This window comes from Serratia sp. FGI94 (genome assembly GCF_000330865.1).
In the GTDB taxonomy this organism is placed as follows: Bacteria; Pseudomonadota; Gammaproteobacteria; order Enterobacterales; family Enterobacteriaceae; genus Serratia_B; species Serratia_B rubidaea.
This window is the reverse complement of sequence record NC_020064.1, coordinates 1,609,531-1,666,039: the sequence shown is the minus strand read 5'-3', so window position 1 is coordinate 1,666,039 and position 56,509 is coordinate 1,609,531. Positions and strand designations below refer to the sequence as shown.

Here is a 56,509-nt window from a genome sequence, read left to right as displayed (position 1 = left end):
TGTCGACCAGACGCTGGCGCTGATCCTCGGCGGCATCCTGCTGCTGTTGCTGGTGCTGGTGCCACCGCTGTTTTACGCCGCCGGTAAACCGATCGGCGGCGAGCTGACCGCCCTGCGCAGCCAATACCGCACCGGGCTGACCGCCTGGCTGCAGGGCCAGGCCGAACTGGTGGTATTCGGCGCCGTTAACGATTTTCGCCGCACGCTCGATCGCACCGAACAGCGCTGGCAGCGCCGTCAGTGGCAACAGGCGTCGTTAGGCGGCATCGCGCAGGCGCTGATGATTCTGGCCGGCGGGCTGACGGTCACCCTGCTGCTATGGCTGACCGCCGCCGGCGTCGGCGGCAACGTCCAGCCGGGCGCGCTGATTGCGCTGTTCGTGTTCGCCGGGCTGGCCTCCTTTGAAGCGCTGATGCCGGTCGCCGCCGCATTTCAGCACCTCGGCCAGGTGATCGCCTCCGCCACCCGGGTCAAACAGCTGCTCGACCAGCAGCCGACCGTCGCCTTCCCCACCGCCGGTCCCGCCGCTGCCGCCGCCGCTGCCCTGCAGCTGCGCCACGTTGACTTTACTTACCCCGGACAGCCACAGCCGGTATTGCACCACATCGAGTTGAAGATCGCCGCCGGTGAGCATATCGCCCTGCTGGGGCGCACCGGCTGCGGCAAATCCACGCTGCTGCAGCTGCTGACGCGCGCCTGGGACGCCGACGGCGGCGATATTCTGCTCAACGGCGAGCCGTTAGCCCGCTACGATGAAAGTACGCTGCGCGCCATGACGACGGTGGTGAGCCAGCGGGTGCATATCTTCAGCGACACGCTGCGGGAGAACCTGCGGCTGGCGGCGCCCGATGCGGACGACGCAGCGCTGCAGCAGGCGCTGAGCCAGGTCGGGCTGGACAAGCTGTTGGAAAATGAGGGGCTGAACGCCTGGCTCGGCGAAGGCGGCCGTCAGCTGTCCGGCGGTGAACAGCGCCGGCTGGGCATCGCCCGTGCGCTGCTGCATTCGGCGCCGCTGTGGCTGCTGGATGAGCCGACCGAAGGGCTGGATGCCGAGACCGAACAGCAGATCCTGGCGCTGCTGCGCCAGCACTGTCAGGGCAAAACGCTGATTCTGGTGACCCACCGCCTGTACGGCCTGGAGCATATGGACCGTATCTGCGTAATGGACGGCGGGCAGATCGTCGAACAGGGCGACCACGCTACGCTGCTGCGCCAGCGCGGGCGCTATGCCCGCTTCCGCCAACGCATCGGCAACGCCTCGCTGTAACGCGACGCTAAGAGGTGATATGCGCATTGTGAAACTGCCGCCGCACTCCGTGGCCTTCCCTTCGCCGGAGGGCGCGTTGCGCGATCCTAACGGCCTGCTGGCCATCGGCGGCGATCTGAGCGCGCCGCGCCTGCTGGCCGCCTATCAGCGCGGGATTTTCCCCTGGTACTCGCCCGGCGAAGCGATCCTGTGGTGGTCGCCGGACCCGCGCGCGGTGCTGTACCCGGCCGAGCGCCATATCAGCCGCAGCTTCAGGCGTTTCCTGCGCGCGGCGCCGTTTCGCATTACGCTGAACCATGACTTCGCCGCGGTGATTGCCGCCTGCGCCGAGCGACCGCAGGACGGTACCTGGATCGGCCCGGAGGTGCAGCGCGCCTATCTGCATCTGCACCGCTTGGGCTACGCCCATTCGGTCGAGGTGTGGCAAGGCGATGAGCTGGTCGGCGGCATGTACGGCGTCGCTCAGGGCGCGCTGTTCTGCGGCGAATCCATGTTCAGCCGCGTCACCAACGCCTCCAAGTGTGCGCTGATGGCGTTTTGCCGTCATTTTGCCGCTTTTGGCGGGGAATTGATTGACTGTCAGGTGTTGAACGCGCACACTGCCTCGCTTGGCGCGAGGGAAATTTCCCGGCGCAGTTTTTTACAGCAGCTCAGCGAGCTTCAGCGCCGGCCGTTAGCGGCGGCGTGCTGGGCGGCGCAAGTGATACCCCCACAGCAGGTTGATCCGTCCTCACCGACAAACTAATTTGCGCAAACGGTGCATTGTTCACCGACACATCTTTACATAATGTGGGTTTTTCGGCATTATCTTGCCGGTTAAAAACTAAGGTAGTTACACCTAGAGGATTCGATGGCCAAAGAAGACAATATTGAAATGCAAGGCACCGTTCTTGATACGCTGCCGAACACCATGTTCCGCGTTGAATTGGAAAACGGGCACGTGGTTACCGCTCATATCTCCGGTAAAATGCGTAAAAACTATATCCGCATCCTGACGGGCGACAAAGTCACTGTAGAGCTGACCCCGTACGACCTGAGCAAAGGCCGCATTGTCTTCCGTAGCCGTTAATCGGCTGACCGGTCGCCAGCCAGTGGCGACGCAGAGGATGTAAATCCCGTCCTGAGCCCTTTCCGTTTACCCCCGCCGCAGCGTTCAACACTGAGTTGCAAGCGCGTAGGTAAACTGAGAGGGCTCACTCATTTCTCTGGCGCGCTGTTGCGCGCATAAAAAAAGCGATGCCGAAGCATCGCTTTTTCATTATTGCTGCATCACGCCGTTGGCGGATTAATGCACGCCCTCGTCCGCTTTGCGCTTCTGGGCGCTGAGGAAGTGGTAAGTCAGTTTCTGGGTATCCGGATCCAGTTCGACTTTCACCGAACCGCCATCCACCAGAGAACCGAACAGCAACTCATTCGCCAGCGGTTTCTTCAGGTTTTCCTGCATCACGCGCGCCATCGGCCGCGCGCCCATCGCACGGTCATAGCCTTTCACCGACAGCCAGTCACGCGCTTCGTCGCTGACCTCCAGCGATACGCCCTTGGCATCCAGCTGCGCCTGCAGTTCGACGATAAACTTGTCGACTACCTGCTGGATCACCGCCGTTGACAGATGGTTGAACCAGATAATGTTGTCCAGACGGTTGCGGAACTCCGGCGTAAACACCTTCTTGATCTCTTCCAGCGCGTCGATGCTGTTGTCCTGCTCAATCAGGCCGATGGATTTACGTTCCGTCTCGCGCACCCCAGCGTTGGTGGTCATCACCAGGATCACGTTGCGGAAGTCGGCCTTGCGGCCGTTGTTATCGGTCAGCGTCCCGTTGTCCATCACCTGCAGCAGCAGGTTGAACACGTCCGGGTGCGCCTTCTCGATCTCATCGAGCAGCACCACCGCATGCGGATGCTTGATCACCGCATCGGTCAGCAGGCCGCCCTGATCGTAGCCGACATAGCCCGGAGGCGCGCCAATCAGGCGGCTGACGGTGTGACGTTCCATATACTCGGACATATCAAAACGCAGCAGCTCGATATCCAGCGCCTTCGCCAGCTGCACCGTCACCTCGGTCTTACCGACGCCGGTCGGGCCGGCGAACAGGAAGGAACCGACGGGCTTGCGCTCGTGCCCCAGGCCGGCGCGGCTCATTTTGATCGCTTCCGTCAGCGCCTCGATAGCCGGATCCTGACCGAATACCAGCATCTTCAGGCGGTCGCCCAGGTTTTTCAGCACGTCGCGGTCGCTCGCCGAGACGGTTTTCTCCGGAATGCGCGCGATACGCGCCACCACGGATTCAATATCCGCCACGTTAACGGTTTTCTTGCGCTTGCTGACCGGCATCAGCCGGCTGCGCGCGCCGGCTTCATCAATCACGTCGATCGCCTTGTCCGGCAGGTGACGGTCGTTGATGTATTTCACCGACAGCTCCACCGCCGCACGCACCGCCTTGGCGGTATAGCGCACGTCGTGATGCGCTTCGTATTTGGTTTTCAGACCGTTGATAATCTGTACGGTCTCTTCCGGCGTCGGTTCGGTAATATCGATCTTCTGGAAACGGCGCGCCAGCGCGCGATCCTTCTCAAAGATATTGCTGAACTCCTGATAGGTGGTGGATCCGATCACCCGGATCTTGCCGCTCGACAGCAGCGGTTTGATCAGGTTGGCGGCGTCCACCTGCCCGCCGGAAGCCGCACCGGCGCCGATGATGGTATGGATCTCATCGATAAACAGGATGCTGTTCTGATCCTGCTCCAGCTGTTTAAGCAGCGCCTTGAAACGCTTCTCGAAGTCGCCGCGGTATTTGGTGCCCGCCAGCAGCGAGCCGATATCCAGCGAATACAGGGTGCAGTCCGCCATCACTTCCGGCACGTCGCCCTGCACGATACGCCACGCCAGCCCTTCGGCAATCGCCGTTTTCCCCACGCCCGACTCCCCCACCAGCAGCGGGTTGTTCTTGCGGCGACGGCACAGCACCTGAATGGCGCGCTCCAGTTCGCGGTCGCGGCCGACCAGAGGATCGATGCCGCCTACCCGGGCCAACTGATTGAGGTTGGTGGTGAAGTTTTCCATACGGTCTTCCCCTCCGGACTGCTCTTCGTTTATCGGGTTTTCCGCGTTGTTCGGCGCCTGGCCCGGTTCGTCTTTACGCGTCCCGTGCGAAATAAAGTTCACCACGTCCAGACGGCTGACGTCATGCTTACGCAGCAGATAGGCCGCCTGCGACTCCTGCTCGCTGAAAATCGCCACCAGCACGTTGGCGCCGGATACTTCGCTGCGGCCGGAGGACTGTACATGGAATACCGCACGCTGCAGCACGCGCTGGAAGCTGAGCGTCGGCTGGGTGTCGCGCTCTTCTTCGCTGGCCGGCAACGTCGGCGTGGTTTGTTCGATAAAGGCTTCCAGCTCCTGGCGCAACGCCGCCAGATCCACCGTACATGCCTCAAGCGCTTCTCGCGCGGCAGGGTTGCTCAGTAACGCCAGCAACAGGTGCTCCACGGTCATAAACTCGTGTCTGTGCTCACGCGCTCTGGCGAAAGCCATGTTGAGACTGAGTTCCAGTTCTTGATTGAGCATAAGCACCTCCCCAATAGATTGCCTTAATCAGGCTTTTTCCAGCGTACAAAGCAACGGATGCTCGTTCTCCCTCGCGTAACGGTTCACATGGACGACTTTGGTCTCCGCCACCTCGGCGGTAAACACACCGCAGATCGCCTTGCCTTGATAGTGCACCGTAAGCATCAGTTGCGTTGCGCGTTCAATATCATAAGAAAAGAACTTTTGCAGAACGTCAATCACAAATTCCATCGGAGTGTAATCGTCGTTGTTAAGTATAACTTTATACATTGACGGCGGTTTTACCGCATCGATTTGTTTTTCTTCGGCCAAGTGTTCAAAATTCAGCCAATCGTTGCTATTGCCCATCGCTGCTCATCTTCTCTTGTCTACCCCCAGATATGGGGACGCATTCAGGTTATTCAAACGGGGATATCTACTATTTTATCATCTTCGCCCTCGCTTCGCCGCAGGGAAAGCGCCGATAAAAACGGCGGCGATTGACGCCGGATGTATCGCAATAGCGTTACCTGCTTCAAACTTTGAGGAACTGCCGCCCCCTGTCAAAAGCCGATCGCTTGACGTGATGATCATATGTTCTAGAGTGTAATTTCGTGAGCTGCTGGTCTTTTAACCACTTTTTGCGCTCACCGAAAATCAGTTATTCATCTCACTTAAAATAGCGTTGCGAGGGATGTACAAACATGGAGACGGGTACTGTTAAATGGTTCAATAACGCCAAAGGTTTCGGCTTTATCTGTCCGGAAGGCGGTGGCGAGGATATTTTCGCTCATTATTCGACGATCAAAATGGATGGTTACCGGACGCTGAAAGCCGGCCAACAGGTCAGATTCGACGTGCATCAGGGCCCGAAAGGCAACCACGCCAGCCTGATTGAGCCGCTGGAAAGCGAAGCGGTGACCTGAAGGCGGCGCCATGCCGCCGCCCTACTAAAATGCCAGCCACATCCGTGACTGGCATTTTTCATCGCCGCAGGACAGGCCGACTATTCGCGCGCCAGCGCGTCAATCGGATTCAGGCGGGCGGCGTTGCGCGCCGGCAGGTAGCCGAACACCACGCCGATGGCGGTGGAACAGATAAACGCGCTGAGCAGCGCCACCGGCGGAAAGCTGATCTGCCAGCCCGGCAGCACCAGTTGCACCAGCAGGCCGATGGCCAACGACAAACCGATGCCCAGCGCGCCGCCTACCAGACACACCAGCACCGCTTCAATCAGGAACTGCTGCAGCACGTCGCCGGAGCGCGCCCCCACCGCCATGCGGATGCCGATCTCGCGCGTACGCTCGGTCACCGACACCAGCATGATATTCATCACCCCGATACCGCCGACCACCAGCGAAATCACCGCCACCAGCGTCAGGAACAGCTGCAGGGTGCGGGTGGTTTTTTCCGCGGTCTGCACCAGGCTGTCCATGTTGTAGGTGAAGAAGTCTTTCTTGCCGTGACGCAGCGTCAGCAGGCGCGTCAGCTGCTGCTCCGCTTCCTGGCTGTTATAGCCGTCGCGGATACGCACGGTAATCGAGTCAAAATAGGCGTTGCCCATCAGCCGGTTGGCCATGGTGCTGTACGGCACCCAGACGCTCAGGGTTTTGCTGCTGCCGAACATCGACTGCTTCTCCTGAGCGACGCCCACCACCGTCGCCGGCATATTACCGACCAGGATCACCTCACCGACCACCTCTTTCTGATGCGGGAACAGCCGGCGCTTGGTATTGGCGTCGATCACCACCACCTGCGCCTGCGACTGCACCTGCAGCGGATCGATACCGCTGCCCTGGCTGAAGGCCATGCCGTAGACGCGGAAAAACTGTTCGCTGACGCCGGAAACGTTAGCCGCCGCATCCACGTTGCCCATCCGCAGCCGCATGCTGCTGCTGATATTCGGCGACAGCGCGCCGACGTACGGCTGCTCGCGCAGCGCCTCGAGATCGTCATACTTCAACGACTGGCGATAGGCCGGATCGTCATCGCCGAAATCCTTGCCGGGATAGATATCGACCGTATTGGTGCCGATCGATTTGATATCCGCCAGCACCATCTGTTTGGCGGCGTCGCCGATCACCAGAATGGAAACCACCGAGGCGATGCCGATGATAATCCCCAGCATGGTCAGCATGGTGCGCATTTTATTCGCCGCCATCGCGCGCCAGGCCATCACCAGCGCTTCACGAAAACGTCCGCCCGCCTGCTGCCAGGAAGGCGCCGGCGCCGCCAGCTCCAGCGGCTTTGCCTGCGGGTTCGGCGCGCTGGCCGGCCTGGAGTCGTTGACGATCTCGCCGTCGCGGATCTCGATGATCCGCTCCGCCTGCTGCGCCACCGTCGGATCGTGCGTGACGATGATCACCGTATGCCCCTGCTCGCGCAGCTGCTTGAGGATCTGCATCACCTCTTCACCGGAGTGGCTGTCCAGCGCCCCGGTCGGCTCATCCGCCAAAATCACCTGGCCGCCGTTCATCAACGCCCGGGCGATACTGACGCGCTGCTGCTGCCCGCCGGACAGCTGGCTTGGCTGATAGGACACGCGCTCCCCCAGCCCCAGCCGCTGCAGCAGCGCCGTGGCGCGTTCACGCCGCGCCGCTTTGCCGACGCCGGCATACACCGCCGGCACCTCGACATTGTGCGCGGCGCTGAGGTGCGGCAGCAGATGGTAACGCTGGAAGATAAAGCCGAAATGTTCGCGTCGCAGGGCCGCCAGCGCGTCGCCGCTCAGCGTGGCCACATCCTGCCCCGCCACGCGGTAAGTGCCGGCGCTCGGCTTATCAAGGCAGCCGAGAATATTCATCAGCGTCGATTTGCCGGAGCCGGAAGCGCCGATAATCGCCACCATTTCGCCGGCGTCGATGCTCAGCGTCACGTTCTTCAGCACGTCGACGGTCTGTTCGCCGGATTGATAGCTGCGGCAGATCTCCGTCAGCTCAAGCAGCGCCGCCATCAGTTGGCCTCCGCGCCGCCGCGGTTAACGATCACCTCGTCGCCGACGCCAAGCCCTTTGACAATCTGCACGTCGATATTATTACGCATGCCGATGGTCACTTCGCGCTTCTCTTCCTTGCCCTGCTTCAGCAGCGACACATAGTAGCGGTTATCGGCAATCTGCTCGCCCAGCGCCGCCAGCGGGATCGCCAACGCCTGGCTGACGCCGCCCAGCTGAATATGCACCTGCGCGGTCATCTGCAGACGCAGCAGCCCCTGCGGATTCGGCACCTCAAAACGGGCATAGTAGAAAATGGCGTTGTTGACCTTCTCCGGCGTCGGCTGAATATCTTTCAGCACGCCGTCAAAGCGTTTGTTCGGATCGCCCAGCACGGTAAACCAGGCTTTTTGCCCCGGCTTCAGGTGAATAACGTCGGCTTCGGACACCTGCGCCTTCACCAGCATGGTGCTGAGATCGGCCAGCGTCAGAATGTTCGGCGCCTGCTGCGCCGCAATCACCGTCTGCCCCTGCAGGGTGGTGATCTGCACCACATCGCCGTCCATCGGCGCTTCGATGCGGGTATAGGCCAGGTTGATTTTGGCCGTATCCAGGCTGGCCTGGTTACGGGAAATTTGTGCTCGGATGCTCTCCACCTGCGCTTTTTTCACCGCCAGTTCGCTGGTGTACTTATCCAGATCCTGACGCGATACCGCCTGCACGCGCGACAGCGCGCGATTACGCTGCAGGGTGACCGCCGCCAGATGCTGTTCGGCCTGCGCCTGCTGCAGCTGCGCATGCAGTTCACGCAGCGCCGCCTCGCTTTCACGGATGCTGTTTTGCGCCTGCTGCGGATCGATCACCCCCAGCAGCTGGCCTTTTTTCACTTTATCGCCAATCTCGACCGTCAGGCTCTCCAGCTGGCCGCTGACCTGCGCGCCGACGTCAACCTTGCGCACCGCATCCAGCTGGCCGGTGGCAAGTACGTTTTGCTGCAGGTCTCGCTTGGCCACCTTCACCGTTTTATAGTCCACCGGCGCCGGCTGACGGAAATACCAGAAAGCCGCCGCGGCAATCACCACCAGCCCCACGATAACGATCGTCCTGCGTCGCAGACGTCCCATAAACTTCATAAAGCGGCCTATCCTTTTGTTTTTACCGGTAATGAGCGCGTATTGTTAACGGTCAGACGGGTAAATCCCCGCGATCCCGCGACGCGCGCCGTCGTCGATTAACGCGCACTATAACCGATCCTCTGCGATCAAATCACATATTCCCGGCGCGGAAAAACAAGACGGCCGGGATCGCTCCCGGCCGTGATTACGTGCGATAAACGTCTTATTTGCGCGTAAAGGTAAAATAGAGGGGAAAGGTATGCGGCGAATCCTGCTGCGCCTTCAGCACCAGCGGCGCATCCTTGTCGTCGCCATAGATAAGTTTTAATCTGGCGCTGTCTTTGATCGTGCTGTCAAAAATCTCCAAACCTGCCGACGACACCGCCACCTTAAAGCTTGAACAAACGCCGCTTAAATTGGTCGGTCCAAACACCTGGACTTCATAGATATCTTTTACCCCCGGCGCACTGTTGATACCGATATATTTAAAGGTACAAATGGTGCGCGCCTGACCCGGCGCAAAAGTGGCGGCAAAGTCCGTGCCATAGGCCCGATGGGTGCGCAGATATAAATTCCCGCCCGGCGCGATAAACGTCGAGGTGCAATCAAACAGATTCTTATTGAGGTAGCTATCCCGCAACGTTAACGTCGTACCAGAATGCAGCCACTGTGCGCCGTTCACTGAATTGGTCGCGACGCTGTACGAGTTCTTGTAATTAAGGGTGCAGCTATACAGCGAATGACCAACCAGACCGCCGACATAACCACAGTCAACATCGAGCCGGGCAAAAGGCGCGCCATAAAAGTCCAGGATAATATCAAAGTAGAAATTTTCTCCCTGCTGCGCGGTGCGCACTGCGGAAATAGCGCTGTGCCATGAGCCGGACGTTAATGTCTCCCCCGTAGCGAAAGAACTTTTGCCAGCGGAAACGTCATTTTTTTCAATGATAAGTACCTTATAAACGCCGGCCGTTTGCACATAAAAAGCCAGAACCTCGCCCGTCGCCGTGCCATTGCTAATCTCCGCACCGCGCGCCAGCCCGGTAAATGATCGGCTGGATAACGTCACCTCAGACAGGAAGCGTCCGTTGAAATCCGCATCGCCGGAGATCTGACTATATTGCGAACCATTACGCCACAGTGAACCGCCATAACGCATTTGCGTAATAAACCCGACAGAGAGTTTATGCCCTTCGGCAATGGGGTAATCGCCAGACGGCCCCCTGGCTAAATAAGCGCCCATATTACCTTGATACCAATAATCCCCGGTAATAAAGTTGGAGGCCGACGCATGCGTTTGCTGGCTGCAGTCATAAACAATATTACAGTTAATCGCCTTGCCGATATGAATGCGTGAGCCGCCGCATCCTTTCCCGCGGATAGAAACACCGTTAGCGCGCGTCTTGCCATTGATATAACCGATATGGATCTCAAGGCCGACCATTGAGCCGCCCTCTTTGCCAATCACAATCAGCGGCGTAGCATTTTTCCAGTCCGTATAGGTTGGGAAATTTTCATGCGCTTCCAGCGCGGCAAAACGCATTTCCAGGCCGCTAGTCCAGTTATCTATAATCAGCGGTGATTTAAACGCCAGCTGCTGGAACGACCACACTTTATTAAGATCGTTATTGATGGCATAAGCCAACGCCGCCTGCACCGCCGGCGTCCAGTCGCCCTCTGCGGTCACCAGGTGATAAAAATCCTCCACCAGCACCATATTATTCAGCTTGGCGGATGAGGCTACGCCGCTAATATCTACCCAGGCGTCGGGGGCAAATCCCCCCGTCGCTTCCGGCGTTGTTGCCGGCGCGACCACTTTCGGCAAGGCGCCCCGCCATGCCACGTATCCCCGGGTGCTTTCCAAATAGAGCACCTGATTGGCAGACTCCAGAGTAAAGCCATTTTTAAAATAGCCAACGGGAATATACCCGCCCCGACGAATTGCATCTTCATAACTGACCAATTTTTGCTTAGCCATATACGGCTCCTTTCTTACTGCGTTGAGGGAAACAGCAATGTAACCAGCAACTACGACAAGAAATACAAATCAGAAACCGACCATTAACCACACAACAACGTGATGCTCAGAGCCTTGCCAAACCAATATCGTTAAACCGCGGCTCAACGTAATGAATATTCCTAATCTTGCGTCGGGAATATTGAAGCGCCGTTTAGTGACCTCTTGATGAAATAGCGCCATTCAATACCGTCAAGGATTTCACCATGTCACAATTTAGCTATCCGCTCGTCGCCAGCCGGCCAATGAACGGCCAACGGTTAATGACCGCGCTGCTCAGCGGCAGCATGGCGCCCGCCCGCTGCTGGCGCAAAACCTCGTTTCGCCTGAAGTTCCTCAGCCGCTCGCTGCTGAACTGGCAAACCACCAGCGGGCTGATGAACACGCTGGCGGACAACCCGCTGCTGGAAAACATTCTGCACGCGCAGCCCAACCTGCCGTGCAAACTGCACCGTCCATATCTGGCGGCCAATATGAGCAAACTCGACGGTCTGTTTGCCCTGCGCGACCACTACGACCTGATCGCCCAGCGCATGCCGGGGAAAATGCTGCTCGGCCATCTGGGCGCGCAGCCGCTGGTGTTAAGCCGCGCGGAGGATAAAAACGGCGGGTCGGTAACGCTGGAGCTGGCGGCGATTGACAAGCTGAACAAGGAGGGGGAAACCACGCTGCTGCTGCGCAACGCCGCGGGCGTGATGCTGGCGGAAATCACCTTTACCCTGATGCACTTCCGGCAAAAGAGCACGCTGTTTATCGGCGGTCTGCAGGGGGCGAACGGCGACGTGCCACACAGCGTGATACAGCAGACCACCAAAGCCTGCCACGGCCTGTTCCCCAAGCGGCTGGCGCTGGAAGGAGTGTGTCATCTGGCGCGCCTGCTGGGGATCCAGCAGGTGGTGGCGGTCGGCAACGGCAGTCATATTTATCAGAACTGGCGCTATAAAAATAAAAAGCGCGACCTGCTGCACGCCGATTATGACCAGTTCTGGCTGTCAATGGCGGCCCGGCCGCTGCCCGGCGGCTACTTTCTGCTGCCGGCGCGTATCGCCCGCAAGCCGCTGGACGAGGTCGCCAGTAAAAAACGCGCGGAATACCGCCGCCGCTATCAGCTGCTGGACCAACTGGAGCAGGGGCTCGCCGCGCATTTTTCCCGTTGAGGCCGCCGCAGGCTAGTCGGCCCGGCCGCGCGCCAGCCAGATCACCCGCGAGAACATTTTTTTCAGCAGCGACGGCACCGCATCGGTACCCCACTCGCCCGCCTGCATCGCAACTTCGATCGCCAGATCCGGCTTCGAAGCGCGGTGCACCGCTTTCAGGATCACCTTGCGCATCGGCATCTGGGCGTTGATCGGCACCGCTGCCACCCGGTGATACACCGGGCTGAAGCCCTCTTTATACATAAAGTGTTCCATATCTGCCGCCGGCAGCGCGGTCAGGCGATCGCGCTCGTTATCCTCATGGTTGTCCAGCATGTTGCGCACGGTGTTGGCATACTTTCTGCCGGCCTCATCGCCATCCACCAGCGCATGCCACTCAATGCCCATCCGCCGGGCGAATTTCAGCAGGGGTTTTAAACCGCACTGGGCAAATTCAATTACCCGTACCCCTTCGGCCTCAAAATTATGGCCGCACTGCCGCGCCAGTTCGTTCAGCAGCCAGACTTCGGTCTCCCCTTCCACCAGCAGCCAGCAGCGGGCAAACAGCGAAGAAGGCCGGTTAAAACGGATATGGAAGGCAATGCGCCGGCTGTCCTCCGGCCCGAGGCCGCGCGCGCCCAGGCGATAGGTCGCCACCCGGCCGGACTCGCGCACCAGCCGGCAGACGTGCACCACCGGCACCAGCGACACCAGTTCGCTCGAGTTGGTGGTGGTGATGCGCTGCAGCGGCAGCTGATTCAGCAAGCCCCAGGCAACCGACAGCATAATCGGGTGCAGACGGGTTTCCGGATCCTCCACCAGCAGCAGCGGGCGCGCATGAGGCTCCAGCTTTACATTGCCCTTGGCCTGCAGCAGCGTCGAGAACATGCCGAGTAAAATCAAGCGCATGCTGCGACTGTTCGGCTCGGCCACCATGCGGTTGATATTATCGAGCGAACGCCAGGCCTGCTGCTCCTGCTGCCGGCGCTGCCGCCTTGGCCCGGCGGTTTGCGATCCCTGCTCGGAAAAATAGTGCTCCAGCAGCTGCTGCATCGCCGCCAGCCCCTGACGCAGTTCGCCGTTGGTCAGCTTTTGCGGGTTGCGCACCAGTTCACGCGTCAGCTGGTCCAGCTGCTGCGCCAATGCCTCGTTGTCGGCGGGCAGCCGGTCGCCGAGCGAACTGGGACGCAGACGCCGGATAAAGCGCGCATCGCGCAGCCGCAGCACCGGATGAATACGGATAATGCTGCGCACCAGCCGATCGATATGATGCAGCAGCAGCGGATTACCGTCGGCGTCCAGAAAGCTGCGCCAGGTGCATACCGTGTCGTCATCGGTCATCTCCCCTTCGCAGCGATAGTGGATCCGGCTCAGGCCGTCCTCCGCCTTGACCCACAGCGGCGATAAATGGCGATAGCGCGGCAGATGGGCATGGCCGATGTCCTTTTCGCAGAAGGTGAAAATAATCTGCAGGTAGCGCTCCTTGGCCGCTTCGTCGCCGGGCGGGAAGTGGAAATCATGCGTTTCGAAGCGATACAGCGTCTCTTCCGGCGCCAGCAGCAGCGTCAGGGCGTCCAGCAGGCTGGATTTGCCCCAGGCGTTTTCCCCGAGCAGCAGCGTGTTGTCATCCAGCGTCAGCGACAGCCGATTAATGCCACGGAAACCTACAATCTCAATGCGTTCTAAGTACATCTGTCGCCTCCCGTGCGAACCTTGGCCACTCTCTGTCGAATGACGACTCTGAGCATGGTCAACGATCCCCCCGCAGGTCAAGCAAAGGCGCGTAAATCTGCTACTTTACTCTGAAGAGGGTTTTGATTAGCCTGTTGCGGTCGCACGGCACTTGCCGCCGCGATTTAAGCAAGGAAATTATTGTCGTCATGTATTCAGGACTGTTGATCATTCTGGTGCCGCTGATTGCCGGCTACCTTATCCCGCTACGCAACCATAACTTTATCCAGAGCATCAACCGTCTGCTCAGCTGGATGGTGTACGTTATTCTGTTTTTAATGGGCATCAGCCTGGCGTTTCTGGAGAACCTCAGCAGTAACCTGCTGCTGATTTTCCAATACACCGCCGCCTTTTTCCTGTGCATTTTCCTTGCCAACGCGCTGGCGCTCTACCTGCTGGAGCGCAAACTGCCGTGGCGCAGCACGCATAAGCAGGAAAAACTGCCTTCGCGCCTGCATATGGTGCTGGAGTCACTGAAGCTGTGCGGCGTGGTGCTGATTGGCTTCCTGCTCGGCCTGACGCAGTGGCCCTGGCTGCACTACGCCACCGCCGGCAGCGAATACGCGCTGATTTTTCTGCTGTTCCTGGTGGGCATCCAGCTACGCAACAGCGGCATGACGCTGCGGCAGATTATCGTCAACCGCCGCGGCATGCTGGTCGGCGTGGCGGTGGCGATCAGCGCGCTGGCCGGCGGCGCGCTGGCGGCCTGGCTGCTGGGAATGCCGGTCAAGGCCGGGCTGGCGGTAGCTTCCGGCTTCGGTTGGTATTCGCTGTCCGCCATTTTGATCAGCGACGCCTACGGCCCGGTGCTCGGCAGCACCGCCTTCTTTAACGATCTGCTGCGCGAACTGGTGGCGATTATGCTGATCCCGACGCTGATCCGCCGCAGCCGCTCGACGGCGCTGGGCCTGTGCGGCGCCACTTCGATGGACTTCACCCTGCCGGTGCTGCAGCGCAGCGGCGGGCTGGAGATCGTGCCGCCGGCCATCGTCCACGGCTTTCTGCTGAGCCTGATGGCGCCGGTGCTGATCGCCCTGTTCTCCTAACCGTTGCCGGGGGCTTGCCCCCGGAATCGTTCTCATCCGCACGCGACTTTGCGTTAAATCAAACTTACCCCACTTTTCCGACAAAACCCTTTTTGCTGCTGCGGTTGCCGATCTATGCTCTTAAACAAGCATTTTAAATGCAACTTTAAAAAGGACGCGATTATGTTTTGTGTGCAATGTGAACAAACCATCCGAACCCCGGCCGGCAACGGCTGCTCTTATGCGCAGGGCATGTGCGGCAAAACCGCCGAAACCTCCGACCTGCAGGATCTGCTGGTCGCCGCGCTGCAGGGCCTGTCCGCCTGGGCGCTGCAGGCGCGCGCGCTGGGGATTATCGACCATCAGACCGACAGCTTCGCCCCGCGCGCCTTCTTTTCCACGCTGACCAACGTCAACTTCGACTCGGCGCGCATTATCGGCTACGCGCGGGAAACCATCGCGCTGCGCGATACGCTGGCGGCGCGCTGCCGCCTGCTGGAGCCGTCGGTCACGGTCGACCATCCGTTGGCGGCGCTGCAGCTGGCCGGCGACGATATCGACAGCCTGCAACAGCAGGCGGCGCAGTTCGCCCTCGATCGGGATAAGGCCGAGGTGGGCGACGACGTACACGGCCTGCGCATGCTGTGCCTGTACGGCCTCAAAGGCGCCGCTGCCTATATGGAGCACGCGCACGTGCTTGGCCAGTATGACGATGCCATTTACGCCCAGTATCACGGGCTGATGGCCTGGCTGGGCACCCAGCCGCACGATGTTGACACCCTGCTGAACAACGCCATGGCCATCGGCCATATGAACTTCGGCGTAATGGCGATCCTCGACCGCGGGGAAACCGAGGCGTACGGCGATCCGCAGCCGACCGCGGTCAACGTGCGGCCGCTGGCCGGCAAAGCGATTTTGATTTCCGGCCACGACCTGAAAGATTTACGTATGCTGCTGGAGCAGACCGAAGGTCAGGGAGTAAATATCTATACTCACGGCGAAATGCTGCCGGCGCACGGCTATCCGGAGCTGAAAAAATTCAAGCATCTGGTCGGCAACTACGGCAGCGGCTGGCAAAACCAGCAGGTGGAGTTCGCCAAATTCCCCGGCCCGATCGTCATGACCTCCAACTGCATTATCGACCCGAACGTCGGCCATTACGGCGACCGCATCTGGACCCGCAGCATCGTCGGCTGGCCGGGCGTCAATCACCTGGAGGGCGACGACTTCTCTGCGGTTATCCGTCAGGCGCAGGGTATGGCCGGTTTCCCCTACAGCGAAATCGAACAGCTGATCACCGTGGGCTTCGGCCGCCAGACGCTGCTTAACGCCGCCGATACGGTGATCGACCTGGTCAGCCGGAAAAAGCTGCGCCACGTATTTCTGGTCGGCGGCTGCGACGGCAGCCGCGGCGAACGCAGTTACTACACCGACTTTGCCCGCGCGGTGCCGCAGGACTGCCTGATCATGACGCTGGCGTGCGGCAAATACCGCTTCAACAAACTGGACTTCGGCACGCTGGAAGGCCTGCCGCGTCTGCTGGACGTCGGCCAGTGCAACGACGCTTATTCGGCGATTATGCTGGCGGTGAAGCTGGCGGAGAAGTTGGGCTGCGGCGTCAACGACCTGCCGCTCAGCCTGGTGCTGTCGTGGTTTGAACAAAAAGCGATCGTTATTCTGCTGACGCTGCTGGCGCTGGGGGTGCAAAACATCTTTACCGGCCCGACCGCGCCGGGCTTCCTGACCGATAACCTGCTGGCGATCCTCAACGATAAGTTCGGCATGCGTCCGATCACCCGCGTAGAGCAGGATCTGCAGGCCATTCTGGGCTGATTGTGTTGTTTTTCCGGGGCGGCGGCGTCCGCCCCTTCCGCAGTGAGGTGCCTTATGAGCCAACCCCATCCTTTGTGTCCGAACCGCATGCAGGTGCACTCCATCCGGCAGGAAACCGCCGACGTCTGGACGCTGAACCTGATCTGCCACGATTTTTATCCCTATCTGCCCGGCCAGTTCGCGCTGGTCAGCATCCGCAACAGCGAAGAGACCCTGCGCGCCTACACCCTTTCCTCCTCGCCGGGGCTCAGCCCGTTTCTCAGCATCAGCGTGCGCTGCCTGCCGGACGGCACCGGCTCGCGCTGGCTGACGCAGGAGGTGCGGCCCGGCAATACGCTGTGGCTGTCCGACGCGCAGGGCGAGTTCAGCTGCGTTTCTCACCCCGCCGAGCGCTATTTGATGCTGGCCGCCGGCTGCGGCGTCACGCCGATTATCTCGATGTGCCGCTGGCTGGCGGCGTACCGCCCGGCGTGCGATGTGCAGGTGATCTTCAGCGTCCGCCATCCGGAGGAGGTGATTTTTGCCGAACAGTGGCGGCAACTGTGCGCCGCACACCCGTCGCTGAACCTGACGCTGATGGCCGAGCATCAGGCGCCGCCCGGCTTTCTCAGCGGACGCATCAGCGACGCGGTGCTGCGGCAGTGCGTGCCGGATATCGCCGAGCGCCGGGTGATGACCTGCGGCCCTGCGCCCTATATGGCGCAGGTTGAGCAGCTGTGCCTGGCGCTGGGGGTTCCGCCCGCGCGTCTGCATAAGGAGCAGTTTCACACGCCGGCGGAAAACGCCGGGCCGTCGGACAATACGCTGGCGCTGCGCATCGGCCAGCCGCTGCGGGAGTTCCGCGTACCGGTCGGCAGCACGCTGCTGGCGGCGCTGGAATCCCATCGCCTGCCGGTGACCGCCGCCTGCCGCGCCGGCGTCTGCGGCTCCTGCAAAACCCGCATACTCGACGGCGACTATAGCGTCAGCAGCACCATGACGCTGACGCCGGCAGAGATCGCCCAGGGCTATGTGCTGGCCTGCAGCTGCCAGCTGCAGGGCGATGTCACCCTCGCCTGAACACCTCGCCCCGTTTCCGGCGGGGCACTTATTGGCGCAAACTATTCTTCATCCCGTTCTATTGTAATTCACGCAGCTTGCTAAGCTGAGAAGACCTTTTCTACCCTAAATAATTCGAGTGACAGGAAGGCGGCAAGAGCAGGGATCACGATGCGCTGGCTCAGGTCAGTGATTCGGATGACTGAACGCGGTCAACACCCCCGTCACTTGAAGTATGACGGGTATCTATCCCGCCGTTAAGCGACGGGGTTATCACATCACTGGGGGAACCATGAAGCAAACCGTAGCCACATTGATTGCCAAAACCCTGGACCAGGCGGGCGTAAAACGCATTTGGGGCGTCACCGGCGACTCGCTGAACGGCCTGAGCGACAGCCTGCACCGCATGGGGACGATTGAATGGCTGGGCACCCGCCACGAGGAAGTGGCCGCCTTCGCCGCCGGCGCGGAGGCGCAGCTGACCGGTGAACTGGCGGTGTGCGCCGGCTCCTGCGGACCGGGCAACCTGCACCTGATCAACGGCCTGTTCGACTGCCACCGCAATCACGTGCCGGTGCTGGCGATCGCCGCCCACATTCCTTCCAGCGAGATCGGCAGCGGCTACTTCCAGGAAACCCATCCGCAGGAGCTGTTCCGCGAATGCAGCCACTACTGCGAACTGGTCTCCAACCCGGAACAGCTGCCGCGCGTGCTGGAGATCGCCATGCGCAAGGCAATCCTTAACCGCGGCGTGTCGGTGGTGGTGCTGCCCGGCGATGTGGCGCTGCGCATGGCGCCGGAAGACGCCGGGGTGGTCTGGCAGACCCCGGCGCTGCCGCTGGTGCAGCCGCCGATGAGCGAGCTTAATCGGCTGGCGGAAACGCTGAACGGGGCGAAAAATATTACCCTGATGTGCGGCAGCGGCTGCGCCGGCGCCCACGATGAGGTGGTGAAGCTGGCTGAACTGCTGCAGGCACCGATCGTACATGCGCTGCGCGGCAAAGAGCATATCGAATGGGACAACCCGTACAGCGTCGGCATGACCGGCCTGATCGGCTTCTCCTCCGGCTATCACGCCATGATGAACGCCGACACGCTGGTGCTGCTCGGCACCCAGTTCCCCTACCGCGCCTTTTATCCCACCAACGCCACGATCGTCCAGGTGGATATCAACCCCGGCAGCATCGGCGCGCACTGTCCGGTCAATATGGCGCTGGTGGGCGATATCAAAACCACCCTTGCCGCCCTGCTTCCGCAGCTGGAGGCCAAGAGCGACGATAAATTCCTCAACAAGGCGCTGGAGCACTACCGCAGCGCACGCCAGGATCTCGACAGCCTGGCGACCTGCAACGATAGCCAGCCGATTCACCCGCAGTATCTGGCGCAGCAAATCAGCCGCCATGCCGACGACGACGCCATTTTCACCTGCGACGTCGGCACGCCGACCGTCTGGGCGGCCCGCTACCTGCAGATGAACGGCAAACGCCGGCTGCTCGGCTCGTTTAACCACGGCTCGATGGCCAATGCGATGCCGCAGGCCATCGGCGCACAGGCCACCGCGCCGGATAAGCAGGTGGTGGCGCTGTGCGGCGACGGCGGCTTTACCATGCTGATGGGCGACTTTTTATCGCTGGCGCAGCTGCAGCTGCCGGTTAAAGTGGTGGTGTTTAATAACAGCGTGCTGGGGTTTGTGGCGATGGAGATGAAGGCCGGCGGCTACCTGACCGACGGCACGGATCTGCATAACCCGGACTTCGCCGCCATCGCCAACGCGGCCGGCATTAAAGGCTTCCGGGTTGAAAAAGCCTCGGAGCTGAACGGCGCCCTGCAGGCGATGCTGGCGCACCCCGGCCCGGCGCTGCTCGACGTGGTGACCGCCAAACAGGAGCTGGCGATGCCGCCGCAGATCAAATTCGAACAGGCCAAAGGGTTCAGCCTGTATATGCTGCGCGCCATCATTAACGGCCGCGGCGACGAAGTGGTCGAACTGGCCAAAACCAACTGGCGGCGTTAATCCGCCCTGCCGGCGGCGCAGCCTGCTGCGTCGCCCTTAACCGTTGAAAGGATACCCATGCTGATCGATCTCCGCAGCGATACCGTTACGCAGCCCACGGCCGCCATGCGCCAGGCGATGGCCAGCGCCGAAGTGGGCGACGACGTTTACGGCGATGACCCTACGGTCAACGCGCTACAAAACGAAGCGGCGCGCCTGGCCGGCAAAGAGGCGGCGCTGTTTCTACCCAGCGGCACCCAGGCCAATCTGGTGGCGCTGCTCAGCCACTGCCAGCGCGGTGACGAATATCTCGTCGGCCAGCAGGCGCACAACTACAAATACGAAGCCGGCGGCGCGGCGGTGCTGGGCGGCATTCAGCCGCAGCCGATCGAGGCCGACGACGACGGCACGCTACCGCTGGATAAGGTCGCCGCCGCCATCAAACCCGACGATATTCACTTTGCCCGCAGCCGGCTGCTGAGCCTGGAGAACACCATCAGCGGCAAAGTGCTGCCGCTCGCCTATCTGGAACAGGCGTGGCAGTTCAGCCGCGAGCGGCGGCTGGCGCTGCATATCGACGGCGCGCGCATTTTCAACGCCGCGGTGGCGCTCAATATGCCGCTGCACAAGATCGTGCAATACTGCGACACCTTCACCATCTGCCTGTCCAAAGGGCTGGGTGCGCCGGTGGGATCGCTGCTGTGCGGCAGCGCCGAATTTATTCAGCGCGCCAACCGCTGGCGCAAAATGACCGGCGGCGGCCTGCGTCAGGCCGGCATTCTGGCGGCGGCCGGCCGCCATGCGTTAGAACACCACGTCGCCCGGCTGCAGGAGGACCACGACAACGCCCGCTGGCTGGAGCAGCAGCTGCGCGACATCGGGCTGACGATTGCCGGTGCGGGCGCCCAGACCAACATGTTGTACATCCGGCAGTCTGCCGAACAGGCGGCGCAGCTCGGCCCGTGGATGCGCGAGCGCGGCGTGCTGATCGGCAGCGGGCCGCTGACGCGCCTGGTCACCCACCTCGACGTCAGCCGACGGGATCTGCAACAGGTGGTCGAGCTGTGGCGCGAGTTCCTGCAGCGGCACGGCGGCTGACTCAGCCGGCCGCCTCCCCGATCGCCTGCACAAAGCGCCGGGTGATCTGCTGAGGACGGGTGATCGCGCCGCCGACCACCACCGCGTGCGCTCCCAGCGTCAGGCAGCGGGCGGCCATGTCAGGCGTAGCCACATTACCCTCGGCGATCACCGGCCGCTTCACCGCGGCCAGCACCTGGCGCAGAAAACGGAAATCCTCCTGCGCCAGCGTCTGCCCGCGCGTTTCGGCGGTATAGCCGTGCAGCGTGGTGCCAATGCAGTCAAACCCCAGCTCATCGGCGGATACCGCCTCCGCCAGCGTGGCGATATCCGCCATCAGCAACAGCTGCGGGTATTTGGCGCGGATGGCCGCCACCAGCTCCGCCAGCGCAACGCCGCCCGGGCGCGAATAGGCGGTGGCGTCCAGCGCAATCATCTGCGGCCCCACGCTCATCAGCTCATCGACTTCCGCCAGGGTTGGCGTGATATAGACCGCGCTGTCGGCATAATCGCGCTTGATAATGCCGATCACCGGCAGCGTCACCGCGCGCATAATCGCCTTCACGTCCTCTGCGCTATTGGCGCGGATCCCCGCCGCCCCGCCGACCTCCGCCGCTACCGCCATACGCGCCATAATATAATCACTGTGCAGAGGCTCTCCCTCCAGCGCCTGGCACGAGACCACCAGCCGGCCCTTAATCTGCTGCAACATGGAAACCGTCATACGTCCAATAACTCCTCTACGTCGTTTTTAATGATGGTGACGTGCGGGCCGTAAATCACCTGCACGCCTTTACCGCGTACGATCACCGCCCGCGCGCCGCTGGCTTTCAACGCCGCCTCATCAACCTGCCGGCTGTCCTGCAGCGTGACGCGCAGCCGCGTGGCACAGCAATCAAGCTGGACAACGTTGTCCTTGCCGCCCAGCGCGGCCAGAATTTGCTGCGCGCGCGCCGACGCCGGCTGTGCGGTTTCGACCACCTCATCATCGCCGCGGCCCGGCGTTTTGAAATTGAAACGGACGATCAGAAAACGGAAGGTGACGTAATACAGCAGGAACCACGGAATACCGACCAGCGGCACCCGTAGCCAGTGGGTTTTGGCATCGCCCTGTAACACGCCGAACAGCATAAAGTCGATAAACCCGCCGGAGAACGTCTGCCCGATGGTGATGTGCAGCATATGCGCCGCCATAAAGGCCAGGCCGTCGAACACCGCATGCACCACATACAGCGCCGGCGCAATAAACAGGAAAGAGAATTCAATCGGCTCGGTGATGCCGGTCAGGAACGAGGTCAGCGCCGCCGACAGCAGCAGCCCACCCACCCGCCGGCGGTGCTGCGGTTTGGCGGTGTGGTACAGCGCCAGACAGGCGCCGAGCAGGCCGAACATCATGGTAATAAAGCGGCCGGACATAAAGCGCGCGGTTCCCAAATAAAACTGCTGGGTGGACGGGTCAGCCAACTGGGCGAAGAAAATGCGCTGGGTGCCTTCCACCAGTTGCCCCTGCACCATCTCGCTGCCGCCGAGCGCCGTGGTCCAGAACGGCAGGTAGAAGATATGGTGCAGCCCAAAGGGGCCGAGCATGCGCAGCACAAATCCGTAGATAAAAGTGCCCAGATAGCCCGTAGCGTCCACCAGCGCGCCCAGCGCCGCGATCGCCTGCTGAACGTGCGGCCACACCACCGTCATCAACGCGCCTACCCCCATCGCCGCCAGCGAACTGATAATCGGAATAAAACGGGAACCGCCGAAGAACCCCAGAAACTGCGGCAGCGCGATCTTGTGGTAACGCCCGTGCAAGTAACCGGTCACCAGGCCGATCACCACGCCGCCAAACACGCCGGTTTCCAGCGTCTGAATCCCCAGAATCACGCCCTGCCCGACGGCGCCGGGACTCTCCGCCGCCAGCGCGCCGTCGATCTTGAGCAGTGCGTTGATGGTGGCGTTCATCACCAGATAGGCGATCAGCGCCGCCAGCCCGGCGGTGCCCTTATCCGTACGGGCAATGCCCACCGCTACGCCGACGGCGAACAGCAGCGCCAGGTTGGCAAAAACGATCGCGCCGGCGCTGCTCATTACGGTGAACACCCCCTGCAGCCAGCCAACGTTAAGAAACGGATAGGCCGCCACGCTGTTCGGGTTCGACAGCGCGCCGCCGATGCCCAGCAGCAGCCCGGCCGCGGGCAGCACGGCGATCGGCAGCATAAATGATTTACCAAACAGCTGGGCCTTCTCAAACCAGCCGCTGGACGATGACTCCCCGGTACCTGACATAAATTTTCCTCAATTATCGTTTTTATTGATGAAAATTTTTACCACAACAAAACACAAAGATTGAAAATTTTATTCATAAAGCCGATCGGTTTCACAATCTGCGGATTTCACTGGCAGGAAGCGCGCGCTTTCCGTCACAATAGCGGCAGGGACAATCAGAAAGGTAACGTGATGAATAGCGGAAATTTGTTGTTGCGGCTGCGGCAGGAATTGGCAGGTTACAGCCCGACGCTGCAAAAACTCGGCACTTATGTCATCGAACACCCCGGCCAGGTGCTCTACTTCACGATTACCGAACTGGCGCGTGAAAGCGGCGCCAGCGAAGCCAGCATTACGCGGCTGTGCCGCCACGTCGGCTGCAAGGGCTATACCGAGTTTAAAATGGCCTTGGCGCTGTGCGTGCAGCAGGGAGCGGCGGCGGCCGACCCGGTGCGCAGCGGCAGTGAAACACTGGTGGAAGAGAGCGTCCAGGCGCTACGTGATACCGGCGCACTGCTCGACCGGCAGGCGCTGCAGCAGGCGGCGCAGGCGCTGCATCAGGCCCGCACGCTGCAGATTTACGGCGTGGCGGCCAGTGCCATCATCGGCGATTTTCTGCAGTATAAGCTGCTGCGCGCCGGTAAGCCGGCGCAGCTGTTCAGCGATATGCACCGCGCGGCCATGAACGCCGCCTCATTAACGGCCGGCGACGTGGCGATCGCCATCTCCAGTTCCGGCTCGACCAAGGATGTGCTGCATGCGGTCAGCCAGGCCCGGCAGCATCACGCGCAGGTGATTGTCATCAGCAACACCCAGCGCAGCCCGCTGGCCAAATTAGCGGACGTGCTGCTGGTGGCGGCCAGGCCCGAAGGGCCGCTGAACGCCGGCGCGCTGCCGGCCAAGGTCGGCGCGATGCTGCTGGTGGAACTGCTGGTGGCGGAAATGACGCAGCTTGACCCGGCTTATGGGCGGTCGGTTCAGGACACCGCCAGCGCCACCCTGCCGCTGCTGCTATAGAAAGCGGCCATAGACGACGTACCACGCCGCGCCGCACGCCGCCACATTGAGCAAGATGCTGACGATAAACCAGGTTTTAAACGGCTGTTTCTGCGTCTTGTGCCGGAACAGCCGCTGAGCGCACAGCGCCCCCGGCCAGCCGCCGATCGCCCCGAAGGTCAGCAGCGTGATTTCCGGCACCCGCTGCCAGGCCTTAATCGCCGCCAGCTTATCGGCGCCATACAGCACCAGCGTCAGCAGATTCAGCAGTAACAGCCCCGTCCACCCCGGATGCGGGAAAAATGCGCTCACCGCCAGGGTTAGCGCCAACACACCGTAACACACCACATTCAGCCGCATGATTCACTCCCGCCAAAGCAACGGCGCGTAGTGTGACGCCTGCGCCAGGGCGTTGCAAGTTGCCACTTGTCCACACAAAAAGTGTTTTTATAGCCCGATTTTGGCATGCTATAACCAACGGTATTCAGGATACCGTTCCCTACTTTTCACTGCATAAGGTCGTGCTGATGAGCCACCAACGCATTCTGGTCCTTGGCGCCAGCGGTTATATCGGACAAAACCTGATCCCCCACCTGACGGCGCAGGGGCATGAGGTTATCGCCGCCGCCCGCCGTCTCGAATGGCTGCAGGCGCAAAACTGGCCGCAGGTGCACTGCCAATATGTCGACGTCTACCAACCGGAAACGCTGCCGCCGGCGCTGTGGCGGATCGATACGCTGTATTATCTGATCCACGGCATGGCCGACGGCCGCGACTTTATTGAAAAAGAGCGCCAGGCGGCGCAGAACCTGCGCGACGCCCTGCGCCAGTCCGCGGTCAAGCAGGTAATCTTCCTGGGCGCGCTGCAGCCGCAGCATGACAGTTCGCCGCACCTGACCGCCCGCCGGCTTACCGGGGAAATTCTGCGTCAGAGCGGCGTGCCGGTCACCGAACTGCGCGCCGGCATTATCGTCGGGCCGGGTTCGGCGGCGTTCGAAGTGATGCGCGACATGGTCTACAACCTGCCGCTGCTGACGCCGCCGCGCTGGGTGCGTTCAAAATCCTCCCCGATCGCCCTGCCGAATCTGCTGACCTACCTGAGCGAACTGCTGCGGTACCCGGCCGACGATCATCGTATTTTTGACGCGGCGGGGCCGGAATACATCAGCTATCAGACCATGCTCACGCGCTTTATCGCCATCAGCGGCTACCGACGCTGGCTGATCCCCATTCCACTGCCGACACGCCTGATCTCGGTGTGGTTTATCAGCCTGATCACCTCGGTACCCACCCCGGTCGCCCGCGCGCTGATTCAGGGGCTAAAACACGATCTGCCCGCCGACGGCCGGCCGCTGCAGGCGCTGATCCCACAGCAGCTGCAATCCTTTGACGACGCGGTGACGGAGACCCTGCAGCGTGAAGCGGAGGTGACCGACAGTGCCGACTGGGGTTACGACCCGGCCGCGCGGGCGCGCTGGCGTCCCGGCTACGGCTTCTACCCGAAACAGGCCGGCCATACGCTGGAGACGCAGGCCTCGGCCGCCGCTCTGTGGCAGGTGGTGCAGCAGCTGGGCGGCAAAGAGGGGTACTTCTACGCCAACGCGCTCTGGCAGATCCGCGCGCACATGGACGACCTGCTCGGCAACGGCGTGGTGTATGGCCGCCCGCCGCGCCGCACGCTGCAGCTCGGCGATATGATTGACGGCTGGAAGGTGATCGCGCTGCGGCCCGAACGCCAGCTCTCACTGCTGTTCGGCATGAAGGCGCCCGGCCTCGGCCGGCTGACATTCACCATCCGCGATTACGGCAACCGCCGCACCCTCGACGTGCGCGCCTGGTGGCACCCGGCCGGTTTTAGCGGTTTGCTTTACTGGTTCGCCATGATGCCGGCCCACCTGTTTATTTTCCGCGGAATGGCCGCACGCATTGTCCGGTTGGCTGAGCAGGAAGACCACAATTTGCCGTAACGTTGTTCATTTGTCGATCGACCGCACAGTTTGCCGTGGTTGATCGTCCCTTTCCGATTGCATAGCGCCCCAAATCACGAAAGAATGGCATCTTATTTGCTGGGAAACGGCAATACGCCGCCAGCGCTTTGTTTTTTGGTGAGAAAGAGTCTGTTATGAAGGTATTGGTCACCGGTGCAAGCAGTGGATTAGGCCGTAACGCCGTTGAATATCTGCGTCGCCAGGGCATACAAGTATGCGCCACCGGCCACAACCGGGCCATGGGCCGCCTGTTGGAGAAAATGGGCGCCGAATTCATTCAGGCCGACCTCACCAACCTGGTTTCCTCGCAGGCGAAAGCGATGCTGGCGGACGTGGACGTGCTGTGGCACTGCTCCAGCTTCACCTCCCCTTGGGGCACCGAAGAGGCCTTTGAGCTGGCCAACGTGCGCGCCACCCGCCGCCTGGGCGAATGGGCGGCGGCCTACGGCGTCTCGCAGTTTATCCATATCTCTTCGCCGGCGATCTACTTCGACTACCACCACCACCGCAACGTGCCGGAAGACTTCCGCCCGGCGCGCTACGCCAATGAGTTCGCCCGCAGCAAGGCGGCCGGCGAGCAGGTTATCCAGCACCTCGCGCTGGCCAACCCGCAGACCCACTTCACCATCTTACGCCCTCAGGGGCTGTTCGGGCCGCACGACAACGTGATGCTGCCGCGCCTGCTGCATATGATCAAACACTACGGCAACCTGCTGCTGCCGCGCGGCGGCGCGGCGATGGTGGATATGACCTATCTGGAAAACGCGGTGCACGCCATGTGGCTGGCGACGATGAAGCAGGATACGCCGTCCGGCCGCGCCTATAACATCACCAACCAGCAGCCGCAGCCGCTGCGCAACGTGGTGCAGCTGCTGATTGATGAGCTGGGCATGAAGTGCCGCATCCGTTCCGTCCCCTACGCCATGCTCGACATGATGGCGCGCGGCATGGAAAAGCTAGGCAGCAAAAGTGAAAAAGAGCCGGTGCTCACCCACTACGGCGTGGCCAAACTCAACTTCGACCTGACGCTGGACATCAGCCGCGCCCAGCAGGAGCTGGACTACCGACCGGTGGTGTCGCTGGAAGAAGGCGTGATGCGCACCGCGCGCTGGCTGAAGGAACACGGCAAGCTGCACGGCTTATAAGCCGTAATATTTATGCAGCAGCGCATCGATAATCGCCTCGCTTTCGGCATCCGGTTCACCGCGGTAATCGGCGGGCCGGAAATGCATCTGAAATGCCGCCAGTACCCTTGTCTGTTGACGCTCGTCCCACTGCGGATCGATAGCGTAGCCATAGCGCGCCAGCTTCTCGAGCAGCGGCGCTAGCGCCACCGGCGCGTGGGGATCGCGCCCCGCCAGATAGCGCCGTACATCCTCCTTATCCGGCCAGGCGCCTATGCCGGCCTCCGCCAGCGTTTGCCAGGGAAATAGCGGGCCAGGGTCCTGCTTGCGCTGCGGCGCAATATCGCTGTGGCCGACAACGTCCACCGGCTGAATGCCGTAGCGGCGGATAATATCGCGGCTCAGGGGGATCAGCAGCGCAATCTGCTCGGCGCTGTATGGCTGCCAACGGGTGAACAGCATGCTGCGGCTAAAGCCGCGGTTGACGATCTCAATGCCGATCGAGGTGTCATTCAGCTGGCTGCGGCCGCGCCAGCTGCTGGCCCCGGCATGCCAGGCGCGCATCGCCTCCGGCACCAGCTGGTACGCCGTCGGCCTGGCGTGCGCACGCCGCGGCTGCGCCGGCAGCAGATAGTGGGCGCTGACGTGCTCGTCGGTCAGCGTCTTGAGCGACGTCTGAAAATCTTCCGCCGTATAGTGCATCACCAGAAAACGAATGCGCTGGTCGGCGCCCTGCGCCTGATGCAGCGTTTCCAGCTGATAGTCGCCGCGGTCGACGGTGGTGCCCGGCCCCGAAGCCTGGCAGCCCGCCAACAGCAGCGCGACGATCCCTGGCCATTTAGTCATGCTTCACTCCTTGTGGCACGCAAAACCCGGCGCGCATGCGCCGGGCCGGGCAAGCTTAACGGCTGATTTTTACCGCCGTGCCGCTGACGCTGACCATCAGCATGCTGCTGTCCTTGCCTACCGTTTCATAGTCGATATCCACGCCGACGATCGCATTGGCGCCCAGCTCGTGCGCCTGCTCCTCCAGCTCCTGAAACGCTATCTGGCGCGCCTTGCGCAGCTCTTTTTCATAGGCGCCGGAACGGCCGCCGACGATATCACGCACCCCGGCGAAAAAGTCACGGAAAATGTTGGCGCCTAAAATCGCCTCGCCGGTGACGACGCCGCAGTATTCGGTAATGGTGAACCCTTCCAGGGTCGGGGTAGTAGAAATTTGCATCAAAGACTCCTTGCTTGATTCATGGCCGTGCTCGCCAGGATAATAGGCGCTGTCTGCCGTTGCCGGGAAAAACCGGGATCGCCAGTGTAACCCACGCGGATACGGCTTCAAGCCTGCAAAAATATGACCGCTGATTTTACAGTATATTCTGAATGCGGATGGCACAGAGTACGAATGCAAGGCTGAAAAACGCATTTATACTGTAAGCTATCGTCTTCATGGTAGAGACTTTCACATAAGGTAGTGAGATGAAAACAAAAACGATTGCGGCTGTTTTACCTTTAGCGGCGCTGGCGCTGAGCGCCTGTACCACCGTTGAACCGGCCTACAAGGATATCGGCGCGCGCAGCGGCGCATGCATTGAAGGCGGCCCGGACAGCGTGGCGCAAAAATTTTACGACCTGCGTCTGGAGCAAGGCAGCACCACGCTGCCGGACAGCAACCGTCTGGCGCAGCTGCAGCCTTACCTGAGCCAGCCGCTGTATCAGGAACTGCTGAGCGCTAATCAGAAACCGCAGGCAAACGCGGCCGCGCTGTTTACCGGCAACGCCGAAGGCGCCACCAGCGCCAGCGTAGCCAGCGCCTCTTCCATCCCGAATACCGACGCCAAGAATATCCCGCTGCGCGTCCAACTGAGCGATAAAAAAGACGACAGCAGCGCCAAAGAGTGGCAAAACGAGGTGCTGATGGTGCGTGAAGGCACCTGCTGGGTGGTGGATGACATCCGCTACCTCAACGTGCCGCCGCACGCCGCCAGCGGCACGCTGCGTCAGGTGTTGGAAAACGACTGATCGTATCCCTGGCCGGCGCTGCACGGCGCCGGTCGTTTCCTTCCCGCCAACCTGCCTATTTCTTGAGCAAAAACATCAAATTCGCTAGCCACTTCACACACTGCGCGACAAACCTCCCCTTCGCGCCTGCACTGCGGTATGTTGTGCTATTCTTTTACTATCCTGCCGTACATTAATAAATTTTAACTCACAATGATTGCATAAGTATTCTGCGGAAGTTAACATTTGCGGCATCAATGTCTATTCAATTCCAGCGCATGAGTATTCAACTAAAAAATATAAATTGCTTCTATGGCGCACACCAGGCGCTGTTCGACATCACGCTGGATTGTCCAGCCGGGGAAACCTTAGTGCTGCTTGGCCCAAGCGGCGCGGGGAAAAGTTCATTGCTGCGGGTGTTGAACCTGTTGGAAATGCCGCGATCCGGCCAGTTGCAGATCGCCGGCAACCAGTTTGACTTTAAGCAAGGACCGGGTGAAAAAGCCATCCGCGAACTGCGCCAAAACGTCGGCATGGTATTCCAGCAGTACAACCTGTGGCCTCACCTGACCGTGGTGCAAAACCTGATTGAAGCGCCGTGCCGCGTGCTGGGCCTGAGCAAGACCCAGGCGATGGCGCGCGCCGACAAGCTGCTCCAGCGTCTACGCCTGACCGACTTTGCCGACCGTTTTCCGCTGCACCTGTCCGGCGGCCAACAACAGCGCGTCGCCATTGCACGCGCGCTGATGATGGAGCCGCAGGTGCTACTGTTCGATGAGCCGACCGCCGCGCTGGACCCGGAAATCACCGCGCAGATCGTCAGTATCATCCGCGAACTGGCCGGTACCGGCATTACGCAGGTGATCGTCACCCACGAGGTGGAAGTGGCGCGCAAGACCGCCAGCCGCGTGGTGTATATGGAAAACGGCCGCATTGTGGAACAGGGCGACGCCAGCCGCTTCGCGCAGCCGCAGACCGCCGAATTCGCCAGTTATTTATCACACTGATTTTTTTTCTACACCAGACCAGTTTTAGGGGAGTTTGCGATGAAAAAACTAATAATCGCCGCCGTATTGGCCGGCATCAGCGTTTCCGCCTCTGCCGCCGACAAGATTCGTTTCGCGACCGAAGCCTCCTACCCGCCGTTTGAGTTTATCGGCGCGGACAACAAGATTCAGGGCTTCGACGTCGATCTGGCCAACGCGCTGTGCAAAGAGATGCAGGCGGAATGCAGCTTCAGCAACCAGTCGTTCGACAGCCTGATCCCGGGCCTGAAGTTCAAACGCTTTGACGCGGTGATGGCCGGCATGGACATCACGCCGGAGCGTGAAAAACAGGTGCTGTTCAGCAAGCCTTACTACGACAACTCCGCCCTGTTTATCGCGCAGAAAGGCAAAGTAGCCGATATCGCGGCGCTGAAAGGCAAACGCGTCGGCGTGCAGAACGGCACCACGCACCAGAAGTACCTGACGGATCAGCACGCTGAAATCACCACCGTGCCGTACGACAGCTACCAGAATGCGGTGCTCGATCTGAAAAACGGCCGTATCGACGCCGTCTTCGGCGATACCGCGGTGGTTAACGAATGGCTGAAGCAAAACGCTCAGCTGGCCGCGGTGGGCGACAAGGTGACCGACAAGAACTATTTCGGCACCGGTCTGGGCATTGCCGTACGCCAGAAGAACAGCGATCTGCAGGGCAAGTTCAACGCCGCCTTGGACAAGATCAAACAGGATGGGACCTATGCAACCATCTACAAAAAATGGTTCCAGCAGTAATCTATCCCGATGAATGAAATTCAACCTTTAGCAACCGCCGCCGGGATGACCGTCGGCCTTGCCGTTTGCGCGCTGGCGCTCGGGCTGATCCTGGCGATGCTGTTCGCCGGCTGGGAGTCCGCGCGCTGGAAGCCGGTCAGCTGGCTCGGCACCGCCTGGGTCACGCTGCTGCGCGGCCTGCCGGAAATTCTGGTGGTGCTGTTTATCTACTTCGGCTCGTCACAGCTGCTGCTGACGCTGTCGGACGGCTTTGAGCTGAACTTCGGCCTGTTTACCGTGCCGGTGCAGGTCGACATTGAAAGCTTCGAAGTCAGCCCGTTCCTCTGCGGGGTCATCGCGCTGGCGCTGCTGTATTCGGCCTATGCGTCGCAGACGCTGCGCGGCGCGCTGAAAGCGGTGCCGCAGGGGCAGTGGGAATCCGGCCAGGCGCTCGGCCTCGGCAAGGCGGCCATCTTCTTCCGGCTGATTATGCCGCAGATGTGGCGCCATGCCCTGCCCGGCCTCGGCAACCAGTGGTTGGTGCTGCTGAAGGATACTGCGCTGGTATCCTTAATCAGCGTGAACGATCTGATGCTGCAGACCAAGAGCATCGCCACCCGCACGCAGGAGCCGTTCACCTGGTACGTGATCGCCGCCGCCATCTATCTGGTGGTGACCCTGCTGAGTCAGTTTATTCTTAAGCGGATCGAACTGCGCACCACACGTTTTGAGCGGGGGCCGGTCTGATGCTGGAATACTTACCGGAAATTATCAAGGGGCTGCATACCAGCCTGACGCTGACGCTGGCGGCGCTGCTGGTCGCCCTGGTGCTGTCGCTGATCCTGACGGCGATCCTGACGCTGAAAACCCCGCTGCTGTCGCCGCTGGTGAAAATCTACATTACGCTGTTCACCGGTACGCCGCTGCTGGTGCAGATCTTCCTGATCTATTACGGCCCCGGGCAGTTCCCGGCGATCCGCGACTATCCGTGGCTGTGGAACCTGCTGTCGCAGCCCTGGCTGTGCGCCATGATTGCGCTGGCGCTCAACAGCGCCGCCTACACCACGCAGCTGTTTTACGGCGCGGTGCGGGCCATTCCCGCCGGCCAGTGGCAGTCCTGCGAAGCGCTGGGCATGTCGCGTCGCCAGTCGATGCGCATTCTGCTGCCATTCGCCTTTAAGCGCGCCCTCTCCTCCTACTCCAACGAAGTGGTGCTGGTGTTTAAAAGCACCTCGCTGGCCTACACCATCACGCTGATGGAAGTCATGGGCTACAGCCAGCTGATGTACGGCCGTACCTATGACGTGATGGTGTTCGGCGCCGCCGGGCTGGTTTATCTGGTGGTCAACGGTCTGCTGACGCTGTTGATGCGCCTGGTTGAACGCCGCGCGCTGGCCTTTGAACGCCGTAACTGAGCCGCTTACCCAGCCCTGCCGCCGCGGCGGGGCTGTTTCTCCCGCCCCGCCAGAAATAATTTCTAATCATTTTTATTGCATATTAATTCACTCGGTGGCATGGTTATCGACAGCACCGTCAGCGACAACCTGCAGAATATTGTCAGCAAAATCAACCGATGGCGGCGATAACAACACGAATAGTCAGACAGGAGCTTCCGCATGAAAAAATTACTGCTCGCCGCCGCCGTGCTGGCCGGCGTGACCTTTAGCGCCCAGGCGGCCGACACCATCCGTTTCGCCTCTTCCGCCACCTATCCGCCGTTTGAATCGCTGGACGCCAATAACCAGATCGTCGGCTTTGATATCGACCTGGCGAAGGCGTTATGCAAGCAGATGCAGGCGGAATGCACCTTCACCAACCAGGCCTTCGACAGCCTGATCGCCGCGCTGAAGTTCAAAAAGTTCGATGCGGTGATTTCCGGGATGGACATCACGCCGGAGCGCAGCAAGCAGGTCAGCTTCACCCAGCCGTACTACGCCAACTCGGCGATTGTGATCGCGCAGAAAGGCAAATACGCCTCGCTGGCGGAGCTGAAGGGGAAAAAGGTCGGGATGGAAAACGGCACCACCCACCAGAAATATATGCAGGATAAACACCCGGAGATTAACACCGTCTCTTACGACAGCTACCAGAACGCCATTCTGGAGCTGAAAAACGGCCGTATTGACGGCGTCTTCGGCGATACCGCGGTAGTGAATGAGTGGCTGAAAAACAGCCCGCAGCTGGCGCCGGTCGGCGAGCATATCACCGATGCGCAATACTTCGGCACCGGCCTGGGGATTGCGGTGCGCCCGAATAACAAGGCGCTGCTGGACAAGCTGAACGCCGCGCTGACGGCCATCAAGGCCGACGGCACCTATCAGGCCATCAGCGACAAGTGGTTCCCGCAGTAAGCCATCAGCCCAGCCCGGTTCGCCGGGCTGATTACGTCTCCCGCACCAGCAGCGTCAGCACCTCATAGTGCGCGGTATGCGGGAACATATCGAACAGCTGCACCCGCTCAATCCGATACCCCGGCAGCAGCGCGATATCCTGCGCCATGCTTTGCGCATTGCAGCTGGAATAGAGCAGATAGTCCGGCGCCATCCGCTGCAGATAGTCGCACAGCGCCTGACCGATGCCGCGCCGCGGCGGGTTGACCACCACCAACTGCGGCACATCCCCTTCCGCCGTGGCGAAACGGGTGGAATCCAGCGCCTGAAACTCAACCCGCTGCAACCCCAGCGTCGTCGCCGACTGGCGCGCGCAGCGAATCGCCTCCGCGCTGATTTCAATCCCGGTCAGGCGCGTTTCCGGCCGGGCACAGTGCAGGCCAAAGCCGCCGACGCCGCAGAACAGATCCCACATGCTGTCGATATTCAGCTCACGCACCCAGTCGCGCGCCGCGGCATACAGCGCCGACGCCACCTGCGGATTGGTCTGGAAGAAGCCCTGCGGGCGGATATACAGCGGCACCTGGTTAAAGCGCTCCTCCAGCGCCTGCTGTTCGGTCAGGATAATTTCCTGCTCGCCCTCCATAATCGCCATATGCACCGGCTGAATATTCACGGAAATCACCTGCAGCTGCGGCAGCTGTTGCTGCAGCCACGGCAGCGCGGCGCGCAGCTGCGCCAGTTTGCTGTCCGAGCGCAGAACAAAACGCAGCATCACCCCGTCGTTGCTGGTGCTTTCCGTCAGCAACAGATACTTCAGCTCGCCGCGCTTGCGCGCCACGTTGTACGGCGTCAGCCCGGCGCGGGCGATAAAGGTTTTCAGTACGTTGAACATCGGCGCAAAGCTGGCGGGGTACAGCGGGCAGGCGCACAGATCGACCGGCGTGCCGTCGCGGTGCAGCATCCCCAACAGCGGGCGCTCCACGCTGCCGCTGACCACCATTTTCGCCTTGTTGCGGAATGCACTCAGCGCACCGGTCACCGGCGGCAGCCACTGCCCGACCTCACGTTCGGCCAGCAGGGCCTGCAGATGCTGCTGTTTATCAGCCAGCTGCTGCGGATAAGGCTTTTCCAGCCACTGACAGGAACGGCAACTGCCGGCCGTATACAACGCGCAATGCATAGGATAACCGTAGGGATCGACGAATAAAAAAATAAGGGCGCAGAGTTTAGCACCCTACGCCCTTATCCCCAACCTTCTTGACGCTATCGCCGCCGCCCTCAGTCGCGGGCAAAATAGCGGCGGCTGGCCGCCGGCAGAAACAGCAGGCCAAGAATCACCATATCGGGGATTTTTTCCAGAATCAGGGTATGCATAATCTGGGTGTTGGTTTCACCATCGACGGTAAACACTTTGGGAAACACGCTGCCGATGGTGGCCAACAGCAGATACCCCACCACCAGCGCCTGACAGAGCACATAGCCCCAGCGCCCGCCATTTTTACCGCGTATCACGGCAAAGCCGCAGTAGATCTGCAGGCAAAGCATGACGATGCCGGCCAGAAAGATCAGCGTCGAATCCCAGGCCTGCGCGCTGGTGCTGACAAACTCCTGCAGGCCGGACAGCCCCAACTCCCCCAACAACAGCAGGATGCTGATGCATTTAATCGCCACCATTGCCGTACCGGCGATCAATACCGCCACCGGAACATCCGTTTGCGCTCTCAGGGTTCCCTGCTTGCTTTTCAGCATCTCTGACATATCCGTATTCCGCGATGAAATATCAGTAATATTCGGTATAAGAGCCAGTTAAATCATTTGCAATGCCAATTACAAAAAATAGCAGGTTTGGCGCCGAACGGCTATGACAGGGCAGAGATAAACCGCACGACCAGGCTTGTAGCGACGGGCAGACAACGGAGAGGGGGCAACGCATCGCCGGGATGGACGATGCGTCGTTGCAAGACGGGATTAGTGCAGCATCGGCTGGCGCATGGCCGCTGCCGGATTTTCTTCTTCCTCGCCCTCGCCCATAAACAGCAGGTCGTTGGCACGCGCCTCGAGGATCACCATCGAGACCTGCTCTTCGCCCTGCTGCATAAAGTGCGCGAACTGTTCCAGCGTAATACCGACGGCAACGCTCAGCGACTGGCAGACGATCAGCTTGGGCAGATTGTCATCCTGAATATCCACAAACGCTTTGATGGTCAGCGAGCTGGCATTGATCTGGCTGAGGTCGGCAACCAGCGGGATCAGCGCGGTCGGCTTCACCTCCGCCAGGGCGGAGAACAGGATCACCCCGTCAACCAGGTCGATCTTGGCGTCGAAAATGCCGTCAAAGTTCTGCATATGCGGCAAATGCAGCGCCTGACAGGAGTCGCATTCAAAAAACGAAATGCCCAACTGGTCCAGCCAACGTCGTAATAACGCCAAATCGGGGACGATGAGTGAATCCATAGGGTACCAGCCTCACAATATTCAAAAACGCGAAAGGCGCATAGCTTACGGAATATTCATCCATGATGCCACGATCAATCAGGCTTAATTCAATAAAGGCGCGTTTCGCTATGTAAAAACGACGGGGAAATCACATTAACCCCTTATTTTTACTGGTTATTGCCGTCATTTCAGGGAAAATCCTGCACGCTGCTCCACATAGGCGATCATCATCTCGGCAATATCCAGGCCGGTAGCGGTCTCGATGCCTTCCAGCCCGGGCGAGGCGTTGACCTCCATCACCAGCGGCCCGCGCCCGGCGCGCAAAATATCAACACCGGCAATATCCAGCCCCAGCGCCGCCGTCGCCTTGATGGCCAACGTGCGCTCTTCATCGCTGATATGCGCCGCAGACGCCGTGCCGCCGCGGTGCAGGTTAGAGCGAAACTCCCCCGCCCTGGCCTGCCGCTCAATCGCCGCCACCACCTGGCCGCCAACCACCAGACAGCGAATATCGCGCCCCTGCGCCTCGCGCACGTACTCCTGCACCAGAACATGCGCCTTCAGCTCACGAAACGCATCGATCACGCTGGCCGCCGCCTGCCGCGTGTCCGCCAGCATCACGCCGATGCCCTGCCGGCCTTCCACCAGCTTCACCACCAGCGGCGCGCCGCCGACCAGCTCGATCAGCGCATCGGTATCATCCGGCGAGTGGGCAACGCCGGTTATCGGCAGAACGATGCCCTGCTGCGCCAGCAGCTGCAAGGATTGCAGTTTGTCGCGCGCCCGGAGAATCGCGGCGGCTTCATTCAGCGGATAGCTGCCAAGCAGTTCAAACTGCCGCAGCACGGCGGTGCCGTAATAGGTGATGACGGAGCCGATACGCGGGATCACCGCGTCATAGCGCGCCAACTGACGGCCGCGATAGTGAATGGCAGGCGCGGCCGGGTTGATATTTATCACGCAGGAGAGCGGATCGATCACCTCAATGCGGTGTCCGCGCCGTTCCGCCGCGGCACGCAGTCGCCGGCAGGAGTACAGCGCACCGTCATACGAAAGAATGACAATGTTCAATTTATCTCGTCACCCCGAATCGGCGCCGACGCTTAATCGCGCGGATCGCGTTTTTGTGGCTGTTGCGGCGGCTTGCGCCGATCGTTTTCCGGCGGCAGTCCGCCGCGCATCAGCGGGCTGAAGCCATGCGCCACGCGCCAGACCAGCAGGGCCGCCGCCGGCAGCATCAGCGCCACGCCGAGAAAAATCATCGCCACTGCCGCCGCCTGCGACGACAGCGCCCCCGGCAACTGAACATAGTCATGAATGCTCAGATAAGCCAGGATCAACATCACGATGCCCAGCCCTTCCAACACTAATATCGGGCGGGGCAATTCACCAAATGAACGCATGTTTTTTATCTCCAGACGTATTGCGCACAGTGTAGTGAATTCCCGCCGGCGAGGCCATCCGATAGGCGGCGTAAATCAGATTAACAGGCAAATCCTGCTTTTTTTTAGTCACGCCAACAGGCATAGTAGGCGCCATTACACCTGAGTAATGCGCTGACTGAGGTCTGTTTCTGACCGACAGGATGTCGTTGCAATAGCGGTAAATTCTTGAATAACAACGAGGAGTATCTCATGTTTGCAGTAATCTTCGGGCGTCCTGGCTGTCCTTATTGTGTCCGTGCGAAAGAGTTGGCGGAAAAACTGACTGAAGAACGTGACGATTTCAACTTCCGTTATGTTGATATCCACGCGGAAGGCATCACCAAAGCTGACCTGGAAAAAACCGTCGGCAAGCCGGTGGAAACCGTGCCGCAGATCTTCCTGGATCAACAGCACATCGGCGGCTGCACCGATTTTGAAGCCTACGCAAAAGAAAATCTGAACCTGTTCCAGTAACCGGTTCACACCCGATTAAGGCGCCTCAGGCGCCTTTTTTATTGCCGTGGGCTCGCTGCCGGGCAGACAGCATCCGGCGCAGGCTACGCAAAAAGAGAAACAGCAGCGCGCCACACAGGCACCAGAACACCGCGCTGGTGGCGTACGCCAGCTCCTGCCAGAACGACTGGGTCGACATCAGCCAGAAATGGCGCACCACCAGGCACAGCGGCAACGCGCACAGCGCGCCGAGTAACGGGCAGATAAGTCGTTTTTTGCTGGCAAGATAGCTGGCGATAAAGCCGGGAAGAGTAAACAGCAACAGGCCGGTTTCGCCATGCTGCGGATGATTCAGCGAATTATTCTGACCAAGAAAGATCAGGCAGAACAGCAGAAAACAGCTGCTGAAACCGCCCCAATACCGATAGCTTACCATTCTGCTTCTCCCAGAAATGCAACAACGGACGCCGCGTAACCACGGCGCGCACGAACCGCGTCGGCCTGAGCCGACAAATTTTCCTTGGTAAAAAGAGAGTTAAATGCAAAAGGCGGCGCTCATTTTCAGCTTAATGCTGGCTGTCCTGCGTCAGAGAGACTAGAATAATGCCGCTGGTCGAGGAAGCGATTGCGCCTTTCGCGGGTTGGCTATGGGTATCGTTTTTATCCAACTATTTATATGGCTGAATTTATCCTGTATAGCCAGCCATATCAAGCACTTACTGGTAAACAATAAGTTACATCCTGTGAACATAAACGTCGCTAGTTTGTTAAACGGCAACTACATCCTGTTGCTGTTTGTGGTACTCGCCCTGGGGCTCTGCCTCGGAAAACTTCGCCTTGGCTCCGTGCAACTCGGTAGTTCTATTGGCGTTTTAGTCGTCTCCCTGCTGCTTGGCCAGCACAACTTCGCCATTAACACCGAAGCACTCAGCCTGGGCTTTATGCTGTTTATCTTCTGCGTCGGCGTCGAAGCCGGGCCGAACTTTTTCTCGATCTTTTTCCGCGACGGTAAAAATTACCTGATGCTGGCGCTGGTGATGGTCAGTTCCGCGATGGTGATGGCCGTCGGCCTCGGCAAGCTGTTCCACTGGGACATCGGCCTGACCGCCGGCATGCTGGCCGGCTCCATGACCTCGACGCCGGTTCTGGTCGGCGCCGGCGATACGCTGCGCAATACCATTACCAACGGGCCGGCGCTGCTGTCCGCCCAGGACCACCTCAGCCTGGGCTATGCGCTGACCTACCTGATCGGTCTGGTCAGCCTGATTTTCGGCGCACGCTATCTGCCCAAGCTACAGCATCAGGATTTACCGACCTCGGCGCAGCAAATCGCCCGCGAGCGCGGCCTGGATACCGACAGCCAGCGTAAGGTCTACCTGCCGGTGATCCGCGCCTACCGCGTCGGCCCGGAGCTGGTAGCCTGGGCCGACGGCAAAAATCTGCGCGAGCTGGGCATTTACCGCCAGACCGGCTGCTATATCGAACGCATCCGCCGCAACGGCATTCTGGCCAACCCGGACGGCGACGCCGTGCTGCAGGTTGGCGACGAGATCTCGCTGGTGGGCTATCCGGACGCCCATGCGCGCCTCGACCCGAGCTTCCGCAACGGTAAGGAAGTGTTCGACCGCGACCTGCTCGATATGCGCATCGTCACCGAAGAGATCGTGGTAAAAAACAGCAACGCGGTCGGCAAGCGTTTAAGCCAGCTGAAGCTGACAGACCACGGCTGCTTCCTCAACCGGGTGATCCGCAGCCAGATTGAAATGCCGATTGATGACAGCATCGTACTGAACAAAGGCGACGTGCTGCAGGTCAGCGGCGACGCGCGCCGGGTGAAGAGCGTGGCGGAGAAGATCGGCTTTATCTCCATCCACAGCCAGGTGACCGACCTGCTGGCTTTCTGCGCCTTCTTTATCATCGGCCTGCTGATTGGCCAGATCACCATCCAGTTCAGCAACTTCTCGTTCGGCATCGGCAACGCCGCCGGGCTGCTGATGTCAGGCATTATGCTCGGCTTCCTGCGTGCCAACCACCCAACCTTCGGCTATATCCCGCAGGGGGCGCTGAATATGGTGAAAGAGTTCGGCCTGATGGTGTTTATGGCCGGCGTCGGCCTGAGCGCCGGTGCCGGCATCAGCCACAGCCTGGGCGCCGTCGGCTGGCAGATGCTGGTCGCCGGGCTGATCGTCAGCCTGGTGCCGGTAGTGATCTGCTTCCTGTTCGGCGCTTATGTGCTGCGCATGAACCGCGCCCTGTTGTTCGGCGCAATTATGGGCGCGCGTACCTGCGCCCCGGCGATGGACATCATCAGCGACACCGCCCGCAGCAACATCCCCGCCCTTGGCTACGCCGGCACCTACGCTATCGCTAACGTATTGTTAACGCTGGCAGGTTCGCTGATTGTGGTGCTGTGGCCGGGCATACTGGGCTGACGACGCGGACGCGGAGAAAATTTAGCGGCGAAATATTTTTGAAATTTTTATCATCCGGCAGAACTTTTCGATCGGGTGGTAGTCTTAATTAGTGCCACTGCTTTTCTTTGATGTCCCCATTTTGTGGAGCCCGATAATCCCGCCTTTTCAGGTTCAAGATTATCGGGTTTTTTGTTGCCTGTGAAAAATACACTTTTAATACAATGCACTAGCGACACTAACATCCCCCAGTGACGGCAGCCATTTTGCAGGTACAAAAAAACCTGCTTTCGCAGGCCTCTTGTCAGATGCGGTGTAGCAATATCAACGTTGCCCGGCAACACAATCTGCCGTTGGGTAGTCTAGAGTAATGCGCTTCCGACAGTAGCCATGACCACTTTGGTGTAGCCGGTGATAGCCTTAACCGCCCGCACATAGGCCGTTTTAATGCCGCTGACGACAGTGTCCGTTGGCCGGTGACCCCGACACCGCCCCATCTCTATCCGGAAGAGCAATATAACCATGCCTATAATACCAACGAGATACAGTAAGAAAGACTGAACATCCTGCTGAATCCCATGAGTGCCTGCTTCAAACGGGCACATTTTCTATCATCCGCGGATTTCCGGGATCAATGCCATTAAAAACTCAGTGAGGGTATCACAGCTAATAAATAAATTATCATACTGAAAGCGGTCTCTGGACTCCCACTTATTAGTACGCACGTCATAGGTGTAAATATCCAGCGACGAACCGCCAAAAATAATACAATATTGATAGTCGTCAAATGTTAATGCAGGGGAATTTTTGGCGATCTCAGTGTTTTTTCGATTGTAATCTAGAATGACTCTTCCATGTTCAAAATGACTTTTGATTCCCAATATGCAAAAACCATCAATATCAAAACCATCTAATAACTCAACAAACTCTCTATACTGCCGCCAAAATCCTTTAGGGGCCACCTGTATTTCACCTTCAAAATCATAACCATAAAGTGAAGTATCAAAATCAACACCACAAGGCAGCTCTTCCTCATACTGTGAGGCAAGGATTTTAATTTCATCAACAATATCTTTCATAATCATCATTGCAATCCTTATGGGTAGATATTACCTTTTGGCATAGGCCATAAGACTTCTTTTGTTTCACCAACACTCATATTCTTGGTGATTTTATTTTTCATGTTAGTGAAAATAAGATGTTCCGCGTCTCTATTTATTAGTACTAAATTGTTAAAGTCATTAGTGCCACTATCATCTAGAGGTAATTTATGATGCACATCCCACAGCTTATTAGGGCGCTTGCCGCTGGCTAGATTCGCCAGCTCTTCAGCATTAAAGCGTTTTTTCACCTTGGGATCGTTGATTATCGATTGTAAATATTGCGATTTTACACTACGAAACTGGCTTCGTAACGCTGAAAGTTCAGCTCTATCACGGCGGGCATAAGATATTTTGGCAACTTCAATATTGTCGAGAAGATATTTCTCACCTCTCACTTTACCCAAATATTTGTTCAGCTCTTCCAGTTCAGCCGTGGATAGACGCCCGGCGATCGATGCCCGTCCCGCCATCAGCACAGAGGAAAGAGCTACCAGCGATCCGGCGGTTTGCTCATTCAGTACTTGGCCAAAACCCTCAGCAGCTCCGCCACCTAATTTCTTGGCTGTATCCGCAAACATCTCAGGGTTCTGGTTATAAATACCTCCCGCGGCCAGCAACCGCCCAACGGCTTTACTGTTCAGCATGCTAAGCTGCTTTTTTGCTGCTTTTTTGCTGCTTGAGCGTGCTGGGGTGGTGTGTAATATTCTGCAGGCTTTGACGTTGGCAAAGGTCGCGAATGTTCCCCCCTGCGCCTTATCGCCTGCTCGTAGTAGTCAATGATGCGGTTGCTACCGTTCAACGCAAAAAAGTTAAATTCACCACTGCTCACCAAACGGCCAGCTCTATTGATATAAAAAGAAAAACGGGTGCTGCTCCACATTTCGTCATCATCAATGTAAACAACATTGCCGCATTCTATATCGCCCTTTAACTTGCGGGCGTAGCGACCAGTATCATTCACCACACGATTATCCCATCGCGAACATAGCTGTATATCATCACCGAACATATTAAACCCGAAGGAGCAGCCAGTATCTAACACATAATTTTGGCATACCTCGCGCCATGCATTATAGGGGCTGATGATCCTGTCATAGCGTTCTGGCGGTAGCTCATCATAAAACAGGTGATACAGATTACCGGGTAATTTTTTCACGGTATACGCAACTCCTTTGCGTTAAAAAACACCATTTCCGTAACATAGCTAACCCTGATAGCAGTTTCAATCCATTGCCACCAACCAAACAATGTCGATCACATATACGGTAACCTTAACGACTCTTTGAACGCATTCGGAGCGCCAGAGCGGTGAGACGCCGGGCAAGAAATACGCTGGTAGTTATCAGCGCGACAATCACCACCAACGACGGTACAAAGAAGCTCAGCGCATGCTGTGTCACAGATAATCCCGGCACAGCATGTAGAAAGGGCAGCAGGTTAAAAGCAAAAGCAATCAGGAATAGCGGAAACAACGTCGCCACCGGGAAAGCATTTTGCCTGGTAAGCTCACTGGAAGGTCGGGAAAATATCGCTCCAGTTCAGGGGGGAGCGATGCAACAGGCTGGCGTCCGCACGTGCGATGACGCTTTCGCTCTCTCGCCCAGGCAGCAGAAGATCGTAAAAGTGACGGCCGGCTAACCGGGGAAAAACGCGAACAAAAAACATAATACGGCAACCAGTATGATGATACTGAAGATCAGCCCGGCGCCGAACAATATCGCATGGAAGACAAGCGTCCCTCCGCCAAAAAACAGCGCTCCGCCAACCCCCCAGCCGTTCTCCTTGCGTATCCCTCCGATAAATGCGAGCACCAACGCAACGATCGCCAGACCAATGGTCGCGCTATTCAGTATGTTATCGACATCGATAGCACGTTTCTCTGTCACCGGCGGTTCCTGACCTTTCAGGCCGGCTAAAATGCCGTTTTTGATAGATGACACTTTCTCCGCAACGCTGACTTCCAGAGGCGGCTTGCTTGCTAACGGATAAAAGTTGAAATGAAACAGGCTGATAAGCAAGGCCAACGCACCAAGCAACATGCCATATAGGCTGATTTGATATTTATGTGTTTTGCTCATGCCACATACCATTTTTTATGTTTTATTAAGATGCGCACCAATGCGCGATCGGCCTGTACCAGATAGTTTCGACGGTACAATAGCCGCCATTCCATCGGCATAATCACTACGCCGCAGAATCATACCATAGGATGCTCCGCTCTCCATGCCGCGGGCTGACTACCAGCCCTGCCCCGCAGATGCCAATGCGTAATGTACAAACATTCCCGCTTTACCCACGGTTTACCTCAGAGCAGATATCCTTAAGAAGCCATATCTTGCATACGCAGCGTGTGGCTGAGACATAACTCAACGGAAAGGACTAGCTATGAAAATTTCTACCATGGCGGCATCGCTTGCTTTGGCCGGCTGCTGTTTCGCGGCAAACGCGGCTACCCCGAAGAATATTGCGGTGTACGCAACGGAAAAGTCGACCGGCTCAATATCCATTGGCGGCAAGGACGCCTACACCAAAACCTTTGACGTCGCACTGGCCAAATTGCCCGGAGACGATATCGATTTATCAAAACTTTGTCTGAAGGCCTACTCGCCGGATAACCAGGCCTTCAAGCTCGACACGGTCGACGAGACATTAACTAGCGGCAGCTTAAAAGAGGGCAAACTGGTGAAGGGCATCGCCGTATTTGCCGCTGACAGCGCCGCTGTCTACAGCGCCGCCCTGGTCAAAATTACCGACGATTGTAAGTAATCCGCTCAAGCAGCCTTGCCGGGCTGCTGTTTCCCCATTGTCTTACCGCGGCTTATTCAGCTCCGCCTTCGCCACCAGGAAAATAATAAGCAGATTTATTATCCCTGCGAGGGATAGCTTGACACATAAATATTACTCACCTAAAACTGTGATAAATTTTATGTCCGCAAGATAAGGGCCGCGCAATGGGCCATGCGTCTATAACTCCGTCAGGGATGCAATATGGTTGAAGATATCAGCATCCAAAAACGTCGCGGGGTGATGTTTGAACTGTGGCTGTCCTGGCGCTTTGTCAAAAACAATATCTGGGCGGGCGCCGTGGCGCCGACGCTGTTTACTCTGGCGCTCTGTGCAGCCAAAGGTCTGGCCGGTACGGAAATCGCCGCCAGCACCCTGGCATCATTTTTTTATGCCTACCTGCATCTCTACGTCTTTGATATCAACAGCCAGATATTTGGCATAGAAGAAGATAAAATCAATAAGCCGGACCGCCCGCTGGCGGCAAAAATCATTACGCTGGCGTCGGCGAAAGTCAGGGCTATCATTTTCACGCTGCTGTTTTTTGCCTACGGCATCTGCCTCGGCGTCATTGGCTGGACCCTGCTCTGGGTACTGTTCGTCCTGCTGTACAGCTATACGCCATGGAGCAATAACTGGCTGCTGAAAAATCTCTTTGTCGCACTGGGCATACTGACGCTGCTGCCGGTCGCCGCCCACAACGCCGGCGTACCACTCAGAGAGATCGCACACTGGCTGCTGTCGCTGCTGGTGATGACCAGCTATATGATCACCACGCAGGATCTCCGCGATGTTAAAGGCGATGCGCACATCGGCAGGAAGACTTTTCCCTTGGTTTACGGCATGCGTACGGCCAAGATCGCCCTGTCGCTGGCTTATCTGCTCTCTCTCGTTATCGCCCACTATACGCTGTTTACCCCAGGTGAAAACGGCAGCAGCGGCGCGCGGTTGCTCTTCGAGAGCGGCTCCGCGGTAATTTTATTATGCATCGCGGCGCGCTTGTGTAAACAAGACGCCGACTGCCACTATGACCATTTTACCTACCGCCTATGGGAATATTGGTACACGCTGGTGTGTATTTCCATATTTGCCTTTTATATCAGCCGCTAGCCGGCTATCGCACCGTTCATTGCCCTCCTTTCCGCCCACTGCGCAGGTTCCCCGGCATCATTTTCATTTCAGTTCAAATAATAAGCCGATTTATTATCTTATCCCGGGATAGCTTGACACATAAATTTTTCTAAACTAAATGTTTTGTCATCCGCATTTCCGCCATAAGAGAACCCCACTATGCATCGCACGTCTGCCGCCTTGCCAAGGATGCCGCATGATTGAAAATGTCAGCATCCAAAAACGCCGGGACGTGCTGTTTGAACTGTGGTTATCCTGGCGCTTTGTCAGAAACAACGTCTGGGTCGGCATTATCGCGCCAACGTTATTTACGCTGTCGCTCTGCCTCGCCCAAGGAATGGGAGCGCAGGCGATCATCTCCAGTATTCTGGCGACCTTTATTTATGCTTATTTTCATATCTATATCGTCGATATCAACAGCCAGATATTTGGTATTGAAGAAGATAAGATCAATAAGCCGGACCGTCCTCTGGCGGCCCAGGTCATCACGCTGAAGTCGGCCAAAATCCGCGCTGTCGTTCTCGCCCTGCTGTTTTTCGCCTATGGCCTTTACCTCGGCGTCATTGGCTGGGTGCTGTTCTGGATACTGTGCTCACTGCTATACAGCTATACGCCGTGGAGCAATAACTGGCTGCTGAAGAACGTCTTTGTTTCACTGGGCATACTGACGCAGCTGCCGGTCGCCGCCCACAACGCCGGCGTGCCGTTCAGAGAGATTGCCGACTGGCTGCTGCCGCTGATGCTGATGACCAGCTATATGATCACCACGCAGGATTTCCGCGATGTGAAAGGTGACGCGCTCATCGGCAGAAAAACCTTTCCGCTGGTGTACGGCATGCGCAAAGGAAAAATAATCATTGCCGTCGCCTATCTGCTTTCCATTGTTATTGCCCACTACACGCTGTTTATGCCCGGTGAACACAGCGGCAACGCTAGCGCCCTGTCCCTGTTTGAGATAGGATCCGCGCTTATTTTACTGTACGTCTCAGCGCGTCTTTGCAAAAGAGATGCCGACAGCCACTATGACCATTTCACCTACCGACTGTGGGAATACTGGTACACCCTGGTGTGTATTTCCATTATTGCCGTTTATATCAGCCGTTGACCGAGCACACTATGGAGAACACAATGCCTGAACATCATGAGCAGGTTATTTTGCTGGATGAGCATTTCCATCAGAGTGGGACAATGGATAAAGCCGTGGTGCACACCAGCCAGACGCCGCTGCATCTGGCCTTTTCCTGCTATGTGTTTAACCGCGAAGGGGAACTGCTGATTACCCGGCGGGCGCTCAACAAAGCCGCCTGGCCCGGCGTTTGGAGCAACTCGTTTTGCGGCCACCCGCAGCCCGGTGAAAGCCAAAGCGATGCGATCGTGCGCCGCGCCGACTTCGAACTGGGCCTGCCCATCAGCCCGCCGGAACTGGTGGTGCCCCGCTTCCAGTACTGCGTCACTGATGCCTCCGGCGTAATGGAAAACGAATTTTGCCCCATCTACGTCGCACGCAGCGACGCGCAGCCGCAACCTAATCCGCTGGAAGTGATGGAGTACGCCTGGGTCGGTATCGAACAGGTGATAGACGCCGTTAGCGCCGTTCCTCAGGTGTTTTCCCCGTGGATGGCGTTGCAGCTGCAGCAGCCGGAACTGCTGAAAAAAATCGGCGCGTTAGCCTGACGGGTCAATAAGAAGCGGAGACGGGGAACAGCCCCGCCTCACGCTGAACCGGCGCGTAAGAAAATGCGCCGGTAAGAGGGTTATTTCTTCACTGCGTTGTTAACCGCATCGTCGGCTTTCCAGACGCGATACTTCACTTCCGCGTCCTGCGGCACATAGACCACGATCGGCAGGCGGCTGTTGTAACGCTGCATGGCGGCATCGCCCAGATTCGCCGTCACAAAGGCTTCACGCTTGGTCTTGTCCGGGCAGGCCATCATGGTGCTCATCGGGCCGGAGAGTTTATCCAGCACCAGATAGTCATAGCCCCAGCCGGACAGGGTTTTGCTTTCCAGCTTGCCGCCCAGCCCGTGGTGGTTGCAGTCAACCTCCAGCGTTTTACCGATCAGCAGCTCAACTTTGTAGTTTTCTTCATGATCCTGTTTCGGCAGGTAAATCACCTGACGCGTCATGCCTTTCTCCGCCTGCGGGTAAGGGGCAATTTTTTCCAGCGGCTGCTGGCTGATGTCGCCCTTTTCAGTCGCATTGGTTGCCGCGCCGGCAGAAGCAGCCATCATCATGCCGGCTACTAACAAGGAGATCTTTTTCATGTTCTTTCCCTATGATTCATACTGAAAACCAGACATAAACTAATACACTATCCCAACACTTTCCAATAGTTTAATCTTCTTTACATTAAGAAATTGAAAGCTACAACCACTGGAACAAAAACAAATAACAGAATAAAAACAATTCACATAAGCAATGAATTGTAGCGCTAAGGTTTTCTTAAGCCGGGAGATTTACCGTTGGCAGACTGATGACTAACGGTGAGCTGACGCGTGGACCTCGAAAAACCATCCCGATCTTTATTAAATCAATCCTCAACGGCCAAACACTTTAAGAATGGCTCTATTTACTCTTTAACGCCATCCTTTTACCGTTGGCAGGTTTTTGGCTTAATTGTCAGTGGCTTGCTATTTTTATGGCTGTCGCGTGACGAACGCCTGGACTGGGCCATCAGCAATATGTGGTTCGACAGCGCCAGCGGGCACTTCCCCTGGCAGCATAACGTCTGGCTGGACGTGATTAATCACCGTTTATTGAAGATCGGCGTGATCGCGGCGTCGGTGCTGGCGCTGCTGTGGGGCATTTACCGACGCCATGCCCGGCTGATCCTGTGTATGTTGCTGATCGGCGTCGGGCCGCTGGTGGTCGGCCTGTTAAAGGCCGTCAGCGCGCACTCCTGTCCGTGGGATCTGGTGCAATATGGCGGGCAGGCGATGTCGTTCCCGCTGTTTGGCGCGTTGCCGGTTAACCCCGGCCCCGGCCGCTGCTTCCCCGGCGGGCACGCATCCAGCGGCTTTGCAGTGATGGCGCTGTTCTTTCTGTTTTATCCCCGGCGGCCAAACGTGGCTTACGCCTGCTGGGGGGCCGGCATCGCCCTGGGGCTGCTGATGGGCTTTGGTCAGGTGATGCGCGGCGCACACTTTTTTTCCCATAACCTGTGGGCAGGTTGGTGGGTTTGGTTCAGCCAATTGGCTGTTTATTGGTGGGTTAGCGGCGTTATTCGCCGCAAGACGAGGTAAATATTATGGAGCAATTGAACTATCTTCTTTTCGCCTGGATTAACGCGACCCCGGCCTCGCCCGCCTGGTCGATCGACTTCGCCACCTTTATTGCGCGCGATCTGATCGCGATTGTTCCGCTGCTGATCGTCGGCCTGTGGTTCTGGGGGCCGAAAGATGCGCTGGTTTCACAGCGTGAAGTGGTGGCCAAGACCACCATTGCGCTGGCGTTCGCCATCCTAACCTCTGCCGCTATCGGCATGCTGCTGCCGCACGAACGTCCTTTCGTCGCCGGCATCGGCTATACCTTCCTGCAGCACGCGCCGGACAGCTCCTTCCCCAGCGATCACGGCACCGCCATTTTCACCTTTGCCATGGCATTTCTGTGCTGGCACCGGCTGTGGTCCGGCATTGTGCTGATGGTTATCGCCGTCGCCATCGCCTGGTCGCGGGTTTTCCTCGGCGTACACTGGCCGCTGGATATGGTCGGCGGTTTCCTGCTCGGCATGGTCGGCTGCCTGGTAGCGCAGCTGGTGTGGAACCTGTTTGGCAGCGCGATCGCCGCCAAGCTGGAGCGCCTGTACCGCTTCCTGTTCGCCTTCCCTATCCGTAAAGGCTGGATCAAAGAGTAATCACCGCGCGGGGCTGTTCGGCCCCGCCGCCATTTCCCCCTGCGGTTACCTTCCCTTCAACACTCTTAATGTTATTTAAATAACAAAAAACCGCTAAAAACGTGGCAAAAAACCAAATATCCGCTATAATCACGGCCATTACATGTTATTATTATAACATTCATTGCTTACCATTAAGAGGATACGCCATGACCAGCGAAAACATTGATTACGCCAGCTATATCGACCATACCCTGTTGGCGATGGACGCCACCGAGCAGCAAATCAGCACGCTGTGTGAAGAAGCGCAGCAGCACAATTTCTATGCGGTATGCGTGAACTCCGGTTACGTGCCGCTGGTGGCGCAGCTGTTGCAGGACAGCACGGTAAAAGTCTGCTCGGTGATCGGCTTTCCGCTGGGCGCCGGCCTGACCGTCACCAAAGCCTTTGAAGCCAAAGCGGCGATTGCCGCCGGCGCACAGGAAATCGACATGGTCATCAACGTCGGCTGGCTGAAAAGCGGCATGCTGGACGATGTCAAAGCCGATATCGCCGCCGTGCGTGAGGTTTGCGCGGCTATCCCATTGAAGGTAATATTGGAAACCTGCCTGCTCAGCGACGCGCAAATCGTGCAAGTTTGTGAAATGTGTCGCGAACTTGACGTCGCTTTTGTCAAAACCTCAACCGGCTTCAGCACCGGCGGCGCTCGCGAAGAGCACGTTAAACTGATGCGCGCCACCGTGGGCAGCGAAATGGGCGTAAAAGCCTCCGGCGCAGTACGCGACCGCGCGACCGCGAAAACGATGATCGAAGCCGGCGCCACGCGCATCGGCACCAGCTCCGGCGTAGCCATCGTATCCGGCGAGCAGGCCGCCGCCGGCAGTTACTGATAGCAACGCCCCCGGGATACTGGTAGTGACCGGGCGCATTTGTTGACCGATGCGGGGTAATGCGTAGTACGCACTGCTCCGCATTGTTGTATCTGGCCCTGGGCCGCCACGGATATCTCTTTAATCTCTAAACCGACGGGAGCAACGAATGGAAACGCGGCGCGAAGAACGCATCAATCGCTTAGTCCAGGTATTAAAGCGTTCTGACAAAATCCACTTAAAAGAAGCCGCCGCGCTGCTGGGGGTGTCGGAAATGACCATCCGCCGCGATCTCAGCGCCGAACCTGCGGCGGTGGTATTGCTGGGCGGCTACGTGGTGACCGACCCGCGCAACAACGGCGTGACCCATTACTTTGTTTCCGACCAGAAAGCCAAACAGGTGAGCGAGAAACGGCGCATCGGCCTGCTGGCCGCACCGCTGATCGCAGAGAACGATACGGTGTTCTTTGATTGCGGCACCACCACGCCGGCGATTATCGACGCCATTGCCGACGACCTGCCCTTTACCGGCGTCAGCCACTCGCTGAACACCTTTCTGGCCCTGCAGGACAAGCCACAGTGCAAGGTTATCCTGTGCGGCGGCGAGTTCAAGCCGAACAACTATATTTTCAGCAGTATCGGCCAGCGCAACGAAATGGACAGTATCTGTCCCAACATCGCCTTTATTTCCGCCGCCGGCCTCAGCCTGCAGCAGGGCGCCAGCTGCTTTAACTTTGACGAGCTGGATATGAAACACCGGGCGCTGGCGACGGCGCAACGCAAGGTGCTGGTGGCCGACCACAGTAAATTCGGCAAGGTGAAACCGGCCTGCATCGGCCCGCTGACCCTGTTTGACCACGTCATCACCGACCAACGCCCCGACGACGAATTCAGCGATTTCTTCAGTCAGCACGCTATCACCCTGCGCTACTGAACCATTCAGGCCGCTGAGCACGCTCAGCGGTTCTCCTTGTCCCCATTATCCGCCAATTAATTACCAATAATCCTATCCGAATCCGGCAATAGGTTAATAAATTGCAACCGGTAACGGGAGTTATTATTTTTTCCAAAGGAAATAACGGTAAAATAATGAGCAGCGGCATAAGTGCTCAGCACGTTTTTAGTCCCTCTTCCTGCGCCGAGCATTGATTAAAATAACACCAAGGGCATCATTTATTAGCGCTCAAACAGCCATAAGTGCACTTTTATATGATAAATAGCTAAGCAGCGCCCGCCGTTAATAAATCATTTCGCCTGACCAGGGCCACAGAAGAAAAACACAGTAATTAAATAAAAATCAGTTAGTTAACAAAAATCCATCCGACGCTTTGATGTGATCGCCATCACCAAACCTGCATATTCATCGTTTTTAGCTAGATCCTGGCCACTGCTTAAAATATATTGCTCACCTTCTATACGCAGGCAGCGTTTTATCCGGCAAATCTGGCAAAAACCCAGATAACGCTGGTGGTAATAAAAAAACACAATAAAGCATAATGCTTCATGATAAAGAACATTTAATAAATAAAATATTAACAAACCAGTCTTTATCCGCATATATATCGCATTTGGGAGCATGATCACGGTTGTTTATGCTGTAAATCGTTATCTTTCTGCCATCAAAAACGGAAGACAAGAATCTTCTGAGCCAATACCCTATTTCCGCCCAACCTGGAGCGGCATGATTTTTAGTGTTAGTTGATCGCCACGATAATTAGCACAGTAAATAACCAGGGGGAAGTTCCTTTATCCCCGCAGGAAGCACCTGATTTAGCCGAATGCCGATCACTGATTTACGGCTTTCGGTTGTAACGTAAATTTTTGACTTTGCTTTTAAATTAACGTGTTCACTTCGGAGATATTTATGGACACTACACAGACCGGCACGATCGTCTCGGCAGCATCGGGTTCCAGCAGTACCTGGCGTAAAAGCGATACCATGTGGATGTTGGGCCTGTACGGCACCGCCATCGGCGCGGGCGTACTGTTCCTGCCCATCAACGCCGGGATCGGCGGCCTGATCCCGCTGATTATTATGGCCATCATCGCATTCCCGATGACGTTCTTCGCCCACCGCGGCCTGTGCCGCTTTGTCCTGTCCGGTAAAAATCCGGGCGAAGATATCACCGAGGTGGTGGAAGAGCACTTCGGCATCAGCGCCGGCAAACTGATTACCCTGCTCTACTTCTTTGCCATCTACCCTATCCTGCTGGTTTACAGCGTCGCCATCACCAACACCGTCGACAGTTTCATCACCCACCAGCTGGGCATGACCTCACCGCCGCGCGCCATTTTGTCGCTGATCCTGATCGTCGGCCTGATGACCATCGTGCGCTTCGGTGAGCAGGCCATCGTCAAGACCATGAGCATTCTGGTGTTCCCGTTTGTCGCCGTGCTGATGCTGCTGGCGCTGTACCTGATCCCGAACTGGAGCGGCGCTATCTTCGAAAACGTCTCCCTGTCAGGCGCCGGCACCGGTATGGGCCACGGCCTGATGATGACGCTGTGGCTGGCGATCCCGGTGATGGTGTTCTCCTTTAACCACTCGCCGATCATTTCCGCCTTCGCCGTAGCAAAACGCGAAGAGTACGGCGCGGACGCCGAGAAAAAATGCTCACGCATTCTGGCTTACGCCCACATCATGATGGTGCTGACCGTGATGTTCTTCGTGTTCAGCTGCGTACTCAGCCTGTCGCCGGCCGATCTGGCGGAAGCCAAGGCGCAGAACATCTCCATTCTGTCGTACCTGGCCAACCACTTTAACAACCCGATGATTGAGTACATCGCGCCGGTTATCGCCTTTGTCGCCATCACCAAATCGTTCCTGGGCCACTACCTCGGCGCGCGTGAAGGTTTCAACGGCATCGTCAGCAAATCGCTGAAAACCCGCGGCAAAACCATCAGCAGCGGCAAACTGAACCGCCTTACCGCCATCTTTATGCTGGTCACCACCTGGATTGTCGCGACGCTGAACCCAAGCATTCTGGGCATGATCGAAACCCTGGGCGGCCCGATTATCGCCATGCTGCTGTTCCTTATGCCGATGTACGCCATCCGTAAAGTGCCGGCGATGCGTAAATACGCCGGCCATATCAGCAACGCCTTCGTGGTGCTGATGGGTCTGATCGCCATGTCGGCCATCCTGTACTCGCTGTTTAGCTAAACGCACTCCCGCCGGCGCGCCACGCGCCGGCCTGCTCCATCCCCCTATTCTGTATTTACCGCCTGACACCTGAAGAAGGAGGCGAGACTATGGTCAGCGTTTTCGATATTTTCAAAATCGGCATCGGCCCGTCCAGTTCCCACACCGTCGGCCCGATGAAAGCCGGCAAACAGTTTATCGACGAGCTTATCGCCCATCAGCAGCTGATGGACGCCACCCGGCTGGTGGTGGATGTTTACGGTTCACTCTCCCTGACCGGGAAAGGCCACCATACCGACCTGGCGATCATTATGGGGCTGGCGGGCAATTTGCCCCATGACGTCGATATCGACGCCATCCCCGGTTTTATCCGCCAGGTGGAGCAAACCGGCCGCCTGCCACTGGCTCACGGCTGCCACGAGGTGGATTTTCCGCTGGCGAGCAGCATGAACTTCCACCGTGATAACCTGCCGCTGCATGAAAACGGCATGCGCATCCGCGCCTTCGACGGCGAACGGCTGCTGCACAGCAAAACCTATTACTCGATCGGCGGCGGTTTTATCGTTGATGAGGCGCATTTCGGCCACGCCGCCGATGCGGCACTGCCGCTGCCCTATCCGTTCCGCTCCGCGCAGGATCTGCAGCAGCACTGCAAAGACACCGGCCTGTCGCTGTCCGGTCTGGTGATGCAAAACGAGCTGGCGCTGCGCAGCAGGGAAGAGATTGAGTCGCACTTTACCGCCATCTGGCAGGTGATGCGTACCGGCATCGAACGCGGGATGAACACCGAAGGGCTGCTGCCCGGCCCGATGAAAATCCCGCGCCGCGCCGCCGCCCTGCGCCGCCTGCTGGTGACCGGCGATAAGAACAATACCGACCCGATGAACGTGGTGGACTGGCTCAATATGTTCGCCTTTGCGGTCAACGAAGAGAATGCCGCCGGCGGACGGGTGGTCACCGCCCCGACCAACGGCGCCTGCGGGATTATTCCGGCGGTGCTGGCCTATTACGACCAATTTATCCGGCCGGTTAACACCAATTCCTATAGCCGCTTCTTCCTCGCCGCCGGCGCCATCGGTGCGCTTTACAAAATGAACGCGTCGATTTCCGGCGCGGAGGTCGGCTGCCAGGGCGAGGTCGGCGTCGCCTGCTCGATGGCCGCCGCCGGGCTGGCGGAGCTGATGGGCGGCAGCCCGGCGCAGGTATGCATTGCGGCGGAGATCGCCATGGAGCACCACCTGGGGCTGACCTGCGATCCGCTGGCCGGCCAGGTGCAGGTGCCCTGCATCGAGCGCAACGCCATCTCCGCCGTCAAGGCGGTCAACGCCGCGCGGATGGCGCTGCGGCGCACCAGCGAGCCGCGGGTGTGTCTGGATAAGGTGATCGAAACCATGTACGAAACCGGCAAGGACATGAACGCCAAATACCGTGAAACCTCACAGGGTGGGCTGGCGATCAAGGTGGTGGCCTGCAATTAACGCTTGCGCGGCCTGAGGTTGATGACAAAGTTGTCTGATGACCCGAGATACCCGGGCCTAGCGTAACGAGGGGCATTATGGGACGCATCCCTGCGTCCCACCCTACGGGCCAGCCTGGCGGCTGTTCAAATTTGCTCCCGGCAAATTTGTCCGGCGGCTAATGCCGCTACGACCCCATCGCCACGCTCTCCCTAATAACAAGCTTTGTCAGTAGTCTGAAAGGGCGCATCAAGCGCCCTTTTTTACCTCGCCGGTTACGGTCAGCCGAAGATGCTGCCGAACCACTGGGTCAGTTTCATCATCACCATGTCCCAGATGCGGCTGAAGAAGTTGCCCTCCTTCACTTCCTCCATCACCACCAGCGGACGCTGGTCAACGGTTTTACCGTCCAACTGGAAATCAATGGTGCCCACCACCTGGTTCTTCGCCAGCGGCGCTTCCAGCGTAGCGGAATTCAGCTTGTAGCTGGCCTTCAGGTTTTTCATCTGCCCTTTCGGGATGGTGATCGCTGCATCTTTCGCCACGCCCAGCGGCACTTCGCTCTGCTCGCCGTACCAGACGCGCTGGGTAATAAACGGTTTGTCCGCCTTGATTGGCGTGACGGTTTCAAAGAAGCGGAAACCCCAGGTCAGCAGCTTTTCGCTTTCACTAAAGCGCACGCGGTCGCTCGGCGCGCCCAGCACCACCGAAATCAGCCGCATCGGTCCTTCCGCCGCCGAGGCCACCAGGTTATGGCCGGCGCCGCTGGTATAGCCGGTTTTGATACCGTCCACCTTCAGGTTCGAGCTCCACAGCAGGCGGTTGCGGTTTACCTGGCGGATTTTATTGAAGGTGAACTCTTTCTCTTTATGCAACGCATACTCATCCGGCACGTCGCGGATCAGCGCCTGGCTCAGCAGCGCCATATCGCGGGCGGTGCTGTACTGCCCTTCCGCATCCAGGCCGTGCACCGTCAGGAAGTGGGTATTCTTCAGCCCCAGATGTTTGACGTAGTTGTTCATCAGCCCGACAAACGCATCCTGGCTGCCGGCCACGTAGTCCGCCAGCGCAATGCTGGCGTCGTTGCCCGACTGAATCACGATGCCTTTGTTCAGCTCCATCACCGGCACCTGATCGCCCGGCTTGATAAACATCAGAGAAGAGCCGCGCAGCGTCGGGTTACCGGTCGCCCAGGCGTCTTTACCCACGGTGACCGAATCGGTCGGTTTGATCTTACCGGCTTTAATCGCCTGGCCGATAACGTAGCTGGACATGATTTTGGTCAGGCTGGCCGGATCAAGCCGGGTGTCCGGGTTGCCTTCCGCCAGAATGCTGCCGCTGTTGTAATCCATCAGAATAAACGCCTTGGCGTCCACCTGCGGAGCCGCCGGCGGCGCGGCGGCCTGCACGGCCGGCGTTGCCAATAACAGAAAACCGACGCTGAAGGTCAGCTTTTTCATGGAGGAAGCTAAATGTGTTTTCATCATGTCGTCGCCAGAGTATCCATTCAATTTATTGAAATCGCGTTACCGTTCAAACTCGTTACGTCAGCCAACCAGCGAGCAATCCCGGGGACCCGCGCCCTGCCGCGTGCCCCTTGCTACGGGTCGTATCCGGTCAGCGCTGTGTAAAGAGTTTATTAGACCCATCTTATTTTTGCAGGGATTCGCATGAAATTTCAGCATTTTTACATAACTGTACGCTTTCGCGCGTAAATTGTCGAAAATGCCGGCCTGACGCGTTTTTTTTAACCCACCGACGGCTGCACGTCCACACGCCCACACTGCTTTACGCCTGAACGGCCAAAATGGAATTAATATATTCCAAGGTGGCATATGTAGCAGTTATTTGTTCTTTTAATTAGGCAAACTCTCAGAGCTATCATCCAGATAACGGCGAATAAACCGCATTATTCTGGAGGAATGTCATGGCCATCGCACAATCGGCGCTCGCGACCATCGGCAACACGCCAATGCTGGAGCTGACCCACTTTGATACCGGCCCCTGCCGGCTGTTTATCAAACTGGAGAACCAAAACCCCGGCGGCTCCATCAAAGATCGCGTCGCGCTGTCGATGATCGAACAGGCCGAACGCGACGGAAAGCTGCAGCCCGGTGGCACCATCATTGAGGCCACTGCCGGCAATACCGGACTGGGGCTGGCGCTGGTCGCCGCGCTGAAGGGCTACCGCCTGACGCTGGTGGTGCCGGATAAAATGAGCCGCGAAAAAATCTTCCACCTGCGCGCGCTGGGGGCCAACGTAGTGCTGACCCGCTCTGACGTCGGCAAAGGGCACCCGGCCTATTATCA

Annotated in this window: 55 protein-coding genes (2 of these 55 running past the window's edge); 32 read left to right on the top strand and 23 right to left on the bottom strand. The window is 58.5% G+C overall.

Going from position 1 to position 56,509, the window contains the following annotated elements; translation table 11 throughout:
• From cydC to infA, 3 genes are all read left to right on the top strand, one after another.
• A protein-coding gene (cydC, locus tag D781_RS07675) for a cysteine/glutathione ABC transporter ATP-binding protein/permease CydC (protein WP_015671741.1) crosses the window boundary here: on the top strand, positions 1–1,267 show its 3' portion. The gene continues 470 nt to the left of window position 1, outside the view; 1,267 of the gene's 1,737 nt are visible here — the last part of the coding sequence; its start codon lies beyond the left edge, outside the window; its stop codon occupies positions 1,265–1,267.
• Between the two features lie 19 nt (positions 1,268–1,286).
• Positions 1,287–2,012, top strand: a complete 726-nt coding sequence (gene aat, locus D781_RS07670; RefSeq protein ID WP_015671740.1) for a leucyl/phenylalanyl-tRNA--protein transferase — start codon at positions 1,287–1,289, stop codon at positions 2,010–2,012.
• A gap of 105 nt (positions 2,013–2,117) precedes the next feature.
• Positions 2,118–2,336 (top strand): translation initiation factor IF-1, encoded by a 219-nt coding sequence (infA, locus tag D781_RS07665; protein WP_002211347.1) that lies wholly within the window; start codon positions 2,118–2,120, stop codon positions 2,334–2,336.
• A 216-nt stretch (positions 2,337–2,552) separates the two neighbouring features.
• Here the strand turns inward: infA and clpA are convergent, their stop codons facing one another.
• Together clpA and clpS are read right to left on the bottom strand one after the other, a co-directional pair.
• On the bottom strand, positions 2,553–4,832 hold the full coding sequence (clpA, locus tag D781_RS07660; protein ID WP_015671739.1) for an ATP-dependent Clp protease ATP-binding subunit ClpA: 2,280 nt from the start codon (positions 4,830–4,832) through the stop codon (positions 2,553–2,555).
• Positions 4,833–4,859: 27 nt separating this feature from the next.
• Positions 4,860–5,180: an ATP-dependent Clp protease adapter ClpS gene (gene clpS / locus D781_RS07655; protein WP_015671738.1), complete on the bottom strand. Its 321-nt coding sequence runs from the start codon at positions 5,178–5,180 to the stop codon at positions 4,860–4,862.
• A 335-nt stretch (positions 5,181–5,515) separates the two neighbouring features.
• On the opposite strand from clpS, the gene cspD reads away from it, so the two are divergent.
• Positions 5,516–5,737: a cold shock-like protein CspD gene (gene cspD / locus D781_RS07650; RefSeq protein ID WP_015671737.1), complete on the top strand. Its 222-nt coding sequence runs from the start codon at positions 5,516–5,518 to the stop codon at positions 5,735–5,737.
• A gap of 80 nt (positions 5,738–5,817) precedes the next feature.
• Here the strand turns inward: cspD and macB are convergent, their stop codons facing one another.
• From macB to D781_RS07635, 3 genes are all read right to left on the bottom strand, one after another.
• Entirely contained in the window at positions 5,818–7,764 is a 1,947-nt protein-coding gene (gene macB / locus D781_RS07645) for a macrolide ABC transporter ATP-binding protein/permease MacB (protein ID WP_015671736.1), read from the bottom strand.
• Positions 7,764–8,876 carry a macrolide transporter subunit MacA gene (gene macA, locus D781_RS07640; RefSeq protein WP_015671735.1) on the bottom strand — a complete coding sequence of 371 codons (1,113 nt, stop codon included), beginning with the start codon at positions 8,874–8,876 and terminating at the stop codon, positions 7,764–7,766. Before macA ends, macB begins: the two co-directional genes overlap by 1 nt.
• Positions 8,877–9,081: 205 nt before the next feature.
• Positions 9,082–10,836, bottom strand: a complete 1,755-nt coding sequence (locus tag D781_RS07635; RefSeq protein ID WP_015671734.1) for a hypothetical protein — start codon at positions 10,834–10,836, stop codon at positions 9,082–9,084.
• 245 nt (positions 10,837–11,081) lie between these two features.
• Here D781_RS07635 and D781_RS07630 point away from each other — a divergent pair, with 245 nt between their 5' ends.
• Positions 11,082–12,032 (top strand): VirK/YbjX family protein, encoded by a 951-nt coding sequence (locus tag D781_RS07630; protein ID WP_015671733.1) that lies wholly within the window; start codon positions 11,082–11,084, stop codon positions 12,030–12,032.
• Between the two features lie 12 nt (positions 12,033–12,044).
• Here the strand turns inward: D781_RS07630 and D781_RS07625 are convergent, their stop codons facing one another.
• Positions 12,045–13,703: an ATP-dependent endonuclease gene (locus tag D781_RS07625; RefSeq protein WP_015671732.1), complete on the bottom strand. Its 1,659-nt coding sequence runs from the start codon at positions 13,701–13,703 to the stop codon at positions 12,045–12,047.
• A gap of 188 nt (positions 13,704–13,891) precedes the next feature.
• On the opposite strand from D781_RS07625, the gene D781_RS07620 reads away from it, so the two are divergent.
• The 5 genes from D781_RS07620 (at position 13,892) to ltaE (ending at position 20,729) form a co-directional block, all read left to right on the top strand.
• Complete coding sequence (locus tag D781_RS07620; RefSeq protein ID WP_015671731.1) at positions 13,892–14,788, top strand: lysine exporter LysO family protein; 897 nt, start codon at positions 13,892–13,894, stop codon at positions 14,786–14,788.
• 162 nt (positions 14,789–14,950) lie between these two features.
• Positions 14,951–16,600 (top strand): hydroxylamine reductase, encoded by a 1,650-nt coding sequence (gene hcp / locus D781_RS07615; protein WP_015671730.1) that lies wholly within the window; start codon positions 14,951–14,953, stop codon positions 16,598–16,600.
• A gap of 54 nt (positions 16,601–16,654) precedes the next feature.
• Positions 16,655–17,659, top strand: a complete 1,005-nt coding sequence (gene hcr, locus D781_RS07610) for an NADH oxidoreductase (RefSeq protein WP_015671729.1) — start codon at positions 16,655–16,657, stop codon at positions 17,657–17,659.
• 271 nt (positions 17,660–17,930) lie between these two features.
• Positions 17,931–19,652, top strand: a complete 1,722-nt coding sequence (gene poxB, locus D781_RS07605; protein WP_015671728.1) for a ubiquinone-dependent pyruvate dehydrogenase — start codon at positions 17,931–17,933, stop codon at positions 19,650–19,652.
• A gap of 57 nt (positions 19,653–19,709) precedes the next feature.
• Positions 19,710–20,729: a low-specificity L-threonine aldolase gene (gene ltaE, locus D781_RS07600; RefSeq protein WP_015671727.1), complete on the top strand. Its 1,020-nt coding sequence runs from the start codon at positions 19,710–19,712 to the stop codon at positions 20,727–20,729.
• A gap of 1 nt (position 20,730) precedes the next feature.
• Here ltaE and D781_RS07595 read toward each other — a convergent pair whose 3' ends face one another.
• Positions 20,731–21,432: an N-acetylmannosamine-6-phosphate 2-epimerase gene (locus tag D781_RS07595; protein ID WP_015671726.1), complete on the bottom strand. Its 702-nt coding sequence runs from the start codon at positions 21,430–21,432 to the stop codon at positions 20,731–20,733.
• Positions 21,429–22,985, bottom strand: a complete 1,557-nt coding sequence (locus tag D781_RS07590; RefSeq protein WP_015671725.1) for a PTS transporter subunit EIIC — start codon at positions 22,983–22,985, stop codon at positions 21,429–21,431. The genes D781_RS07595 and D781_RS07590 overlap by 4 nt, the downstream gene beginning before the upstream one ends.
• A 168-nt stretch (positions 22,986–23,153) precedes the next feature.
• Here D781_RS07590 and D781_RS07585 point away from each other — a divergent pair, with 168 nt between their 5' ends.
• Positions 23,154–23,981, top strand: coding sequence for a MurR/RpiR family transcriptional regulator (locus D781_RS07585; protein ID WP_041412041.1), 828 nt, complete (start codon positions 23,154–23,156; stop codon positions 23,979–23,981).
• Here the strand turns inward: D781_RS07585 and D781_RS07580 are convergent.
• The gene (locus D781_RS07580; RefSeq protein ID WP_015671723.1) at positions 23,976–24,320 is read right to left on the bottom strand and encodes a DUF1294 domain-containing protein; all 345 of its coding nucleotides are present in this window, start codon (positions 24,318–24,320) and stop codon (positions 23,976–23,978) included. The genes D781_RS07585 and D781_RS07580 overlap by 6 nt on opposite strands.
• Positions 24,321–24,487: 167 nt before the next feature.
• On the opposite strand from D781_RS07580, the gene D781_RS07575 reads away from it, so the two are divergent.
• Together D781_RS07575 and D781_RS07570 are read left to right on the top strand one after the other, a co-directional pair.
• Positions 24,488–25,927 (top strand): DUF2867 domain-containing protein, encoded by a 1,440-nt coding sequence (locus D781_RS07575; RefSeq protein WP_015671722.1) that lies wholly within the window; start codon positions 24,488–24,490, stop codon positions 25,925–25,927.
• A gap of 155 nt (positions 25,928–26,082) precedes the next feature.
• On the top strand, positions 26,083–27,093 hold the full coding sequence (locus tag D781_RS07570) for an NAD(P)-dependent oxidoreductase (protein ID WP_015671721.1): 1,011 nt from the start codon (positions 26,083–26,085) through the stop codon (positions 27,091–27,093).
• Here the strand turns inward: D781_RS07570 and D781_RS07565 are convergent.
• On the bottom strand, positions 27,088–27,918 hold the full coding sequence (locus tag D781_RS07565; protein ID WP_015671720.1) for an N-acetylmuramoyl-L-alanine amidase: 831 nt from the start codon (positions 27,916–27,918) through the stop codon (positions 27,088–27,090). The two genes, D781_RS07570 and D781_RS07565, sit on opposite strands and share 6 nt — an antisense overlap.
• 55 nt (positions 27,919–27,973) lie before the next feature.
• On the bottom strand, positions 27,974–28,297 hold the full coding sequence (locus tag D781_RS07560) for a heavy metal-binding domain-containing protein (protein WP_015671719.1): 324 nt from the start codon (positions 28,295–28,297) through the stop codon (positions 27,974–27,976).
• Between the two features lie 248 nt (positions 28,298–28,545).
• On the opposite strand from D781_RS07560, the gene D781_RS07555 reads away from it, so the two are divergent.
• The 6 genes from D781_RS07555 to D781_RS07530 all read left to right on the top strand — a co-directional run bounded on the left by D781_RS07555 (position 28,546) and on the right by D781_RS07530 (position 33,175).
• Positions 28,546–29,088 carry a lipoprotein gene (locus D781_RS07555; RefSeq protein WP_015671718.1) on the top strand — a complete coding sequence of 181 codons (543 nt, stop codon included), beginning with the start codon at positions 28,546–28,548 and terminating at the stop codon, positions 29,086–29,088.
• A 257-nt stretch (positions 29,089–29,345) separates the two neighbouring features.
• Complete coding sequence (gene artP, locus D781_RS07550; RefSeq protein WP_051032619.1) at positions 29,346–30,074, top strand: arginine ABC transporter ATP-binding protein ArtP; 729 nt, start codon at positions 29,346–29,348, stop codon at positions 30,072–30,074.
• 39 nt (positions 30,075–30,113) lie between these two features.
• Positions 30,114–30,845 (top strand): arginine ABC transporter substrate-binding protein, encoded by a 732-nt coding sequence (gene artJ / locus D781_RS07545; RefSeq protein WP_015671716.1) that lies wholly within the window; start codon positions 30,114–30,116, stop codon positions 30,843–30,845.
• A 9-nt stretch (positions 30,846–30,854) separates the two neighbouring features.
• Positions 30,855–31,571 (top strand): arginine ABC transporter permease ArtQ, encoded by a 717-nt coding sequence (artQ, locus tag D781_RS07540; RefSeq protein WP_015671715.1) that lies wholly within the window; start codon positions 30,855–30,857, stop codon positions 31,569–31,571.
• On the top strand, positions 31,571–32,239 hold the full coding sequence (gene artM / locus D781_RS07535) for an arginine ABC transporter permease ArtM (protein ID WP_015671714.1): 669 nt from the start codon (positions 31,571–31,573) through the stop codon (positions 32,237–32,239). The genes artQ and artM overlap by 1 nt, the downstream gene beginning before the upstream one ends.
• A gap of 201 nt (positions 32,240–32,440) precedes the next feature.
• Positions 32,441–33,175: an arginine ABC transporter substrate-binding protein gene (locus D781_RS07530; protein ID WP_015671713.1), complete on the top strand. Its 735-nt coding sequence runs from the start codon at positions 32,441–32,443 to the stop codon at positions 33,173–33,175.
• A 31-nt stretch (positions 33,176–33,206) separates the two neighbouring features.
• On the opposite strand, the gene rlmC is transcribed toward D781_RS07530, so the two are convergent.
• The 5 genes from rlmC to D781_RS07505 all read right to left on the bottom strand — a co-directional run bounded on the left by rlmC (position 33,207) and on the right by D781_RS07505 (position 36,996).
• Positions 33,207–34,337 carry a 23S rRNA (uracil(747)-C(5))-methyltransferase RlmC gene (gene rlmC, locus D781_RS07525; protein ID WP_015671712.1) on the bottom strand — a complete coding sequence of 377 codons (1,131 nt, stop codon included), beginning with the start codon at positions 34,335–34,337 and terminating at the stop codon, positions 33,207–33,209.
• 98 nt (positions 34,338–34,435) lie between these two features.
• Positions 34,436–34,915 carry a YbjO family protein gene (locus tag D781_RS07520; protein ID WP_015671711.1) on the bottom strand — a complete coding sequence of 160 codons (480 nt, stop codon included), beginning with the start codon at positions 34,913–34,915 and terminating at the stop codon, positions 34,436–34,438.
• 210 nt (positions 34,916–35,125) lie between these two features.
• Positions 35,126–35,611 (bottom strand): YbjN domain-containing protein, encoded by a 486-nt coding sequence (locus D781_RS07515; RefSeq protein ID WP_015671710.1) that lies wholly within the window; start codon positions 35,609–35,611, stop codon positions 35,126–35,128.
• A gap of 165 nt (positions 35,612–35,776) precedes the next feature.
• Complete coding sequence (rimK, locus tag D781_RS07510; protein ID WP_015671709.1) at positions 35,777–36,664, bottom strand: 30S ribosomal protein S6--L-glutamate ligase; 888 nt, start codon at positions 36,662–36,664, stop codon at positions 35,777–35,779.
• 32 nt (positions 36,665–36,696) lie between these two features.
• Positions 36,697–36,996: a YbjC family protein gene (locus D781_RS07505; RefSeq protein WP_015671708.1), complete on the bottom strand. Its 300-nt coding sequence runs from the start codon at positions 36,994–36,996 to the stop codon at positions 36,697–36,699.
• 231 nt (positions 36,997–37,227) lie between these two features.
• Here D781_RS07505 and D781_RS07500 point away from each other — a divergent pair, with 231 nt between their 5' ends.
• Positions 37,228–37,491: a GrxA family glutaredoxin gene (locus D781_RS07500; RefSeq protein ID WP_004965081.1), complete on the top strand. Its 264-nt coding sequence runs from the start codon at positions 37,228–37,230 to the stop codon at positions 37,489–37,491.
• A 25-nt stretch (positions 37,492–37,516) separates the two neighbouring features.
• On the opposite strand, the gene ybjM is transcribed toward D781_RS07500, so the two are convergent.
• Positions 37,517–37,906 carry an inner membrane protein YbjM gene (gene ybjM / locus D781_RS07495; protein WP_015671707.1) on the bottom strand — a complete coding sequence of 130 codons (390 nt, stop codon included), beginning with the start codon at positions 37,904–37,906 and terminating at the stop codon, positions 37,517–37,519.
• Positions 37,907–38,213: 307 nt separating this feature from the next.
• On the opposite strand from ybjM, the gene D781_RS07490 reads away from it, so the two are divergent.
• On the top strand, positions 38,214–39,902 hold the full coding sequence (locus D781_RS07490; RefSeq protein ID WP_054307822.1) for an aspartate:alanine antiporter: 1,689 nt from the start codon (positions 38,214–38,216) through the stop codon (positions 39,900–39,902).
• Between the two features lie 590 nt (positions 39,903–40,492).
• On the opposite strand, the gene D781_RS07480 is transcribed toward D781_RS07490, so the two are convergent.
• The 4 genes from D781_RS07480 to D781_RS07470 form a co-directional block, all read right to left on the bottom strand.
• Entirely contained in the window at positions 40,493–40,969 is a 477-nt protein-coding gene (locus D781_RS07480; RefSeq protein ID WP_015671705.1) for a YrhA family protein, read from the bottom strand.
• Positions 40,970–40,977: 8 nt separating this feature from the next.
• Complete coding sequence (locus D781_RS07475; protein ID WP_041411755.1) at positions 40,978–41,628, bottom strand: HNH endonuclease signature motif containing protein; 651 nt, start codon at positions 41,626–41,628, stop codon at positions 40,978–40,980.
• Positions 41,622–42,140: a hypothetical protein gene (locus D781_RS23590; protein WP_124014436.1), complete on the bottom strand. Its 519-nt coding sequence runs from the start codon at positions 42,138–42,140 to the stop codon at positions 41,622–41,624. The genes D781_RS07475 and D781_RS23590 overlap by 7 nt, the downstream gene beginning before the upstream one ends.
• 478 nt (positions 42,141–42,618) lie before the next feature.
• Positions 42,619–43,062: a hypothetical protein gene (locus tag D781_RS07470; protein ID WP_015671704.1), complete on the bottom strand. Its 444-nt coding sequence runs from the start codon at positions 43,060–43,062 to the stop codon at positions 42,619–42,621.
• Between the two features lie 307 nt (positions 43,063–43,369).
• Between D781_RS07470 and D781_RS07465 the strand changes: the two genes are divergently transcribed.
• The 4 genes from D781_RS07465 (at position 43,370) to idi (ending at position 46,573) form a co-directional block, all read left to right on the top strand.
• Positions 43,370–43,750, top strand: coding sequence for a DUF4354 family protein (locus D781_RS07465; protein ID WP_015671703.1), 381 nt, complete (start codon positions 43,370–43,372; stop codon positions 43,748–43,750).
• A 222-nt stretch (positions 43,751–43,972) separates the two neighbouring features.
• The gene (locus D781_RS07460; protein WP_015671702.1) at positions 43,973–44,878 is read left to right on the top strand and encodes a UbiA family prenyltransferase; all 906 of its coding nucleotides are present in this window, start codon (positions 43,973–43,975) and stop codon (positions 44,876–44,878) included.
• 217 nt (positions 44,879–45,095) lie between these two features.
• Positions 45,096–46,004: a UbiA family prenyltransferase gene (locus D781_RS07455; RefSeq protein ID WP_015671701.1), complete on the top strand. Its 909-nt coding sequence runs from the start codon at positions 45,096–45,098 to the stop codon at positions 46,002–46,004.
• A 23-nt stretch (positions 46,005–46,027) separates the two neighbouring features.
• The gene (idi, locus tag D781_RS07450; protein ID WP_015671700.1) at positions 46,028–46,573 is read left to right on the top strand and encodes an isopentenyl-diphosphate Delta-isomerase; all 546 of its coding nucleotides are present in this window, start codon (positions 46,028–46,030) and stop codon (positions 46,571–46,573) included.
• 80 nt (positions 46,574–46,653) lie between these two features.
• Here the strand turns inward: idi and eco are convergent, their stop codons facing one another.
• Complete coding sequence (gene eco / locus D781_RS07445; protein WP_015671699.1) at positions 46,654–47,163, bottom strand: serine protease inhibitor ecotin; 510 nt, start codon at positions 47,161–47,163, stop codon at positions 46,654–46,656.
• A 231-nt stretch (positions 47,164–47,394) separates the two neighbouring features.
• Between eco and D781_RS07440 the strand changes: the two genes are divergently transcribed.
• The 6 genes from D781_RS07440 to D781_RS07415 all read left to right on the top strand — a co-directional run bounded on the left by D781_RS07440 (position 47,395) and on the right by D781_RS07415 (position 54,220).
• Positions 47,395–48,141: a phosphatase PAP2 family protein gene (locus D781_RS07440; protein WP_015671698.1), complete on the top strand. Its 747-nt coding sequence runs from the start codon at positions 47,395–47,397 to the stop codon at positions 48,139–48,141.
• Between the two features lie 5 nt (positions 48,142–48,146).
• Positions 48,147–48,752: an undecaprenyl-diphosphate phosphatase gene (gene ybjG / locus D781_RS07435; RefSeq protein ID WP_015671697.1), complete on the top strand. Its 606-nt coding sequence runs from the start codon at positions 48,147–48,149 to the stop codon at positions 48,750–48,752.
• Between the two features lie 188 nt (positions 48,753–48,940).
• Positions 48,941–49,621 (top strand): deoxyribose-phosphate aldolase, encoded by a 681-nt coding sequence (gene deoC / locus D781_RS07430; protein ID WP_015671696.1) that lies wholly within the window; start codon positions 48,941–48,943, stop codon positions 49,619–49,621.
• 148 nt (positions 49,622–49,769) lie between these two features.
• On the top strand, positions 49,770–50,534 hold the full coding sequence (gene deoR / locus D781_RS07425) for a DNA-binding transcriptional repressor DeoR (protein ID WP_015671695.1): 765 nt from the start codon (positions 49,770–49,772) through the stop codon (positions 50,532–50,534).
• A gap of 930 nt (positions 50,535–51,464) precedes the next feature.
• Entirely contained in the window at positions 51,465–52,763 is a 1,299-nt protein-coding gene (locus D781_RS07420) for an HAAAP family serine/threonine permease (protein WP_015671694.1), read from the top strand.
• Positions 52,764–52,852: 89 nt separating this feature from the next.
• Positions 52,853–54,220 carry an L-serine ammonia-lyase gene (locus tag D781_RS07415; protein ID WP_015671693.1) on the top strand — a complete coding sequence of 456 codons (1,368 nt, stop codon included), beginning with the start codon at positions 52,853–52,855 and terminating at the stop codon, positions 54,218–54,220.
• Between the two features lie 260 nt (positions 54,221–54,480).
• Here the strand turns inward: D781_RS07415 and D781_RS07410 are convergent, their stop codons facing one another.
• The gene (locus tag D781_RS07410) at positions 54,481–55,686 is read right to left on the bottom strand and encodes a serine hydrolase (RefSeq protein WP_015671692.1); all 1,206 of its coding nucleotides are present in this window, start codon (positions 55,684–55,686) and stop codon (positions 54,481–54,483) included.
• A 440-nt stretch (positions 55,687–56,126) separates the two neighbouring features.
• Here D781_RS07410 and D781_RS07405 point away from each other — a divergent pair, with 440 nt between their 5' ends.
• Positions 56,127–56,509, top strand: partial view of a cystathionine beta-synthase gene (locus tag D781_RS07405; protein WP_015671691.1) — the 5' portion only. 985 nt of this gene lie beyond the right edge of the window; the window shows 383 of its 1,368 coding nt (coding positions 1–383); the start codon lies at positions 56,127–56,129; its stop codon lies beyond the right edge, outside the window.

What these genes read in the sequence shown, in the direction of transcription:
- D781_RS07420 (WP_015671694.1), top strand. Translation starts at nt 51,465, where the DNA reads ATGGACACTACACAGACCGGCACGATCGTCTCGGCAGCATCGGGTTCC.
- ybjM (WP_015671707.1), bottom strand. Translation starts at nt 37,906, where the DNA reads ATGGTAAGCTATCGGTATTGGGGCGGTTTCAGCAGCTGTTTTCTGCTG.
- D781_RS07520 (WP_015671711.1), bottom strand. Translation starts at nt 34,915, where the DNA reads ATGTCAGAGATGCTGAAAAGCAAGCAGGGAACCCTGAGAGCGCAAACG.
- rlmC (WP_015671712.1), bottom strand. Translation starts at nt 34,337, where the DNA reads ATGCATTGCGCGTTGTATACGGCCGGCAGTTGCCGTTCCTGTCAGTGG.
- D781_RS07530 (WP_015671713.1), top strand. Translation starts at nt 32,441, where the DNA reads ATGAAAAAATTACTGCTCGCCGCCGCCGTGCTGGCCGGCGTGACCTTT.
- macB (WP_015671736.1), bottom strand. Translation starts at nt 7,764, where the DNA reads ATGGCGGCGCTGCTTGAGCTGACGGAGATCTGCCGCAGCTATCAATCC.
- artP (WP_051032619.1), top strand. Translation starts at nt 29,346, where the DNA reads ATGAGTATTCAACTAAAAAATATAAATTGCTTCTATGGCGCACACCAG.
- ybjG (WP_015671697.1), top strand. Translation starts at nt 48,147, where the DNA reads ATGGAGCAATTGAACTATCTTCTTTTCGCCTGGATTAACGCGACCCCG.
- D781_RS07625 (WP_015671732.1), bottom strand. Translation starts at nt 13,703, where the DNA reads ATGTACTTAGAACGCATTGAGATTGTAGGTTTCCGTGGCATTAATCGG.
- deoC (WP_015671696.1), top strand. Translation starts at nt 48,941, where the DNA reads ATGACCAGCGAAAACATTGATTACGCCAGCTATATCGACCATACCCTG.
- clpS (WP_015671738.1), bottom strand. Translation starts at nt 5,180, where the DNA reads ATGGGCAATAGCAACGATTGGCTGAATTTTGAACACTTGGCCGAAGAA.
- D781_RS07500 (WP_004965081.1), top strand. Translation starts at nt 37,228, where the DNA reads ATGTTTGCAGTAATCTTCGGGCGTCCTGGCTGTCCTTATTGTGTCCGT.
- D781_RS07410 (WP_015671692.1), bottom strand. Translation starts at nt 55,686, where the DNA reads ATGATGAAAACACATTTAGCTTCCTCCATGAAAAAGCTGACCTTCAGC.
- D781_RS07415 (WP_015671693.1), top strand. Translation starts at nt 52,853, where the DNA reads ATGGTCAGCGTTTTCGATATTTTCAAAATCGGCATCGGCCCGTCCAGT.
- aat (WP_015671740.1), top strand. Translation starts at nt 1,287, where the DNA reads ATGCGCATTGTGAAACTGCCGCCGCACTCCGTGGCCTTCCCTTCGCCG.
- D781_RS07515 (WP_015671710.1), bottom strand. Translation starts at nt 35,611, where the DNA reads ATGGATTCACTCATCGTCCCCGATTTGGCGTTATTACGACGTTGGCTG.
- D781_RS07635 (WP_015671734.1), bottom strand. Translation starts at nt 10,836, where the DNA reads ATGGCTAAGCAAAAATTGGTCAGTTATGAAGATGCAATTCGTCGGGGC.
- D781_RS07460 (WP_015671702.1), top strand. Translation starts at nt 43,973, where the DNA reads ATGGTTGAAGATATCAGCATCCAAAAACGTCGCGGGGTGATGTTTGAA.
- D781_RS07570 (WP_015671721.1), top strand. Translation starts at nt 26,083, where the DNA reads ATGAAGGTATTGGTCACCGGTGCAAGCAGTGGATTAGGCCGTAACGCC.
- hcr (WP_015671729.1), top strand. Translation starts at nt 16,655, where the DNA reads ATGAGCCAACCCCATCCTTTGTGTCCGAACCGCATGCAGGTGCACTCC.
- D781_RS07630 (WP_015671733.1), top strand. Translation starts at nt 11,082, where the DNA reads ATGTCACAATTTAGCTATCCGCTCGTCGCCAGCCGGCCAATGAACGGC.
- eco (WP_015671699.1), bottom strand. Translation starts at nt 47,163, where the DNA reads ATGAAAAAGATCTCCTTGTTAGTAGCCGGCATGATGATGGCTGCTTCT.
- D781_RS07560 (WP_015671719.1), bottom strand. Translation starts at nt 28,297, where the DNA reads ATGCAAATTTCTACTACCCCGACCCTGGAAGGGTTCACCATTACCGAA.
- D781_RS07470 (WP_015671704.1), bottom strand. Translation starts at nt 43,062, where the DNA reads ATGAGCAAAACACATAAATATCAAATCAGCCTATATGGCATGTTGCTT.
- D781_RS07555 (WP_015671718.1), top strand. Translation starts at nt 28,546, where the DNA reads ATGAAAACAAAAACGATTGCGGCTGTTTTACCTTTAGCGGCGCTGGCG.
- D781_RS07565 (WP_015671720.1), bottom strand. Translation starts at nt 27,918, where the DNA reads ATGACTAAATGGCCAGGGATCGTCGCGCTGCTGTTGGCGGGCTGCCAG.
- deoR (WP_015671695.1), top strand. Translation starts at nt 49,770, where the DNA reads ATGGAAACGCGGCGCGAAGAACGCATCAATCGCTTAGTCCAGGTATTA.
- D781_RS07580 (WP_015671723.1), bottom strand. Translation starts at nt 24,320, where the DNA reads ATGCGGCTGAATGTGGTGTGTTACGGTGTGTTGGCGCTAACCCTGGCG.
- D781_RS07505 (WP_015671708.1), bottom strand. Translation starts at nt 36,996, where the DNA reads ATGCGTTCATTTGGTGAATTGCCCCGCCCGATATTAGTGTTGGAAGGG.
- clpA (WP_015671739.1), bottom strand. Translation starts at nt 4,832, where the DNA reads ATGCTCAATCAAGAACTGGAACTCAGTCTCAACATGGCTTTCGCCAGA.
- cspD (WP_015671737.1), top strand. Translation starts at nt 5,516, where the DNA reads ATGGAGACGGGTACTGTTAAATGGTTCAATAACGCCAAAGGTTTCGGC.
- macA (WP_015671735.1), bottom strand. Translation starts at nt 8,876, where the DNA reads ATGAAGTTTATGGGACGTCTGCGACGCAGGACGATCGTTATCGTGGGG.
- poxB (WP_015671728.1), top strand. Translation starts at nt 17,931, where the DNA reads ATGAAGCAAACCGTAGCCACATTGATTGCCAAAACCCTGGACCAGGCG.
- D781_RS07455 (WP_015671701.1), top strand. Translation starts at nt 45,096, where the DNA reads ATGATTGAAAATGTCAGCATCCAAAAACGCCGGGACGTGCTGTTTGAA.
- artJ (WP_015671716.1), top strand. Translation starts at nt 30,114, where the DNA reads ATGAAAAAACTAATAATCGCCGCCGTATTGGCCGGCATCAGCGTTTCC.
- D781_RS07595 (WP_015671726.1), bottom strand. Translation starts at nt 21,432, where the DNA reads ATGACGGTTTCCATGTTGCAGCAGATTAAGGGCCGGCTGGTGGTCTCG.
- D781_RS07465 (WP_015671703.1), top strand. Translation starts at nt 43,370, where the DNA reads ATGAAAATTTCTACCATGGCGGCATCGCTTGCTTTGGCCGGCTGCTGT.
- D781_RS07590 (WP_015671725.1), bottom strand. Translation starts at nt 22,985, where the DNA reads ATGTCAGGTACCGGGGAGTCATCGTCCAGCGGCTGGTTTGAGAAGGCC.
- artM (WP_015671714.1), top strand. Translation starts at nt 31,571, where the DNA reads ATGCTGGAATACTTACCGGAAATTATCAAGGGGCTGCATACCAGCCTG.
- D781_RS07475 (WP_041411755.1), bottom strand. Translation starts at nt 41,628, where the DNA reads ATGCTGAACAGTAAAGCCGTTGGGCGGTTGCTGGCCGCGGGAGGTATT.
- ltaE (WP_015671727.1), top strand. Translation starts at nt 19,710, where the DNA reads ATGCTGATCGATCTCCGCAGCGATACCGTTACGCAGCCCACGGCCGCC.
- idi (WP_015671700.1), top strand. Translation starts at nt 46,028, where the DNA reads ATGCCTGAACATCATGAGCAGGTTATTTTGCTGGATGAGCATTTCCAT.
- artQ (WP_015671715.1), top strand. Translation starts at nt 30,855, where the DNA reads ATGAATGAAATTCAACCTTTAGCAACCGCCGCCGGGATGACCGTCGGC.
- D781_RS07575 (WP_015671722.1), top strand. Translation starts at nt 24,488, where the DNA reads ATGAGCCACCAACGCATTCTGGTCCTTGGCGCCAGCGGTTATATCGGA.
- D781_RS07620 (WP_015671731.1), top strand. Translation starts at nt 13,892, where the DNA reads ATGTATTCAGGACTGTTGATCATTCTGGTGCCGCTGATTGCCGGCTAC.
- D781_RS07480 (WP_015671705.1), bottom strand. Translation starts at nt 40,969, where the DNA reads ATGATGATTATGAAAGATATTGTTGATGAAATTAAAATCCTTGCCTCA.
- infA (WP_002211347.1), top strand. Translation starts at nt 2,118, where the DNA reads ATGGCCAAAGAAGACAATATTGAAATGCAAGGCACCGTTCTTGATACG.
- hcp (WP_015671730.1), top strand. Translation starts at nt 14,951, where the DNA reads ATGTTTTGTGTGCAATGTGAACAAACCATCCGAACCCCGGCCGGCAAC.